We start from the raw sequence: 55927 nt of genomic DNA, 5'->3' as shown, positions 1-55927 counted from the left end.
GTGAGAAGCCCCACACCGTCTGCGTGAGGTCGTTGGTGCCGAAGCTGAAGAACTCGGCGGCCTCGGCGATCTGGCCGGCCGTCAGCGCGGCCCGCGGCAGCTCGATCATCGTGCCGAGCGCCAGCTTCAGCTCCACACCCGTGCGCTGCTCGACCTCGGCGATGACCTGCTCGGCCTCGTCGCGGACGATCTCCAGCTCCTGGACGGTGCCGACGAGCGGGATCATGATCTCGGCGCGCGGGTCGCCCTTGGCGTCCTTGCGGGCCGCCGCGGCCTCGGCGATGGCCTGCACCTGCATGGTGAACAGGCCCGGGATGACCAGACCGAGGCGTACGCCGCGCAGACCCAGCATCGGGTTCTGCTCGTGCAGCCGGTGCACGGCCTGCAGGAGGCGCAGGTCGTTCTCGTTGTGGTCCTTGCGGGACTCGGCGAGCGCGACGCGCACCGACAGCTCGGTGATGTCCGGCAGGAACTCGTGCAGCGGCGGGTCCAGCAGCCGCACGGTGACGGGGAGTCCGTCCATCGCCTCGAAGAGCTCGATGAAGTCCTTCTTCTGCAGGGGCAGCAGGTTCTTGAGCGCGTCCTCGCGCTCCTCCTCGGTGTCGGCGAGGATCAGCTTCTCGACCATCTCGCGGCGCTCGCCGAGGAACATGTGCTCGGTGCGGCACAGGCCGATGCCCTGCGCGCCGAACCGCCGGGCACGCAGCGCGTCTTCGGCGTTGTCCGCGTTGGCGCGTACCCGCAGCCGGCGTACTCGGTCCGCGTACGCCATGATCCGGTGCACGGCGGCGACCAGTTCGTCGGCGTCGTCGGCCCCGGCGTGCATCCGGCCCTCGAAGTACTCGACGACCGGCGACGGCACGACCGGCACCTCGCCGAGGTACACCTTGCCGGTGGAACCGTCGATGGAGACGACGTCGCCCTCCTCGACGACGATGTCGCCGGGCGCGGTCATCCGCCGCCGCTTGGTGTCGACCTCGAGCTCCTCGGCGCCGCAGACACAGGTCTTGCCCATGCCGCGGGCGACGACGGCGGCGTGCGAGGTCTTGCCACCGCGGCTGGTCAGAATGCCCTCGGCCGCGATCATTCCGTCGAGGTCGTCGGGGTTGGTCTCACGGCGGATGAGGATGACCTTCTCGCCGGAGCGCGACCACTTGATCGCGGTGTACGAGTCGAAGACCGCCTTGCCCACGGCGGCACCCGGCGATGCGGCGATGCCGCGGCCGATCTTCTCCATCTTGGTGTTCTCGTCGAAGCGCGGGAACATCAGCTGCGCCAGCTGGGCGCCGTTGACCCGCTGCAGCGCCTCGGCCTCGTCGATCAGGCCCTGGTCGACCAGCTGCGTGGCGATGCGGAACGCGGCCGCGGCCGTCCGCTTGCCGACGCGGGTCTGCAGCATCCACAACTGGCCCCGCTCGATGGTGAATTCGATGTCGCAGAGATCCTTGTAGTGGGTCTCCAGCGTCTCCATGATCTGCATGAGCTGGTCGTACGACGCCTTGTCGATCGACTCGAGCTCGGCGAGCGGGACGGTGTTGCGGATGCCCGCGACGACGTCCTCGCCCTGCGCGTTCTGCAGGTAGTCGCCGTACACGCCCTGGTGTCCCGAGGCCGGGTCGCGGGTGAAGGCGACGCCGGTGCCGGAGTCGGGGCCGAGGTTGCCGAAGACCATGGAGCAGATGTTGACGGCGGTGCCGAGGTCGCCGGGGATGCGCTCCTGGCGGCGGTAGAGCTTGGCCCGGTCGCCGTTCCACGAGTCGAAGACGGCGTTGACGGCGAGGTCCATCTGCTCGCGCGGGTCCTGCGGGAAGTCGCGGCCCGCCTCGGACCTGACGATCTTCTTGAAGTGCTTGACCAGCTTCTTCAGGTCGGCGGCTTCGAGGTCCGTGTCGACGGTGACCTTCTTGGCGGCCTTGGCGTCCTCGAGGGCCTCCTCGAAGAGGTCGCCGTCGACGCCGAGGACGGTCTTGCCGAACATCTGGATGAGGCGGCGGTAGGAGTCCCAGGCGAAGCGCTCGTCGCCGGCCTGCCGGGCCAGGCCCTCGACGGACTTGTCGGAGAGGCCGATGTTCAGGACGGTGTCCATCATGCCGGGCATGGAGAACTTCGCACCGGAACGTACGGATACCAGAAGCGGGTCGTCGGCCTGGCCGAGCTTCTTGCCCATCTTCTGCTCGAGGGCGTCGAGATGGGCGCTGACCTCGTCGCGCAGCGCGGGCGGCTCGTTGCCGCTGTCGAGGTAGACCTTGCACGCCTCGGTGGTGATCGTGAAGCCCGGAGGGACGGGCAGACCGAGGTTGGTCATCTCGGCGAGGTTCGCACCCTTGCCGCCCAGCAGGTCCTTCAGGTCCCTGTTGCCCTCGGTGAAGTCGTAGACGAACTTCTGATCTTTGTTTTCCGACACGGGTCTCGACTCCTCGAGGACTCGGTGGCTGCCCTGACGGCGAGGAACATACCCAGATCGAAGGCGCCTGGGTACGTCCACTTGGCGGTCATACGGCTGTAACCACGCGTCCGCCAGCAGATCGAAAGTAGCTGACGGGTAGGCAGGCGATGGAGTCGCCTTCAGGACTTGAACGCATCACCACCTTCCGCGACCGCCTGTCCGCTTGATGTCCACTCACGGCAATGGATCGCTTGATCAACTGAACTCACGAAGGGTGGCACTGGGTGCCACTCCTCCGAGAGTCGCAGTCGTTGTCAATTCGCTCATCTGAGCGCCACCCCTATCAAGGGTGGCGAGAATCACGCGGTGGAACAAGGCTGCGTTCCATCATCCGGACCCGCGTATCACGTCCGAAACACAACGGCTGAGCATCTCGAGATCCACATCCTCCAGACTCTCGGCGAACACCCGGCCCTGCAACGCCGGTACGGGCAGCAATGAAGGCACCACCAGTACCGGACACCCCGCGGCCTGCGCCGAGTCACTTCCGTCCGGCGAGTCCTCCACCGCCACACACGCACCAGGGTCGGCCCCGAACCGCTCGGCCGCCACTCGGTACGGATCGGGATACGGCTTGGTCCGTACTGTGTCGTCGGCCGAGAGCGTGAAGGAGAACGGCACATCCGCGAGCGCCCCGTGCACCACCGAGTCGACGACGATCCGCGGCGAGGCGCTGACCAGGGCGAACGGCACCCCATGCTGTTCCAGCTCGGCCAGCAGCCGCCGTACGCCGGGACGCAGCGGCGCTCCCGCCTCCACCCTGCGGTGGAAGGAACGGGTCAGCGCCTCGGCCACAGAGGTGGCACTGAGGGCCACCCCGGCTGCGCCGCCGACCCGTATCAGATGAGCGGCCGTGTCCTGGACGGCCCGGCCCACCACCTCCCGGGCGTCCGAGTCGCCGAGCCGGTGCCCGAGCGTGGCGGCGACCTCCTCGGTCGCCTCCCACCACAGGACCTCGGTGTCGACGAGCGTGCCGTCCATGTCGAAGAGGACGGCCGCCGGGACGGTGGGTGCCGGCGCGCTCATGCGGCCGCCGGTACGACGAGGACCGGACGCTGCGCCAGCCCGACCGTGGCCCGTACGCCGGGAACGAGCGCACCGGCGTCCCTCGACGGCAGATCGGCCTTGACCGAGTGGCCTCCCGGCAGATCCAGCAGCACCCGGGTGACCGAGCCCAGGAAGGAGGCGGAGACGACGGTGGCCTCGCCGTCCGGGTCGGCGGCGACCGTGACGCTCTCGGGCCGTACGAGCACCTCGACCTCGCCCGCGGTCCCCGGGACCTCGCCGTCCACGGGCAGCGTGCTGCCCGCCACTTCGACGCGTGCGCCGTCGGTCAGCCGGCCCGGCAGCCGGTTCATGGTGCCGACGAACTCCGCGACGAACGCGGTCGCGGGACGCTCGTACAGCTCCGCCGGAGGCGCGCACTGCTCCAGCTTCCCGGCGTTCAGGACGGCGACCCGGTCCGCCATCGACAGGGCCTCCTCCTGGTCGTGGGTGACAAAGATGGTGGTGATGCCGAGCGAGAGCTGGAGCCGGCGGATCTCCTCGCGCAGGCTGAGCCGCACCTTGGCGTCGAGCGCGGACAGCGGCTCGTCGAGCAGCAGCACACGCGGTTCCAGCGCCAGCGCGCGAGCCAGCGCGACCCGCTGCTGCTGGCCGCCGGACATCTGGTGGGGATAGCGGTCGCCGTGGTCGGGCAGGCCGACGAGCGCGAGGAGTTCGGCGGCCCGCGCGTTGCGCTTGGCCGCGGACACCTTGCGTACGCGCAGGCCGAAGGCGACGTTGTCGCGGGCGCTGAGGTTCGGGAAGAGGCTGTACGACTGGAAGACCATGCCCGCGTCGCGGCGGTTCGCCGGGACCCGGGTGATGTCCTCGCCGTCGACCAGCACCTCGCCCGCGTCGGGCTGTTCGAACCCGGCGACGACCCGCAGCGCGGTGGTCTTTCCGCAGCCCGACGGTCCGAGCAGCGCGATCAGCTCGCCCGGCTGCACGGTCAGATCGAGCCCGTCGAGAGCGACGGTCGCGCCGAACGCCCGGCGCAGACCGCGGAATTCGACCCGGGCGCCGGTGGAGGCGGACGCCTCGGCCGCTCCGGCCGCGACGGTTGTTGCTGTCATGACTGGTCCTTGCTGGAGGAAGGGGCCCCGGCCACGGCGTCCGCGGTACGGGTGCCGTTGCCCGCGCGGGACAGGAGCAGCAGCAGCGCCCAGGTGATCAGAAGGCTGAGGATGGAGACCGCGACCGACATCCGGGCCTGCGCTCCGGAGACGGTGACGATCCACACCGCGAAGGGCTGGAAGCCCAGCAGGGCCGCGATGGTGAACTCGCCGAGCACCAGCGCCAGCGTGAGGAACGCGGCTCCGGCGAGCGAGGTGCGCAGATTCGGCAGGATGACCCGGCCGATGACATGGAACCAGCTCGCACCGCAGTTGCGGGCGGCCTCGACGAGCGTCGGCACATCGATCGCGCGCAGTCCGGCGTCCAGCGAGCGGTACACGAACGGCAGCGCCAGGACCGTGTACGCGAGGACGAGGACGAGCGGGAAGTTCTCGTCCTGGACCGCGAGGAAGGTCTGGTAGAGCGGCGTACGGGACAGGTGCTCCGGGCCCCAGCGCAGCACCGTGCTGATGCCGGTGACCAATGCGATCGGCGGCACCACCAGCGGGAGCATGCAGAGCACTTCGACGACGGGCCGCAGCCTCGGCGCACCGAGGCGTACCGCGACGAGAGCCGGGACGGCGAGCAGCAGGACGAGCGCGATGGTGGCGGCGGCGAGGCCGAGCGAGAGCAGCAGGCTGTCGGTGAAGCCTTCGGCGCCGAGGATTCCGGTGTACGCCTGGACCGAGATGCCCTGGCCCGGCGTGTGCACGGTGAAGACGAACGAGGCGACCAGCGGCACGACGAAGTACAGCCCGGCGAGGGTCAGTACGAGTCCGCGCCAGACGCGCGGCCTGCGCCGGGGCCGGACGCGGGCCGGGTTCTCGATCGCCGGGGCTTCGGCGGTCATCGCAGCCATCGGGCGCTCCGTCGCTGGAGGGGCAGGTAGACCGCCATGACCAGGCCGGCGATCACGATCATGTCGAGGCTCAGCGCCAGCGCCACATTCTCCTGGCCGACCAGCACATTGCCGGACAGCGCGTCCGCGATCTTCAGCGTGACCAGCGGCACGGAGCCGCCGACCAGGGCCGCGGCGGTGGCGTGCGCGGCGAACGCGCTGCCGAAGAGCAGCACGAACCCGCCCAGCAGCGACGGCGCGAGGACCGGCAGGGCCACCATCCGCCAGTACTGCCAGGAGCTCGCGCCGGTGTTCTGCGCGGCCTCACGCCACTGCGGACGCAGCCCGTCCAGCGCCGGGACGATCACCAGCACCATCAGCGGAGTGAGGAAGTAGAGATAGACGACGGCGAGCCCGGTGAAGGAGTACAGATTCCAGCCGAGCCGGTCCAGTTCGGCGAGCTGCGTCAGCACGCCGGAGATGCCCGCGGTCGCGATGAACGCGAACGCCAGCGGTACGCCGCCGAAGTTGGCGAGCACACCGGACGCGGTGAGCGCCGCGCCGCGCAGCCACTGCCTGCGCGAGGTGACGATCGCCTGCGCGATGAGCAGTCCGGCGAGCGAGCCGATCACCGCGGTCAGCGCGGAGAGCTGGACACTGCCGGCCAGCGAGCCGAGATACGGGCCCTGCAGCGAGCGCTCGATGTGCTCGCCGGTCAGCGCGGTCGCGCCGGTCGCCGGGTCGGTGCGGGTGACCGCGCCGTGAAGCAGGGCCGCCAGCGGCAGGCCGAAGCACAGGCCGGTGAAGACGATCAGCGGGAGCGCGGCGAGCCAGGTGCGCGGGCCGCGCCGCCGGCGGCGGATGCCGCCGGCGGGCCCGGTGAGGGACGGGGAGGGTGCGGACATCAGGAGAGTGCCTTGTCCCAGTTCTCCGCGAGGACGGCCTTGGCCTTGTCGAGTTCGGCGGACGCCGGGAACTTCGGGGTGCCGGCCACCTGCGGCAGCTTGGCCACGAAGGACTTGTCGGCGGTGCCGTCGGCGGTCATGCCGGGCAGCAGTACGGGGCGGGCGTAACCCTTCAGCCAGAGGTTCTGGCCCTCGGTGGAGTAGAGGAACTCCATCCACAGGCGGGCGGCGGCCGGGTTCGGGGCCTCCTTGTTGATGGCCTGCGAGTAGTACTGGGCGTAGACGCCGTCGCTCGGTACGGCGACCTTCCAGTCGACGCCCTTGCCGCGGAACTGGTCGGCGTAACCGGCGTTCAGGTAGTCCCAGTCGATGGAGATCGGGGTCTCGCCCTTCTCGACCGTGGCCGGAGTGGACTCGACGGGGATGAAGTTGCCGCTCTTGCGGAGCTTGGCGAAGAAGTCGATGCCGGGCTGGATGTCGGCGAACGAGCCCTTGTTGGCGAGGGCCGCCGCGTACACGCCGCCGAAGGCGGAGCCGGACTTGGTCGGGTTGCCGTTCAGCGCGACCTTGCCCTTGTACTCGGGCTTGAGCAGATCGGCGAAGGTCTGGGGGCAGTTCTTGATGCGCTTGGCGTCACAGCCGATGGAGACATAGCCGCCGTAGTCGTTGAACCAGCGGGCCTCCGGGTCCTTCTGGTCCGCCGGGATCTTGTCGAAGGCTTCGACGCGGTACGGCGCGAACAGGCCCTCGGCCGCGCCGCTGCGCGCGAAGGCGATGCCCAGGTCCAGGACGTCGGGGGCGCGCTTCTGGCCCTTGCGCGCCTTGACGGCGGCGATCTCGTCGGCGCTGGCGGCGTCCGGGTTCTCGCTGTTGACCTTGATCTTGTACTTGGCTTCGAAGGCCTTGATGATCTCGCCGTAGTTCGCCCAGTCCGGCGGGAGGGCGATGACGTTCAGCTGCCCCTCCTTCTCCGCGGCTGCGACGAGAGCCTTCATTCCGCCGAACTCGGCGGCCGAGACGGTGGCGTTCGCCTTGACCTGGGCGCCCGCGGCGGCGCCGTCGGGCGCGGCACCGCAGGCCGTGAGGGTGGTGAGCGCGGCGACGCCGACGAGGGCGGCAGCGGCGGAGCGGGACGGTCTGAACACGGTCTCTCCCGGAGACGAAGTGAGGGAACTTGTCTGAACAAGCTGGAGTCAGTTCGCCCGGAGGAGCTGTCCGGATCATGAACGCGACATGGCCGGAACCGATCACCCGCCGGAAAAGCCGATGCTGTTTCCGCCCGGGTCCGATGCGCGTCAGGACCGTCGGCCCGAAGGTGGCAGACAGTGGCCGTCCACCCCGGTTAGGGTGGCCGGGAAAGCTTCGGTCGCGCAAACAACTGCGCACAGTTCACGGCACGGAGGGCGTTCGCGTGGGCACGGCGCGTTATCTGGAGATCGCGGAGGCGCTGCGGCGGTCCATCCTCGGCGGCGAGTACCCGGTCGGAGCTCAGCTCCCGTCCGAGAGCGACCTCGCGGACCGCTGGTCCGCGTCCCGCGGCACGGTGCGCCAGGCCGTCGCCGTGCTCGCCTCCGAAGGCCTGATCGGCTCACGGCAGGGTGCGCGCAGAATCGTGCTCCGCCACGAACGACGGCACAGCTTCGCCGAGTTGAACAGCTTCGCGCAGTGGGCCCAGTCGATGGGCTACGAGGTCTCCAGCCGCATCCTGACCCGCTCCCGCCGCCCCGCGACACCGACGGAAGCCTCGCGTCTTTCGGTCCCGACAGGGTCCGGAATCCTCTACGTACTGCGGCTGCGGCTCCTCGACGGCGAACCGGCGATGCTGGAGCGCACGGCGTACGCGGAGTGGGCCGCGCCCGCGGTGGAGGCGCTGCCCGAGGACTGCGTGTCGATCATGAACAGCCTCGCCGAGGAGCACGGCATAGTCGCCCACTACGGCGAACACCTCATCGACGCGGTGGCGGCGGGCAGCGTGGACGCCCGGATGCTCAGGGTCCGCCGCGGCAGTCCGCTGCTGCGGCAGCGGCATCTGACGACCACGGCGACGGGCCGGCCGATCGAGTGGACGGACGACCGCTATGTGGCGGGCAGCGTGACGTTCAGCGTCAGCAACTCGGCGGACACCGCCCCGCTTTCACGGCATGCGGGCAAGCTGGACGCGTGAGCTTCGCGCCGGGCGAAGCACCGGGCCCGGGGCAGGCCCCAGTGGTCACCCACCGCTCGTGTCGAGCTCCGCTTCCTCGCTCACACCCGCGCAGTCGTACGGGTCCTTCAGCCAACCCTCAGGCAGGACAACCCGGTTGTTCCCCGACGTACGGCCACGCTGCCCGTCCGCGCCCGCCGGCCACGGCTGGTCCAGGTCCAACTCGCCGAGCAGCGCGTCCAGTTCGGCCAGCGACGAGGTGATCGCGAGCTTCTTGCGCATCTCGGAGCCCACCGAGAAGCCCTTCAGATACCAGGCCACATGCTTGCGGAAGTCGATCACTCCGCGCGCCTCGTCGCCGATCCACTCCCCCAGCAGCTCCGCGTGCCGCCGCATCACGGCCGCGACCTCCTTGAGCGTCGGAGCCGCATAGGAGCCGACGCCTTCGAACGCCGCCACCAGATCGCCGAACAGCCACGGCCGCCCCAGGCAGCCGCGCCCCACCACGACCCCGTCGCACCCGGTCTCGCGGACCATCCGCAGCGCGTCGTCCGCCGACCAGATGTCGCCGTTGCCGAGCACCGGGATCTCCGGGACATGCGCCTTGAGCCGCGCGATCGCGTCCCAGTCCGCCGTGCCGCCGTAGTGCTGCGCGGCCGTACGCCCGTGCAGAGCGATCGCCGTGACACCCTCGTCGACCGCGATGCGCCCGGCGTCGAGAAACGTGATGTGGTCGTCGTCGATGCCCTTGCGCATCTTCATCGTCACCGGCAGAACGCCCGCGTTGGTCACGGCCTCGTGCAGGATCGCCCGCAGCAGCGGCCGCTTGTACGGAAGCGCCGAGCCGCCGCCCTTGCGGGTCACCTTCGGGACCGGGCAGCCGAAGTTCAGATCGATGTGGTCGGCCAGGTTCTCGTCGACGATCATGCGGACGGCCTTGCCGACGGTCACCGGATCCACGCCGTACAGCTGGATCGACCGGGGCGTCTCCGTCTCGTCGAAGTGGATCAGCTGCATCGTCTTCTCGTTGCGCTCGACCAGCGCCCGCGTCGTGATCATCTCGCTCACGAACAGCCCCTTGCCACCCGAAAACTCCCGGCAGAGCGTGCGGAAGGGCGCGTTCGTGATGCCGGCCATGGGCGCGAGCACCACTGGCGGTTGTACGGCGTGCGGGCCGATCTTGAGCGTCGGGACGGACGGGGCAAGCGTGGTCATCGGTCCATTGTCGCGTACGTGGCGTACGACAGGAGTCGTTAGTGAGCCGTACCATCCGCGTTATGTCCGAGCTCACACAACGGCGGCGGCTCCTCGTGCTGGCGATCTGCTGTATGAGCCTGCTGATCGTCAGCCTCGACAACACCATCCTCAATGTCGCGCTGCCGGCGATGCGCCAGGAGTTCGGCGCCACCGTCGCCGGAATGCAGTGGACGATCGACGCGTACACGCTGGTGCTCGCCTCGCTGCTGATGCTCGCCGGATCCACCGCCGACCGGATCGGCCGCCGCAAGGTCTTCCAGGCCGGGCTCGTCATATTCACGCTCGGCTCGCTGCTCTGCTCGCTGGCGCCGAACCTCGAATCACTGGTCGTCTTCCGCATGGTCCAGGCCGTCGGCGGCTCCATGCTCAACCCGGTCGCGATGTCGATCATCACCAACACCTTCACCGACCCGCGCGAACGCGCCCGCGCGATCGGCGTGTGGGGCGGCGTCGTCGGCATCTCCATGGCGGCGGGACCACTCGTCGGCGGCGTGCTCGTGGACTCGGTCGGCTGGCGTTCGATCTTCTGGGTCAATCTGCCCGTCGGCCTGGCCGCACTGCTGCTGACCTGGCGCTACGTCCCCGAGTCCCGCGCTCCGAAGGCCCGCCGCCCCGACCCCGTGGGCCAGCTCCTGGTCATCGGCCTGCTCGGCTCGCTCACGTACGCGATCATCGAGACGGACCTCGTCTTCGCCGGGGTCGCCGCGCTCTGTCTGGCAGGACTGCTGCTGTACGAGCCGAGGCGCGCCGAGCCCCTGATCGAGCTGCGCTTCTTCCGCAGCGCACCGTTCAGCGGGGCCACCGTGATAGCGGTGTGCGCGTTCGCCTCGCTCGGCGGATTCCTCTTCATCAACACGCTCTATCTGCAGGACGTCCGCGGTCTGTCCGCGCTGGACGCGGGCCTGTACATGCTGCCGATGGCGGGCCTCACCTTCGTCTGCGCACCCTTGTCGGGACGGCTGGTCGGCAGCCGTGGCCCGCGTCTTTCGCTGCTGATCGCCGGGATTGCGATGGCGGCGAGCGGGGTGCTGTTCGCCGCGTTCGAGGCCGAGACCTCGCAGACGCTGCTGTTCGCGGGTTACGTCCTGTTCGGGCTCGGCTTCGGCATGGTCAACGCGCCGATCACCAACACCGCCGTCTCCGGAATGCCGCGCGCCCAGGCGGGCGTGGCCGCGGCGGTCGCCTCCACCAGCCGCCAGATCGGGCAGACGCTCGGCGTCGCGGTGATCGGAGCCGTACTGGCCGCCGGTCTGTCCACGACCACGTACACCACGGGCTTCGTCGAGGCGAGCCGTGCCGCCTGGTGGATCATCACGGGCTGCGGTCTGTGCGTCCTGGTGGTCGGGGCGCTGACGAGCGGCGCCTGGGCGCGGGAGACCGCGCGGCGCACCGCCGAGCGGCTTCAGACGCCGGACCGTGAGCAGTCGCCGTTCACAGCCGACGCATAGGAACCGTGGGGCGTGGCTCACCTTCGCCCGAGACGGTGGTGCCGACGGAGTCCGGTGGGCAAGGATTCGACGGATGAGCCCGACGCGAGCGTGCGAGATGTGCGGGACCGAACTGCCCGGCAGGGGCCGGCGTCCGGGACACGAGCCGGAGCAGGGCGGCAGGCCCGCCCGCTACTGTTCCGCCGCCTGCCGTCAGCGCGCTTTCCGCCGCCGCGCGGCACAGCCCGGACGAGGCCCGACCCGGCTGGAAGGCAACCGGCTGCCGAAGGCGCTGGACTCCTTCGTGGGCCGCCGTCGCGAACTCTCCCAGCTGCGCACCCTGGTGAAGTCCTCGCGGCTGCTGACCCTCACCGGACCGGGCGGCGTGGGCAAGACCCGCCTCGCGCTGGAGTTCGCGGCGGGTCTGCGCGGCGGCGGGGATGGCCGGGCAGCCCTGCTGGTCGAGCTGGACTCACTCCATGAGGGGGCCAGGCTGCCCCAGGCGGTGGCTGCCGCGCTGGGCATCGGCGAGCGTGCCGGGCGGACCGGCGTCGACGCCCTCGCGCATGCCCTGGGCGACCGTTCCCTGCTGCTGATTCTGGACAACTGCGAGCACCTGGCGGAGCCGTGCGCCCGGCTGGCCGCCGCCCTGCTGAGCCGGTGCACCCGGCTGCGTATCCTCGCCACCAGCCGCGAAGTGCTGCGCGTGCCCGGCGAAGTCGTCTTCCGCGTCGGTGAACTGTCCCTGTCCCCGGCCGCCGACGAGGACGACCCGGCAGCCGTGCTCCAGGCCGACGCCGTACGCCTCTTCGTGGAGCGCGCCGCGAGCTCCGCACCGGGATTCGCGCTCCGGTCGGGCAACGCCCGTGCCGTCGCGGAGATCTGCCGCCGTCTCGACGGCATGCCTCTGGCCATCGAACTCGCCGCGCGCCGCACGGGAGCCCTCCCGCTGAGCGACATCCTGGCCGGTCTCGACGACCAGCTCTCGCTCCTGACGGACGGCAGCAGGACCGGGCCGGGGCGTCATCGGGAGCTGGTCGCCGCGATCGACTGGAGCCATCGATTACTGGACGCGCAGGAGCAGACACTCTTGCGCCGTCTCTCCGTCCTCGCCGGTGGTTTCGACGCGGCGGCCGCGGCCGCGGTCTGCGCCACAGGCTCCGTACAGCCGGGGCAGGTCCTGCGTGTGCTGTGCGCACTGGAGGCCAAGTCGTTGATCGTGCGGCTGCCGGGCACGAAGACCGAAGGCACGGCGCGATTCCGGCAGTTGAGCGCCATCCGCGCTTACGCCCTGGACCGGCTGACCGACTCCGGCGAGCTGCACGACACCTGGCAGCGGGCCGTCGGTTGGCTGAGCGGGCTTGCCGAGGCAGCAGCGGAGAAGGTCTTCGCCGACCAGATGGGCGGGCCACTGACCGAGGAGCGGGAGAACCTCGCGGCCGCACTCGCCCACACCGCCGGTGACGGGGACGCCACCTCACACGCCCGGCTGGTCCTGGCACTGGCGCGGGTCTGTTTCCAGCAGGAGCAACCGACGGCCGCCCGCTCGCTGTTGTCCGGCCTACTGGCACAGGACAGCAGCTCCGGACGCAGTGGCGCGGCCCTGGCGCTCGCCGCCCGCGCCGCCTGCCAGCAGGCCGACCACGAGGCGGCGCTGCGTTTCGCGGAGCAGGCGGTGGCCGTCGAGCGTCGTCGCGGCTCTCCCGCCGCTCTCGCGGGCGCCCTCGACGCGAGGGCGGCCGCCAGGCTGTGCGGCGGCCAATTCTCGCGTGCTGTCGACGACTTCGCGGAGTGCCTGGACATCGTCACCACGCTCGCCGACCCCCGCGACACGGCCTGGTGCAGGCATCACCTGGCCTGGGCACTGCTGCATGTCGGCAAGGCGGCGGAAGGCGATGCGCTGATGGCCTCCTGCCTGCCGCAGCTCCGGGGGCGCTCGCCCTGGTGCCAGTCGGCAGCGGCACTGCACACCGCGGGTGCGATACGGCTCGCGCTGAGCGATCTCGACGCGGCCGAAGGTCTGTTCGCCGAGGGGCTTCGCGCCGTGCCGGGCGAGAGCTTCCACGCGCTCTATCCGCTCGAAGGGCTTGCCCTCGTGGCGGCCGAACGGGGCGATATGAAGCGGTCGCTACGACTGTTCGCGGCGGCAGCGCAGGCGCGCCGGCGGATGGACACCGAGCCGGAGACCGAGTGGCGGCGGCAGGTGGAGGAGGCATCGGCACGCGCGGCGGCGGCGCTGACCCCGGCGGCGCGGGACACGGCGGTGGCGGGTGGACGCCGGATGCGCTGGGAGCGGCTGCTCACGTACGCACTCGGCGGCACCGACGACGCCGCTCAGGCGGACCGGTCTCCGCTCACCGAGCGGGAGATGAGCGTTGCCGCACTGGTCGCCGAGGGACTGACCAACCGGGAGATCGCCGCCCGCCTCGGCCTGTCGGCGAGCACCGTCTCCACCCACCTCGACCATGTCCGGGACAAGCTCGGCCTGCGCTCCCGTACCCAGATCGCCCTGTGGATGGCCACAACCCGGCGGCGCTCCGCACACGAGGTTTCGTAACGTCACGAAGTCGACGGTCATCCGATCGATCCGCCCGCCCGCCGCAGCGGCCAAGCTGACCCGGAACAGGGCATTCCAAGGACCCGTCGGCGTGGATCCGGGTTTCTTCCCCCCACGGAATGCCCTGCCGAGCAAGTCGAATCCGGCAAGGAGACGCGATGCGGCACGACCACGATGCGGGCGGCGAACACACGAGCTCGAGGCGGGCGTTCATCAGAACGAGTTCGGCGGGAATGACCGCCGCCCTGGTGGCGACGAGCGCGGCCGGTTCCGCCCTGGCGGCACCGGTGAGCCCGGTGCAGGAGGCACGAGCGGCGGGCCGCCCGTTGGCCGTCACGCCCGCCTGCGACGGTCATGAGACCCCGGCGGCGGCAGAAGGCCCGCTCTTCAAGCCGCAGTCCCCGGAGCGGACGGACTTCATCACCCCCGCGATCCGCGGAGTGCGGCTCGAGCTGAGCGGCATCGTCTACGACACCGCCTGCAAGCCGCTGCCCGGGTCGCTCATCGAGTTCTGGCAGTGCGACCAGAACGGCGACTACGACACCACCGGCTTCTCGCTGCGCGGACACCAGTACACCAACAGCAGGGGTGCGTTCCGGCTCGCGACGATCATCCCCCGGGACTACTGGGGCCGTTGGGGCCAGCGGGCTCCCCACATCCACGCCCAGGTCCAGGCCCCCGGCGGACCGGTGCTCGTCACCCAGCTGTACTTCCCCGACAACACCCAGGCGTACGGCCGGGACTTCGCCGCGCTCAACGCCGCGGACCGGCTCCTCAACCGGGCCTGCACGATCACGCTCGCGGGCCCGCAGGGCGGCGGATACACCGGCGCCTTCGACTTCGTCATCCAGACCACGGCCAAGTAGCCGACCGCCGATCACTCAAGGATTTCCGTGATGAATACGAGCACGTCATCCCGGCGCCTGCACCTCGGACGGCCGCTGGTGGCGGCGCTGGCCGCAGGCGCCATCGCGGCCGGGGGCCTGATCGCCGCCGGCACCGGCTGGGCCGGACCCGCGCCCGCCGCCAAGGACGCGGCGGCCGCACCGGCGCGCGTCGCCGGACAGTGGCAGTCGACCGCGGTCCCGGTGGCCAAGGGCGACATCACCGCCGTGGCCGCGCTCAGCGACAAGCAGGCCTGGTCCGTCGGCTACCGGCTGAAGAGCGACACCGAGCTGGAGGCCCTGGCCCTGCACTGGGACGGCACGTCCTGGACGCAGCAGTCGACGCTGCCGGGCGGCAGCTTCCCGCAGGCGCTCGCCGTACGTTCGGCCAGTGACATCTGGGCGGTCGGCGCGACGGCGGTCCACTGGGACGGCACCTCCTGGACCACGCGCAATCTCGCCCGTGACCCCGTAGGCCGGATGACACCCGACGCCGTCGTGACGACGTCCGACGGGAAGGCCTGGACGGCCGGCCGCGCGGTGCCGCAGGGCATCAAGAGCGGCGTCCCCGCCGTCCAGGCGTGGGACGGCACGGCCTGGCGCCGGCAGACCCTGCCCGACGTCGGGAAAGGCGAACTCACCAGCCTCACCGCCGTCGCACCGGACGACATATGGGCGGCCGGCACATCCTTCGCCACCGACAGCACAGCGCAGACGGCCCTGCTGCTGCACTGGGACGGCACCTCCTGGACGCGGGTCGCCGCGCCCACCGCCGCCAAGGACGAGCACCACTGGCTCAGCGGCATCACCGCACTGGGTGCCGACGACATTTGGGCGGTGGGCGGCTCGACGGCCGAGGGAGGCGATCGGCCTTACGCGGTGCACTGGGACGGCAAGAAGTGGACCGACACCACAACACCCGATGTCGCCGACGGCCGGCTTCGAGCCGTCGGCAGGGCCGGGGACGGCAAACTGTGGGCGGTCGGCGGCAAGGGCGCCGTCTCACTCGCCCTGCGCTTCGACACACAGCAGCGCCGCTGGGAGAAGGCAGCCGACCCCGGTGTGGTGGTGCGAGCGTTCACCACTGTGCCGAACTCCGCAGACCTGTGGACCGTGGGCATCGCCAAACAGGGCGACCTCGTCCCGGCGGTGACCCGCTTCACGGGCTGACCGGCACACCGAACCCGGGCCCGGACCACACGCCACGGTCCGGGCCCGGATCCGCGGACGGTCATGCGCGCTCAGACCGCGGCGAGCGCCAACGTATGGAGTTTCTCGAGCCGTTCGCGGCTTTCCGCGTCGAGAGGTACGTAACTGATCAGGCGCGGGCCCGCGCTCGGCCCCAGCCACAGGTTGTTGTGCTCCAGGCGCAGCAGCCCGACATGGGCGTTGCGGATGAGCTTGTTCCGGCCGCCGAGGCCGACCACCTCGTGCCGCGCCCACACCTCGCGGAACTCCGGGGACTTCTCCAGCCGTGCCAGCAGCGACTTCCACGCGGGCTCGGCAAGATGCTCGGCCATCGAGGCGCGGAACTTGGCCGCCATCATCCGGTTGGCATCGCCGAGTTCGGCGACCGAGGCCCGCCAGTCGTCGTTGGTGAAGGCCAGGATCATGCAGTTGCGGTCCTCGGGCGGCAGCGTGTCGAGGTCGCACAACAGCCGTCCGTACGTGCGGTTGTAGGCGAGGATGTCGTACCGGCTGTTCTGGATGCAGGCCGGGATCGGCTCCAGCTGTTCGAGCATCTTCCGCAAGGACGGAGTCACCGTCGGGCAGGGAGTGCCGGGCGCGGGATCCGTGGCCCCTGCCAGGGCGAAGAGATGGGTGCGCTCGCTGGGGTCGAGGAGGAGGGCGCGGGCGATGGCGTCGAGGACCTGCGGGGAGACCTGGATGTCCCTGGCCTGTTCCAGCCAGGTGTACCAGGTGACGCCGACGGCGGAGAGATGGGCGACCTCCTCGCGGCGCAGGCCCGGAGTGCGCCGGCGGCGGCCGCGCGGCAGGCCGACCTGCTCGGGAGTGATCCGCTCACGGCGGCTGCGCAGAAAGTCCGCGAGCTCGTGCCTGCGTACGTCGGTCTCCTCGGCCATCGTGGTCATACCCCCAGGGTGCCGAACGGGCCGGGCCGTTGCCAGGTAGTGCTTGTACCAGGATAAAGACACTCTGGTACCAGGCTACGGGGAGAGCGATCGTCGAGGACGTGAGTGAGACCAGAGTCCTTCCCTCAGTCCCCGTGCGAGCCGCCGCCGCACCCGTCCTCGGCCCGCTCGGGCTGTTCACCGTACTGCTCGGCGCCGCTCTGCCACTGATCGACTTCTTTATCGTCAATGTCGCGCTGCCGACGATCGAGCACGACCTGGCCGCGGGCCCCGCGCTGCTGGAACTGGTCGTCGCGGGCTACGGGCTCTCGTACGCCGTGCTGCTCGTCCTCGGCGGACGGCTCGGCGACATGTACGGCCGCCGACGGCTCTTCCTCGTCGGCATGGCCGCCTTCGGACTGACCTCGCTCGCCTGCGGACTCGCACCGGACGCCTGGACGCTGGTCGGGGCACGGGTGGCACAGGGCGCCGCGGCCGCGCTGATGCTGCCGCAGGTCCTCGCCACCATCCAGTCCGCGACGGCAGGATCGCGCAGGGCACGTGCGATGGGCCTGTACGGAGCGACCGCCGGGCTCTCGATGGTCGCCGGGCAGATCCTCGGCGGTGTGCTGGTCGCGGCGGACATCGCGGGGACCGGCTGGCGGGCGATCTTCCTGGTGAATGTGCCGGTGGTGCTCATCGGCCTGGTGCTGGCGGTCCGCTCGGTCCCGAAGACCCGCGCGGCCAACCCCGCCCCCGTCGACATCCCCGGGACGCTGCTGCTGACCGTGGCCCTGCTGACCCTGCTGGCGCCACTGACGGAGGGCCGGGCGGCGGGCTGGCCGCTGTGGACCTGGATCGCACTGGCGATCTTCCCGATCGCGGCGGTCGCCTTCTACCGCGTGGAGCGCAGCGCGGACCGCCGCGGCCGTACGCCGCTGGTGCCGCCGAGCCTGTTCGCCCTTGACTCCCTGCGCCGCGGCCTCGCCCTCGTCCTGCCCTTCTCGATCGGCTTCGGCGGCTTCATGTTCGTCATCGCGGTGGCGCTCCAGCAGGGGCTCGGCATGGGGGCGATCGCCGCCGGACTGGCGCTGGTGCCGATGGCCCTGGCCTTCTTCTGGGCGTCGCTGATGGGGCCGAAGCTGGTCGTCCGGTACGGCACGCGGATCGTCACGGCCGGAGCGCTGCTCCAGGGCCTGGGCATCGCGGTCCTCGTGCTCACGGTCTGGCGCGGCTGGCCGCACCTGGGGTTCTGGGAACTGCTGCCTGGCGTCGCGCTCGCCGGCTTCGGCCAGGGACTCCAACTGCCGGTGATCTTCCGGATCGTGCTCTCGGAGGTGCCGATGGAGCGGGCCGGAGTGGGCAGCGGCGTGATGGTCACGACCCAGCAGTCCGCGCTGGCACTGGGCGTCGCGACGCTGGGCTCGCTGTTCCTCTCGCTGGCCGCTTCGGGCGGGATGCGCCAGGCGCTGACGGTCACGCTGCTGGTCCAGCTGGCCATGATCGCGCTGACGGCGCTGCTGAGCCTGCGCCTGCCGCGGACGCTGAGCTGACGCGGAAGGGCCCGGACCGCATGATGCGGTCCGGGCCCCGGAAATCGCTGTGGATCAGGACTGCTTGGCCTGCGGCTCCTGCGCGTCCTGCGGCTGCTGCTCGTCCTGCGGCTCCTCCGATGCGGCCTGCGCGCGTTCGCGCATCTTGCGGAGGAGTTCCTGCTTCTGCTCGTCGGCAGTCTTGCGGTCGGCGTTGCGCGCCGGGCCGTTGCCCTGCTTGTCGGCGCGGGACAGCTTCTTTCGCTGTCCACCGACGCCGAGGAGGTTGTTACGGCTCTTGGCCATGGGGGTTCTCCCATTGGGGTGAGAAGTGACTCGGGAAACGTCAGACGGGGGCGGGAGCTGACCGCCGCCCTCTCACTCGTAGATCTGGAAGAACGAAGACATGGAGTGACGGTACCCCGCCGGAGGAGGGCCGGGCACCAGTTTTCCGGTGCGGAACGCCACCCTGACAGAGTAATGACTGACAGATATTGAAATCTGTCAGCCGTCATGCCATAGTTGGCGGCATCACCACCACTCCCCGAGGAGCCCTCATGACCTCCCTTCGCACCCTCGGAGCCACCGGCCCCCAGGTCTTCCCTCTCGGCCTCGGCGCCATGGGCATGTCCGCGCTGTACGGCGACGCCGACCGCGCCGAGTCCATCGCCACCGTCCACGCCGCCCTCGACGCCGGGATCACGCTGCTCGACACCGGCGACTTCTACGGCATGGGGCACAACGAACTGCTGATCAACGAGGCCCTGCGCACCGCGCCCGCCGCCGCCCGCGAGAAGGCGCTCACCAGCGTGAAGTTCGGTGCGCTGCGCGACCCGCACGGGGGCTGGGTCGGCATCGACGGCCGGCCCGCCGCCGTGAAGAACTTCGTGGCGTACTCGCTGCAGCGCCTGGGCACCGGCCACATCGACATCTACCGCATCGCCCGCGTCGACCCCGCCGTACCCATCGAGGAGACGATCGGCGCCATCGCCGAGCTCGTCGAAGCGGGCCATGTCCGGCACATAGGCCTGTCCGAGGTCGGCGCGGAGACCATCCGCCGGGCCGCGGCCGTGGCCCCGATCGCGGACCTCCAGATCGAGTACTCGCTGATCTCCCGCGGCATCGAGGACCGGATCCTGCCCACGACGCGCGAACTGGGCATCGGCGTCACGGCGTACGGAGTGCTGTCCCGCGGTCTCATCAGCGGCCACTTCACCGCCGACCGCGCGCTCGCACCCAATGACTTCCGCGGCATGAGCCCGCGCTTCCAGGGCGAGAACCTCCAGCACAACCTCGGCCTGGTCGAGCAGCTCCGGAAGATCGCCGAGCAGAAGGGCGTCTCCGTCGCGCAGATCGCGATCGCATGGGTGCTGTCGCGCGGCGAGGACATCGTGCCGCTCGTCGGTGCGCGCCGGCGTGACCGGCTCACCGAGGCGCTGGGCGCGCTCGACGTCACGCTGGACGCCGCCGATCTGGCCGCGATCGAGCAGGCCGTCCCGGCGGACTCGGCAGCGGGCGACCGTTACCCGACGGCCCAGATGGCTCACCTGGACAGCGAGCGCTGACCGAGATCCGAGCGAACCGCCCAGGTAACGTCAATGCCATGTCCACCACCGAGACGCTGACGACCGAACGCATCCTGGAAGCCACCGAGGAAGTGCTGCGCCGCTACGGCCCGGCCAAGGCCACGGTCGTCGACGTCGCACGGGTCCTGGGCGTGAGCCACGGAAGCGTCTACCGGCACTTCCGTACCAAGGCGGCGCTGCGCGAGGCCGTGACCGCGCGCTGGCTGGGCCGGACCGAGGCTCTCCTGTCGGAGATCACGGAGGGTCCGGCCGCCACGGCCGAGGAGAAGCTGCGGAAGTGGCTCACGGGTCTCTTCGAGGCCAAGCGCCACAAGGCGGGTGACGACCCGGAGTTGTTCGCCACGTTCTCCGCGCTGATCCCGGAGAGCAGCAATGTGGTGGACCAGCATCTGACCGAGCTGGAGAGCCAGCTCACCCGGATCATCGAAGAGGGTGTTGCCAAGGGCGAGTTCGAGGCGCCGGCGCCGGCTTCGGTGGCGCATGCCGTGTTCGCCGCGACGGCCCGGTTCCATGATCCGTCCTATGCGCCGGAGTGGCGGAAGCCGACGATAGACGACGAGTTCGCGGCCGTGACGGACCTGTTGATGCGCGGCCTCAGCGCCTGAGCAGCCGGCCCGGGCAGTGCCTCAGGCGGCGTCTCAGGCGCTCGGGTCGACGGTCGCCTGGTGCGCCTCGGCGAGGTGTTCCTCCGCCTTGAGCCAGGGCAGGAACTGCGCGCCCTTGCGCCAGCCGCAGGTGTCGCAGGTCAGCATCCGCTGCATGCCCGACTTCTGCACATGCACGACATGTTCTCGGCCGTGCTGATCCCATCTGCTGACCTTGCTGCTGGTCATGGACGGCATCGTGTCCTCCTGGTGACGATTGCGCCCAGTGTGCAGTAAGGACAACATCAACAGGGGCATCTCGTCGCGCTGTTGCTCACCAGCCACCTGAGGTTCAAGCACACAAAGGCGGACAAGCGAACACAAAGGCCGACCGGGCCCGAGGGCCCGGCCGGCCTTTTGCAGGTCCAGCGCGTTGAGAGCGGGTTCAGCAGCCGAGCAGGCGGCTGCCGAGGTACGTCTGGATCTGGTCCAGGGAGACGCGCTCCTGCTTCATGGTGTCGCGCTCGCGCACGGTGACCGCGTTGTCGTCGAGGGTGTCGAAGTCGACGGTCACGCAGAACGGCGTCCCGATCTCGTCCTGGCGGCGGTAGCGGCGGCCGATGGCGCCGGCGTCGTCGAAGTCGATGTTCCAGTTCTTGCGCAGGTCGGTCGCGAGGCCCTTGGCCTTCGGCGACAGCTGCGGGTTGCGGGACAGCGGCAGCACGGCGACCTTGACCGGCGCGATGCGCGGGTCGAGGCGCATCACGGTGCGCTTCTCCATGACGCCCTTGGCGTTGGGGGCCTCGTCCTCGTTGTAGGCGTCGAGGAGGAAGGCGAGCATCGCGCGGCCGACACCGGCAGCCGGCTCGATGACATACGGCGTCCAGCGCTCGCCGGCCTCCTGGTCGAAGTACGACAGGTCGTTGCCGGAGGCCTTGGAGTGCGCGGAAAGGTCGAAGTCGGTGCGGTTGGCGACGCCTTCGAGCTCGCCCCATTCGCTGCCGCCGAACTGGAAGCGGTACTCGATGTCCGCGGTCCGCTTGGAGTAGTGCGAGAGCTTCTCGGCCGGGTGCTCGTACCAGCGCATGTTCTCCTCACGGAGACCAAGGTCGCGGTACCAGTTCCAGCGCTGCTCCATCCAGTACTCCTGCCACTTCTCGTCCTCACCCGGCTTGACGAAGAACTCCATCTCCATCTGCTCGAACTCGCGGGTGCGGAAGATGAAGTTGCCGGGAGTGATCTCGTTGCGGAAGGACTTGCCCATCTGGGCGATGCCGAACGGCGGCTTCTTGCGCGAAGTCTGCTGAACCTGGCCGAAGTTGGTGAAAATGCCCTGCGCGGTTTCCGGGCGCAGGTACGCGACGGAGCCGGAGTCCTGGGTCGGGCCGAGGTGGGTGGAGAGCAGGCCGGAGAACTGCTTGGGCTCGGTGAAGGTGCCCTTGTTGCCGCAGTTGGGGCAGTTCAGGTCGGCGAGGCCGTTCGCGGGGACCTTGCCGTGCTTGGCCTCGTAAGCCTCTTCAAGGTGGTCGGCGCGGAACCGCTTGTGGCAGGAGGTGCACTCGGTGAGCGGGTCCGTGAAGGTGGCGACATGGCCGGAGGCCTCCCAGACCTCGGTGGCCAGGATCACCGACGAGTCGATACCCACGACGTCCTCGCGCGCGGTGACCATGTAGCGCCACCACTGGCGCTTGATGTTCTCCTTCATCTCGACGCCCAGCGGCCCGTAGTCCCAGGCGGCTCGCTGGCCGCCATAGATCTCGCTGCACGGGTAGACGAAGCCACGGCGCTTGCTCAGGCTGACGATGGTGTCGATCTTGTCGGCGGCCACGGTGCTCTCTTCATTACGACGACGACGAACGGCGAATGGTTCAGGTTACCGGCGGCCGCACCCCCTGGATCAAATCGGTGGGGGCCAGGGACCGGCCGGCCACTTTGTTGACAATCGTTTCCAGTTTTGTTGAAAATGACTGTCATGAACGTACGACGCCTCCTCCCTACCACCGTCGCCGCCGGAGCCGCCGCTCTCGGCCTCATGGCCGTGTCCGCGTGCTCCTCCGCCGGGGCCGACGACAGCGCGGGCGGCGACAAGCTGAAGGTGGTGACGTCGTTCTATCCCATGCAGTATCTCGCCGAGCAGATAGGCGGCGGCCATGTCTCCGTCTCGACCCTCACCCCGCCCGGAGTCGAACCCCACGACCTCGAGCTCAAGCCCCGCCAGACCGCCGAACTGAACGAAGCCGGCTACATCCTCTACCTCAAGGGCATCCAGCCCGCCGTCGACGAGGCCATCGACCAGTCCGAGGCAAAGAACAAGGTCGACGCCGCCACCCTCACCAAGCTGGAGCACCACGGCACCGAGGGCGGCCACAGCCACGAGGGCGAGGAGGAGCACGCCCACGAGGGCGAGAGCGAGGCCGGCGCCGACCCGCACATCTGGCTCGACCCCGTGAAGTACGCCGAGGTCGCCAAGGGCGTCGGAGCCTCCCTCGAGAAGGCCGACCCGGACCACGCGGCGGACTACAAGAAGAACACCGAGGCGCTGGTCAAGAAGCTGGACGGGCTGAACGCCAAGTTCCGGACGGGCCTGCAGAACACGGCCACCAAGACCTTCATCACCACGCACGCCGCCTTCGGCTACCTCGCCGAGCGCTACGGCCTGGACCAGGAGGGCATCGCGGGCATCGACCCGGAGTCCGAGCCCAGCCCGGCCCGTATCAAGGAACTCCAGACGATCGCGAAGGCCGACAAGGTCTCCACCGTCTTCTTCGAGACCCTTGCCAGCGACAAGACGGCGAAGACCCTCGCGGCGGACGCCGGCCTCAAGACGGACGTCCTCGACCCGCTCGAGGGAATTACGGACAAGTCCAAGGGCGATGACTATCTGCAGGTGATGGAGTCCAACCTCGCCGGGCTGCAGAAGGCCCTCGGCGCCAAATGACAGCAGTGGTCACGTGACAGCAGCATCGGAGACACCAGTGAGCGAGCCCGTCATATCCGTTCGGGGGGCCAAGGCCACGCTCGGCTCGCGCACCGTGCTGCGCGGCATCGACCTCACCGTCCAGCACGGTGAGGTCGTCGCGCTGCTCGGCGCCAACGGCTCGGGCAAGTCCACGGTCGTGCGCTCCGCGATCGGCCAAGTGCCGCTCACGGAGGGCAAGATCGCCCTGTTCGGCACGGAGCTGCGCAGCTTCCGTGCCTGGTCGCGCATCGGCTACGTACCGCAGCGCACCACCGCGTCGAGCGGTGTGCCGGCAACCGTGCGCGAGGTCGTCTCCTCGGGCCGGCTCTCGCGTACGAGGCTGGGCTGGCCGTCCAAGGCCGACCGGGCCGCGATAGGCCGCGCCATCGAGCTGGTCGGGCTGAGCGACCGCGCCAAGGACTCCGTGAACCATCTGTCCGGCGGCCAGCACCAGCGGGTGCTGATCGCCCGCGCGCTCGCGAGCGAACCCGAACTGCTGATCATGGACGAGCCGATGGCCGGCGTCGACCTCGCCAGCCAGGAGATACTCGCCGGCACGCTGCGCGAGCAGGTCGCCGCCGGGACGACGGTGCTGCTCGTGCTCCACGAGCTGGGCGCGCTGGAGCCGCTGATCGACCGCGCCGTGGTGCTGCGCGACGGCTGTGTGGTCCATGACGGGCCGCCGCCGAAGGCCGTGGGCCAGCATGCGCTGCCCGGCCACGACCATGTACATCCGCATGCGGCCGACGAGCCGCTCCGCACGGGACTGCTGACCTGATCATGGAAATCCTCGAGACGGCCTTTATGCAGCGGGCGCTGATCGCGGCCGTGCTGGTCGGCATCACCGCGCCCGCCGTCGGCGTCTATCTGGTGCAGCGCCGGCAGGCGCTGCTGGGCGACGGCATCGGCCATGTCGCGATGACCGGCGTCGGCCTCGGCTTCCTGCTGTCGACCAACCCGATCTGGATGGCGACGCTCGTCTCCGTCGTCGGCGCGGTCGCGATGGAGCTGATCCGGGCGTACGGACGCACCCGCGGCGACATCGCGCTGGCGATGCTCTTCTACGGCGGCATGGCGGGCGGCGTACTGCTGATCAACCTGTCGGAGAGCGGGTCCACGGCCAATCTGAGCTCGTATCTCTTCGGCTCGCTGTCCACGGTCTCCGACGAGGACCTGACCGCGATAGCGCTGCTCGCCGCCTTTGTGGTGCTGGTGTCTCTGGGGCTGCGGAGGCAGCTGTTCGCGGTCAGCCAGGACGAGGAGTTCGCGCGGGTGACCGGTCTTCCGGTGCGTGCGCTGAATCTGCTGATCGCGGTCACCGCGGCGGTCACGGTCTCGGTCGCGATGCGGGTCGTCGGGCTGCTGCTGGTCAGCGCGCTGATGGTGGTGCCGGTGGCGGCGGCGCAGCAGATCGCCCGCTCGTTCCGGGCCACGTTCGCGATGGCGGTGGTGATCGGCGTCGCCGTGGCCCTGGCCGGGACCACCACCTCCTACTACCAGGATGTGCCGCCGGGCGCGACGATCGTGCTGCTCGCCATCGCGGTCTTCATCACGCTGACCGTGCTGGCGGTGCCGCTTGCCCGGCGACGGGCGCGCACCATGGAGACAAGCGCCGCGGAATGCGATGTGGACATGCCCGGCAACCGGCGGTCGGGCGACGACGTCAAGGTCTGACCCGGGACGGATGCCGGGCCTGGCAGAATTGGGCCGGACATCATGTGCGGCGAGACGAGGAGGCAGCTGTGGTCACGGCCCCAAGCGGCGGGAACACCGCCCCAGTGCGAGGCCGGTCGACGCGGCAGCGTGCCGCGGTGGCCTCGGCCCTCGACGAGGTGGACGAGTTCCGCAGCGCGCAGGAGCTGCACGACATGCTCAAGCACCGTGGCGACTCGGTCGGACTGACCACCGTCTACCGCACCCTGCAGTCGCTCGCGGACGCGGGCGAGGTGGATGTGCTGCGCACGTCCGACGGCGAATCGGTCTACCGCCGCTGCTCGACCGACGATCACCACCACCACCTGGTGTGCCGGGTGTGCGGCAAGGCGGTCGAGGTCGAGGGGCCCGCGGTGGAGCAGTGGGCCGAGACGGTGGCGGCGGCGCACGGGTATGTGAATGTGGCGCACACGGTGGAGATCTTCGGCACGTGCGCGGAGTGCGCGGCGGCGGTCAAGTAACCGGGAGTTCCGCCCCGGACCCGTGGGTCCGGGGCCGCTCTCCCACGCCTTGTCTCACGCCTTGTTGAGCTGGTCCTCGTTCGGGATCGCGCCGCCGAAGCGGCGGTCGCGCTGCGCGTACTCCAGGCAGGCACGCCACAGGTCGCGGCGGTCGAAGTCCGGCCACAGAACGTCCTGGAAGACCATCTCCGCGTAACTGCTCTGCCAGATCAGGTAGTTGGACGTGCGCTGCTCGCCGCTGGGGCGCAGGAAGAGGTCGACGTCCGGCATGTCCGGGTAGTACAGGTACTTCTGGAACGTCTTCTCGTTGACCTTCGACGGGTCCAGCTTGCCTGCCGCGACGTCCTGGGCGATCTTCTGCGCGGCGTCGGCGACCTCCGCGCGGCCGCCGTAGTTGACGCAGAAGTACAGCGTCATCGCGTCGTTGTTCTTGGTCTGCTCCTGGGCGATCTGGAGCTCCTGGACGACCGACTTCCACATCTTCGGCATCCGGCCGACCCAGCGGATGCGGATGCCGAGCTCGTCCATCTCGTCGCGGCGGCGGCGGATCACGTCCCGGTTGAAGTTCATCAGGAAGCGCACCTCGTCGGGCGAGCGCTTCCAGTTCTCGGTGGAGAAGGCGTACAGCGAGAGGTTCTTGACGCCCATCTCCAGGCAGCCCTTGAGCACGTCGAGTACGACGCCCTCGCCGACCTTGTGGCCCTCGGTGCGCGGCAGACCGCGCTCCTTGGCCCAGCGGCCGTTGCCGTCCATGACGCATGCCACATGGTTCGGCACCAGCTCGCCCGGGATCTTCGGCGGGCGGGCGCCGGACGGGTGCGGCTCGGGGACCTTGTACTCGCGGCGGGACCGGCCCAGGATTCCGCGTCGTGCCATGCGGCTCACATCTCCTATTTCTCGCTATTTTTCGACGTACCGAAGCGAGCGCAGGCCGCGCTCCAAGTGCCAGTGCAGATAGGCGGACACCAGCCCGCTGCCCTCCCTGACGTGGCGCGCCTCGCACGCGTCCGCCGTGGGCCAGTCGCCGGTCAGCAGCGCGCTGAGCAGACCGATGGCCTCCGCAGAGGGTACGACGCTGCCGGGCACCCGGCAGTCGCCGCATATGACGCCGCCGGCGGCGACGGAGAAGAAGCGGTTCGGGCCGTGCAGCCCGCATTTCGCGCAGTCCTCGAAGCTGGGCGCGTAGCCGTTGACGGCGAGTGAGCGCAGCAGGAAGGCGTCGAGGATGAGATGGGGCGCGTGCTCGCCGCGGGCGAGGGAGCGCAGGGCGCCGACGAGGAGGAGGTACTGCTGGACCGCGGGTTCACCTTCGTGGTCGGTGAAGCGTTCCGCGGTCTCCAGCATGGCGGTGCCGGCGGTGTAGCGGGCGTAGTCGGTGACGATTCCGCCACCGTACGGAGCGATGGTCTCGCTCTGGGTGCACAGCGGGAGTCCGCGGCCGACGAGTTCGCTGCCGCGGGCGAAGAACTGCACATCGACATGGGAGAAGGGCTCGAGCCGGGCCCCGAACTTCGACTTGGTCCGCCGCACCCCGCGCGCGACGGCCCGCACGCGCCCGTGACCGCGCGTGAGCAAGCTGATGATGCGGTCGGCCTCGCCCAGCTTCTGGGTGCGGAGGACGATGCCGTCGTCACGGAACAGGCTCATGCGGCCATTGTCCCGTACCAACGGCCGCCGGCCGCCATCGGATGCTCAATCCTCCAGGCGCTCCTGGAGCCGTACGGTCACCGAGTCGCCGGCCTCCTTGCCGATCGCCTTGCGGACGTCCGCCTTCACCGGCAGCTTGTGCCTGCCGTCGCCCAGAGCCATGAAAGAGCTCCGGAACGGATGGCCGTCGATGGTGCCGCGGACCTTGACCAGGCCCCGAGTCCCGAAGTACTCGACGGACTCGGGCCACACCAGGTACGTCCAGCCGCCCTTCTCAGGGCTCTTCTGCAGCGTTGCGCTGAATTGCTTGTCCATGAAGGTGGGACGGCCGGCCGGAAGAAAACTCATCGCCGACTCGGCGGCACCGCTACGGCAGCTCGCCCCGGCTGCGCGCGTTGACATACGCCGTCGTCGCGCTGATCCGCTCCGCCGCCGTCGCCGGCCGGACCTTGTCCGGGTCGCACTCCCACTCCCGGCCGCCGCCGACCGGTCTCAGCCGGAGTCTCGCTCCTGTCTCGCCCATGAAGCGGCCCACCTTTCCGGTGCGGATGTCGACGACGTACGAGCCGATGGGCGGCGTCACCCGGGTTCCTCCTGGCAATTGGTTTTCCTTGCCCGCCATTGTTTCCCGGCCCGCTCCGATTTCACGTTTCGCATTACAGCGGCGGGGCCGCGTGGCTACGCTGGACAGGAGTATGCGCACTTCAACGCATCTGCTATTTCTTCGGAACCGAGTTCGGCCCACTCGAACAGGCTATTCGCGGACGGCAATTGGACATTGTCCTAGAGGGATTCAGCGGGATTTGCCCGGCGTCGCGGCACGCGTCCGTCAGCGCAGCTTGCCGTGGTACCGCCCGCGCCGCGAGCGGCCGCCGTTCGGTCGCGTCATCTCCGCGTCCTTGTTGATGGCGCGGGCCAGAATCACGCCGATGAGGATCAGCCCGACGCCGAACCAGGCCGCCGCGGCGTCGAATATCAGCGAGACGACGCCCACCGGGATGATCAGGGCGGCCAGCGGGATCAGCAGATTGCGCACCGGCGGCGGAGGCTCGCCCGTGCGGACCCGGCTCCGGACCACCTTGGGATACCACTCGGTGAAGCTGAGCGCGGCGACGATCGCCGCGATCTGGATGATCCACGCGGTCCACAGATTGCTCGGGTTGTGCAGGACGAGATCACCGAAGCCGCCGGCGAGCGCGGCCACCAGGAAGGCCAGGCCCCAGACGGCGGTGATCACATCGTTGGCGTGCAGGAACTCCCGCGACTTCCAGTACTCGGGCCCGACCCGCTCCCGTCCGTACTGCATGGTGAACGGCGTGCGCACGGCGATCGAGCCGAAGGCGATGAGCATCAGCGCAAGATTGGAGACCTCGCCCGCGTACGTTTCCAGCCATCGGTGCGTACCGGGCGAGGCGAAGGCTCCGACCACGGCGAGCACGGCGAAGAAGACGACGTCCGTCACTTCGAGGATCTTGAGCGAGCTGCCGCGGTAGACCATCCGCGAGGCGACGAAGAGGGCTACCGACACCGCGAGGGCGAGTCCCACCGCCAGCTCGAAACGGCCCGGGCCGACGACGACCGAGAAGACGATCCACGGGGACAGAGCGACGACCGGGCTCTCGACCGCGGCGGCGAGCCGGCCACCGGGTGCCGTTCTTGCGACAGCGTTCATGGCGGCCCCTTCACCAGGTCCCCCAGGGTCCAGCGTGCCGCGTGACGCCCCGACGCGCCAGACGTTGCATGCCGGGTCACCATGGAAGGGGATCTCGCTATGGGAGCTGCCGATGGTGCACACCGATGTGCTGGTCGTGGGCGCCGGGCCGGTCGGGCTGACAGCGGCGGCGGAACTCCGGCGGCGGGGAGTCGACTGCCGGATCGTCGACCGGCTGCCGGCCCGGCTGCCGTACGCGAAGGCCGTGGGCATCCAGCCCAGGACGCTGGAGATCTGGGACCGGATGGGCATGGTGCGCGAGGCCCTGGACGCCGCCGTGCCGATGCGCGGGCAGCTGCTGTACGTCAACGGTGCGGAGCAGATGCGCATCGACCTGAAACTGCCGCCGGACGTCCCGTACGGCTTCGCCGCGCTGCCGCAGTACGAGACCGAGCGGCTGATCGAGGAACACCTCGGGCGCTGGGGCACCCGGATCGAGCGCGGCACCGCGCTGGTGTCGTTCGAGCGGGACGCGGACGGGGTCTGGAGCCGGCTCACCACGCCGTCCGGCGCGGAGGAGATCCGCTCACGCTTTCTGATCGGCTGCGACGGCGCGCACAGCGCCGTACGCAAGGGCCTCGGGCTGTCCTTCGAAGGCGGCGCGTTCCCCGAGGAGTACATGCTGGCGGACGTGGAGGTCGACTGGAGTCTGCCGCCGGGCTACGGAGTGCGCTCCATGCACCGGACCGACGGCGACACCGACGACCTCCTCGTCTGCATCCCACTGCCCGGCCACAACCGCTACCGCATGTCGATGCTGGTCCCGCCGGAGCTCTCCGCGCAGGAGCAGCCGGGCGGTGACGAGGTCACGCACGGCCTGGAAAGCGGCCGCGCACCCGGGCTGGAGCACATCCAGGCCGTCCTCGACCGGCTCTCGCCGGAGCCGACCACCGCGTCCGCGCTCCGCTGGTCGTCCGTGTTCCGGATCAGCCACCGGCTGGTGGACCGCTACTCGGACGGCCGGGTCTTCGTCGCCGGGGACGCGGCGCACATCCATCCGCCGACCGGCGCCCAGGGCATGAACACCGGCATTCAGGACGCGTACAACCTGGCCTGGAAGCTGGCCCTCGCGGTGGCGGGGACCGCGCATCCGCGGCTGCTCGACAGCTATGACCTCGAGCGCAGGCCGGTGGGTGAGGAAGTGGTGGGACGGACCGTGCGGCACGCCAGGGCCGGCGTCGAGTCGGACGCCGACGACCCGGCGACGGTCATGCTCCGGGAGGCACAGCTGCTGATCTCCTACCGCGGCAGCACGGTCGTCGGAGCGCCCGACCCCGGGCAGGACGGACCCGATGCGGGCGACCGTGCGCCGGACTGCGGCGGCCTCGTCGGCGCGATCGCCGCTTTCCCGGTGCGGCTGTTCGACCTCATCCGCGACCGCGAACACATGCTGCTGCTCTACGCGGACACGGCGGGCACCATGACGGAGTACGGCGAACTGGCCGCCGCCGCCCGGCACTTGGCCCATGGGCAGGTGGACGCCTGCGCCGTTCTCGCCGCGGACGTCCCGGCGGACGGTATGGAGCTGCCCGCCTTCCACGACAGCCGTGGGGAGTTCCGGCGGGGCTACCACGCACAGGGGCCGACGGGATTCCTGATCCGGCCGGACGGCTATCTGGGTCTCCGGCTGGACCTGGGACAGGGGCTCGGGATGGGACTCGGACAGGTCCCCGCGGCCGCCGCCGCGTTGTCGGCGCACCTGGGCGGCGTCTTCCGCACGTGACTTCCGGATCCCGCCGGACCAGGGCCTGTCGTCTGGATCAGGCCCTAGACGTCGCCGGGAACGACGAGGCCCGACTCGTAGGCCACGATCACCAGTTGGGCCCGGTCGCGGGCCGCGAGTTTGCCCATGATGCGGCTGACATGCGTCTTCGCGGTGAGCGGGCTCAGGCCGAGCGCCTCGCCGATCTCGGCGTTGTTCAGGCCACGCGCGACCAGCGCGAGGACCTGGCGTTCGCGGTCCGTCAGGTCTTCCGGGCCACCGATCACAGGCGTGTCCGGTGTGCGCAGGACGCGGGCGATCAGCCGGGACGTGGGGCCCGGAGAGAGCAGCGACTCGCCCGCCGCGACCGTCCTGATCCCGGCCAGCAGGTCGGCCGGCTTGGTGTCCTTCACCAGGAACCCGGACGCGCCGGCCCGCAGCGCTTCGAGGATGTGGTCCTCGGTGTCGTACGTGGTGAGGACCAGCACCTTCACCCCGGCGAGGTCGTCGTCGGAGGCGATCAGGCGGGTCGCCTCGATGCCGTCGAGCTCCGGCATGCGGATGTCCATGACGACGACGTCCGCGCGTTCGCTGCGGGCGAGTTCGACGGCCTCGGCGCCGGTGCAGGCCTGGCCGACGACCTCCATGTCGCGGGCGGACTCGACGAGCATCGCGAAGGAGGCGCGCACCAGAGCCTGGTCGTCGGCGAGCAGTACCCGAATCGCGCTGATCGCGCTCATGCCAGAGCCTCCGTCTGCTGAAGCGGCAGGGCCGCCGCCACCTCGAACCCGCCGCCGTCACGCGGTCCGGCTGCCAGTGTGCCTCCGACGCTGCGGGCACGCTCGCGCATCCCGATGATGCCGTAGCCGGAGTCGCTTCCCGTGCCGCTCCCGTTCCCGGTTCCGTTGTCGCTGACGGTGACCTGGAGGCGGCTGTCGGCCGCCTCGACGCTGACCCGGATACGTACCCCGGGCCCGCCGTGGCGTACGGCGTTGGTGAGCGACTCCTGCACGATGCGGTACGCGGCGGCCCCGACGGCCGGCGGGATGCGGCGGTCGCCGGTGCGGACGTCCAGGTGCGCGTCCGCGGCCCGTACGAGATCGGGCAGCCCGGCCAGGTCGGGCAGCGGGCCCTCGGCGTCCGTGCCGTCGGCGCGCAGGACTTCGAGCGTGGTGCGCAGTTCGCCGCGTGCCGTGCGGCAGGTCTCGGCGATGTCGTCGAGGGCCTTGGCGATGGCGGCCCGGTCCAGGCGGTCGGGGTCGACGGTCAGCACATGGGAGGCGACGGAGGTCTGCACGCCGATCAGGGTGATGGAGTGCGCGAGGAGATCGTGCAGATCGCGGGCGATGCGCAGCCGCTCCTCGGCGACGCGTCGGGCGGCTTCCTCCTCGCGGGTGCGTTCGGCGCGTTCTGCGCGGCCGACGACGGAGGCGATGTAGCGGCGGTAGATGCGTACGTCCACGCCGAACACGAGGACGGAGATGATCCAGCCGGAGGTGCGCAGCGCCTCGAGACCCTCGTGGGTGCCGACCCGGAACATCACCGACAGAGCCAGGCCGATGACGCCCGAGCCGATGAGGAAGGTGTGCAGCGGTCGGGCGATGGCGGCCACGGTGTAGAGCGCGAGCAGCGACGCGGGTACCGGCGCGGCATGGGTGTTGTCGAGCGCGTGGTACGGAGCGACGCAGCACAGCACGGCCGCGAGCACCAGGAACGGCCGTGCCCGGCGCCAGGCCAGCGGCACGGCGGATCCGGCGAGGAGCACCCAGCCGAGGGCGTCCGGCCGCCGCCCGTCCTGCACGAACAGGGCCAGCACGAGGGCGAGTACGGCCACGGCGGCCGCGAGGAGGACGTCGTTGCGGAACCGGTGCGGCGCGGCCAGGGGGTCGCGGCTGACGGCGGTCAGCACGCGCTCCCCCAGCCGGGGCGGGTTGTGGTGTGGTTGCTGCACGTTCTCCATCCTCGGTCACCGGGCCCGCGGCGGGCGCCGCATCAGACTCCGGCGGGACTGGATGTGCGCTCCGGCTCGGGGTGCGGCGCCCTTCCGCGCTTCGACAGCGCGCCGGGCCACCACACTCCGCGGCCCAGCAGCAGGCTCGCGGAGGTCACCAGATACGTCCGTACCAGGAAGGTGTCCAGCAGGACGCCGACCGCGACCACGAAGCCCATCTCGACCAGCGGCACCAGCGGCAGGTTCATCAGGACCGCGAAGGTCGCCGCCAGCACGATGCCCGCCGAGGCGATGACACCGCCCGTCGTCCGCAGCGCGGTCAGCGCCGCGGTCGCCGGATCCGCGCCGGTGAGTGCCTCCTCGCGCATCCGGTGCATCAGGAAGATGCCGTAGTCGACGCCGAGCGCGACGAGGAAGACGAAGGACAGCAGCGGCAGCCCCGGATCGGTGCCGTTGAAGCCGAAGAGAGGCCCGAAGACCAGGCCGCCGAGTCCCATCGCCGCGCCCCACACCGCCACGACCGCGACGACGAGGATCAGCGGGGCGACCAGGCTGCGCAGCAGCGCGATCAGGATCAGCAGGACGGCGGCGAGGACCAGCGGGACGACGACCAGGCGGTCACGTGCGTTGGTGTCGTCGAGGTCGAGCTGCTGTGCGCTCAGGCCGCCGACGTACGCGCCGTCGAGTCCCTTGCGCAGGGATTTGATGGTCTCGGTCTCGCCCGGGGTCTCCGGCGCGTCCTCGGCGAAGACGGAGAGTTCGGTCCAGCCGTCCGCGCTACGGCCCTGTTCCACGGCCGCGACGCCGTTCGTCGCGCGGGCCTTGTCGAGTACGGCCTGTGTGTCGGAAGTGCGGGCGACGACGCTGATCGGCTGGCTGCTGCGTTCCGGGTAGGCGTCCGCCAACGTCCGCATCGCGGACACCGATTCGGGCCTGCTGGTGAAGGTGTCCTCCTGCTTGAGCGTGCCGGGCAGGCTGAAAGCGCCGAGCGCGAGCGCGCCGAGCAGCACCGCTCCGGAGGCGAGGACGGCGACCGGCCGCCGCCCGGCCGAGCTGCCCATCGCCGCGAACAGCGAACGCCGCTGCTTCGGCTCGCTCCCGTACGCCGGGACCAGCGGCCAGAACACCCGGCGGCCCAGCAGGACGAGGACCGCGGGCAGCAGCGTGAGCATCGCGGCGAGCGCGCAGACGACACCGACCGCGCCGACGGGTCCGAGCCCGCGGGCACTGTTGAGATCGGCGGCCAACAGGCACAGCAGCCCGGCCGCGACGGTCCCGGAGGAGGCGAGGACGGCCGGCCCGCAGCCGCGCAGAGCCGCACGCATCGCGTCGTACGGCTGCGGGACGCGGCGCAGCTCCTCGCGGTAGCGGGCGACGATCAGCAGGGCGTAGTCGGTGCCCGCGCCGAAGACGAGCACGGTCATGATGCCCGCGCTCTGGCTGGTGACGGTGAGGTCGAAGCCCTGGACCAGGCCGTAGATCAGGGCCCTGGTGGCGACGGCGGCGACACCGACGACGACCAGCGGGACGAGCCAGAGGAACGGGCTGCGGTAGGTGAGGATCAGGAGCACGGCGACGACGAGCACGGTGGCGAGCATCAGCGCGCCGTCGATGGACTCGAAGACCTCCTCCATGTCGGTCTGCAGAGCGCTCGGCCCGCCGACGTCGACGCTCAGCCCGTCGCCGCCGGCGACCCTTTCGCGTACGTCCTCGACAAGGGCGGTGCGCTTCGCCTCGTCGCCGCCGGGCTCGGTGGAGGAGAGAGGCACCATGAGGGTGGTGCCGTCCTTGGACGGCACGGCCGGAGGCGCTTGAGTGCCGGTGAGTTCGTGGGCCGCGGCGATGTCCGCGACCTGCCGTCCAACCGCCGCGCGGTCGGCGGCGGTGAGCCCGCCGTCGCGGTGGTAGACGAGCACCAGCTCGGTGGCCTCACCGCCGGGCAACTGCTGCTGGATCCTGGCGACCTGGGTGGAGTCCGCGCCGGCGGGCAGATAGTCGACGGCGTTGTCGCGCTGTACGTCGCCGAGTTTGCCCGCGAACGGCACGGCGAGGGCGACGACCGCGATCCACAACGCGAGCACGGCCCATGGCAGAGCGCGCCGTTTCCTGATTCCGGCCACGGTGGTGGCCCTCCCCTCGGCTGGGTGTCTGGTTGGGTCCAGACTCCCGCCGGGAGGTGGAGGATTCGTCGCGCGCGAGGGCGAGATGGGAGGTACTGCCGGAGGTGACGGGGAGGCGGCCGTACTCCCCGGGGAGTATCGCGGCGTACGCCTGCGGCGGATTTGTTCGCCTCCACGCCCTCCCCCCGTAACCGGGGGCCCGGACGGGCCGGGCTTCGCCGGCCGTGGGCAAAGAGACCGAGGGCTTGAGGCGGAGGCCCTCCTGGTTGGATCAGAACGGCGTGCGCGCTGCCGCGAGGAGTCTGGACGTATCGTCGGCGCACAACTGGAGCGCCGTGCCGACCGTCGTCAGGACCTCTCGTTCCGCAGGGCTGTACGGGCCGTCGGCGAGGGCGATGCGGGCGCCCTGGAGGAGGATCGACTCACGGCCCGCGGGGGCCAGATGCGGGGCCAGGGGCTCCAGCGCCTCGTGCAGTTCGATCGCGAGCGCCGCGCCGTACGGGCCGGTGTCCGTGACGAAGCGGCCGGTGTCCGCGGCGAGTGCCTCGATCAGGCCCGTGAGCTGGTCCTCCGTGCAGTCGTCGAGGCCGGCCGCGCGGACGATCGCGACGGCGGTCTCGCGGACCTGGCGCGAGGACGTGCCGCCGGAGGCGAGGACGGCGAGGGCGACGGTGTGGACCGCGTCGCGGAGCATCGCGGAGAAGCGGGAGGTGGTGGGGTGGTCGAGCGCTTCCATGCCGAAGTGGCTGTGGCAGGCGGCGCATTCGACGACCGGGCCCGCCGAGCCGCGCGGCAGCAGCGGAATGCCGAGCAGGGTGAACCGGCGGCGGCCGGTGCGACGCCGGTAGTTCCGGTCGCCTCCGCAGTCCGAACAGAAGAACTCGCCGTCACCAACGGTGTTCCAAGAGGTGTGAACGCCGCAGACCAGCATTTTCCGGCCGAAAAGCCCTCGGTCTGCCCGCACTGCGCACCTCCGTAACCGTCCGGCAACATTGCCGCGTTGACGTGATGTTAGCCACACCGATGATGTGGCGTCAGCACCCCGGCGGCAGTACGCCAGGACATGGCTGATTCCTCGCCCTGCGCCAGCACGTGGTCACCCCCCGCGAACAGCGCCGCACCCCCGGCCGTTCCGTGGGAAACGGCCGGGGGCGCGGCGGAAGATGTCAACCGGTTCAGCGGGCCGCGCGGTTGACGGCGGAGACGACCGCCTTCAGCGATGCGCGCGTGGTGTTGGCGTCGATGCCGATGCCCCACAGCACCTTGCCGTCGATTGCGCACTCGATGTACGACGCGGCCTGCGCGGACGCGCCCTCGCTCATCGTGTGCTCGGTGTAGTCCAGCAGCCGCGCGTCGACGCCGACCGCGTTCAGAGCGTCGAAGAACGCCGAGATCGGTCCGTTGCCCGAACCGGTCAGCACGGTCTCCGTGCCGTCCACGACCGCCTCGACGGTCAGCGTGTCGATGCCGTCGGTGTCGGTCGTGGTCTGGCCGGAACGCAGCTGGATCCGGCCCCATCGAGCCGCGGCGTTGTCCTGGTTGGGCAGGTACTCGTCCTGGAAGACCTGCCAGATGTCCTTCGGCGTGACCTCGCCGCCCTCGCTGTCCGTCTTCGCCTGGATGATCTTCGAGAACTCGATCTGCATCCGGCGCGGCAGGTCCAGCTTGTGGTCGTTCTTCAGGACATAGGCGATTCCGCCCTTGCCCGACTGCGAGTTGACCCGGATGACCGCCTCGTACGACCGGCCCACGTCCTTCGGGTCGATCGGCAGATAAGGCACCGCCCACTCGATCTCGTCTACGGTCTTGCCCTGCGCGGCCGCGTCGGCCTCCAGTGCGTCGAAGCCCTTCTTGATGGCGTCCTGGTGGGAGCCGGAGAAGGCGGTGTAGACCAGATCGCCCGCGTAGGGGTGGCGCGGGTGGATCTCCATCTGGTTGCAGTACTCGCTGGTGCGACGGATCTCGTCGATCTGCGAGAAGTCGATCTGCGGGTCGACGCCTTGGGAGAACAGGTTCATGCCCAGCGTCACCAGGTCGACATTGCCGGTGCGTTCGCCCTGCCCGAACAGGCAGCCCTCGATACGGTCCGCGCCCGCCATGATCGCCAGTTCGGCGGCGGCGACGGCGGTGCCTCGGTCGTTGTGCGGGTGCACGGACAGGCACACGTACTCGCGACGGGACAGGTTCCGCGACATCCACTCGAAGCGGTCGGCGTGCGTGGACGGCGTCGAACGCTCCACCGTGGCAGGCAGGTTGAGGATGATCTCGCGGCCGGCCTCCGGCTGCCACACGTCGCAGACCGCCTCACAGACCTCCAGCGCGAAGTCCAGCTCGGTGTCGGTGAAGATCTCCGGGCTGTACTGGTAGCCGAAGGTCGTCTCCGGGCCCAGCAGCTTCTCGGCGTACTCCATCACCAGCCGCGTGCCGTCCACCGCGATCTGCTTGACCTGCTCCTTCGAGCCGCGGAAGACGACGCGGCGGAACGTCGGCGCGGTGGCGTTGTACAGGTGGACCGTGGCCCGGTGCGCGCCCTTGATGGACTCGACGGTCCGCTCGATCAGCTCCTCGCGGGCCTGCGTCAGGACGGAGATCGTCACGTCCTCGGGGATCGCGCCCTCTTCGATGATGGAGCGTACGAACGCGAAGTCGGTCTCGCCGGAGGAGGGGAAGCCGACCTCGATCTCCTTGTAGCCCATGCGTACGAGCAGGTCGAACATCTCGCGCTTGCGGGCCGGCGACATCGGGTCGATCAGTGCCTGGTTGCCGTCGCGCAGATCGGTCGACAGCCAGCGGGGCGCCTTGGTGATCCGCCGGCCGGGCCAGGTGCGGTCGGGGATGTCCACGGCCTCGTACTGGCCGTACTTGTGGATCGGCATCCCGGACGGCTTCTGAGTGTGGGTCGCATTGGTCACGGGCGTGGGGCGACCGACAGATGTGTCAGACATTTTGCGTAGGGCTCCTCGGGGTCCAGAAGTAGGACGGCCGACGGATCGAAGCAGCACCAGATCCCGCGGGGAGGGGGTCGGCCTACGACTACAGGCCCTCGCCGCGGCAGCTAAGAAGAAGCAGCCCGAAACGCATGATGAGAGGCAGCGTAGCCGAGTGGTGCGGGAACGGCGGTCCCGTATCAGTATGCGGGACGCCCGTCCGGTTACGCCGAAACGTGATGGATCACTCCATTTCGTCAATCATGGTGGCAACTAGTGACAGCTCCATGACCCAGTGCCACATTGCCTGCCATGGCTGACTTCCATCCCACTTTCTGCACCATCGTCCCGCCGCACGTCCTCGACAAGCTGGCGCGTGCCGAGGACCCCGTGCTCTCCGCCCCCGCTCGACACACTCTCGAGGCGGACGCCGCACAGCGCACCCGGCGCCGGCTGACCACCGTGATCGGCGCACCGGCGGCTGTCGCGCCGCGCGGTGCGGCGCCGGAGCAGCCGCAGCGCACCATCCACGACTGCCGGAACCGCACCGAGCTGCCGGGCCAGAAGGTCCGCGGCGAGGGCGACGAGCCGGGCAAGGACGCGACGGTCAACCGTGTGTACGCGGGCCTCGGAGCGACCTTCGAGCTGCTGCTGAAGTCGTACGGCCGCAGCTCGCTCGACGGTGAGGGCCTGCCGCTGACCGCGAGCGTCCACTACGACCAGAAGTACGGGAACGCGTTCTGGGACGGCGAGCAGATGGTCTTCGGCGACGGAGACGGCGAGATCTTCCTCGACTTCTCGATCCCGGTCGATGTGATCGCGCACGAGCTGACGCACGGACTGACGCAGTACACGGCGAATCTGAGCTACTTCGGCCAGCCGGGCGCGCTGAACGAGTCGATGTCGGACGTGTTCGGCTCGCTGGTGAAGCAGTACACGCTCGACCAGACGGCGGAGCAGGCCGACTGGCTGATCGGCGCGGGCCTGCTGGCGCCGCGCGTGACGGGCAAGGCGCTGCGCTCGATGAAGGAGCCCGGCAGCGCGTACGACGACGATGTGCTCGGCAAGGACCCGCAGCCCGGCACGATGGACGACTACGTCCGTACGGGCCGGGACAACGGCGGAGTGCACATCAACTCCGGCATCCCCAATCACGCGTTCTGCCTGGTCGCCGAGCAGCTCGGCGGGAAGGCGTGGGAGCGGGCGGGCCAGGTCTGGTTCGACGTGCTGACCGGCGGGGAGCTGGCCGTGGACGCGGACTTCGCGTCCTTCGCACGGCTGACGGTGGCGGCGGCGCGGACCCGGTTCGGGGACGGCGATGAGCAGGAGGCGGTCCTGAAGGCGTGGTCGCAGGTGGGCGTCCCGGCGACCTGACCGGTCGGGGCTCCGCTCCGGCGGAGCCCCGGGCGTCCGGTTTCGCGCCGCACGGATCCGTACTAGAACGGGACTCATGCGTATTCAGGTACGACGCACCGGCGGCTTCGCCGGGATGGAACGATTCGCCGAGGTCGACACCACCGGCCGGCCCGACGCCTCCGACTGGCACACCCTGGCCAAGGAGGCGGTCGAGGGCGCGCGCGAGACGCCGCCGGTGGGGGTGCCGGACGGGTTCAACTACCACCTCACGGTCGACGAGCACACCGTCTACTGCTCCGATCCCCGGCTGACGGAGGCCCAGCGGAAGCTGATCTCGCTGGTGCTCAACGAAGGCTCCTGACTCTCACGGGTTCCCGGACGCGCCGGGGGCCCCGGGGACGGACGCGGTCGCCGCGTCCGGGCTGTCGCCCAGGCCGACGGCGAAGTCCCGGACGAGTGCGGACAGGGTCTCTTCGGCGGTGTGCGCACCGCCGAAGTAGCCCGCCCGGTCCAACTGGACGAGGCCGTGCAGCTGGCACCACAGCTGCCAGGCGCGCAGGGACTCGTCCCCGTCCCGGAAACGGCCGGCGGCCGTGCAGCGGCGGATCGCGTCGTACGGGACCCGGAGCATCCCGGTGCCCATCGCGCGGTCCTCGTCGGTGAGCGTGAATCCGGCCAGTTGCGACCCGCCGAACATGACGGCGTACACGTCCGGCTCGGCGCGGGCGAACTCCTGGTAGGCGCGGCAGATCGCGTACAGGTCGGCGACCGGGTCGTCGGTGGGAGCGACGAGGTCGGTACGTGTCCTGAAGCGCTCGAACCCTTCCCGCATGACCTCGCGCACCAGCGCGGGCATGGAGCCGAAGTGCGTGTAGACCGCCATGGTCGACGCGCCGACCTCTTTGACCAGGCGCCGGGCGCTCAGCGCGGCGGGGCCCTGTTCGGCGAGGACGCGGGCGGCTGCGTCCAGGAGTCGCCTGCGGACGGAAGCTGCGGCTGCTGCGGCTGACACGGGAGCAGCATAACGCTGTTATCGCGAGCCGCTGCGGCCGACGGCGGACGACGGGAATCCGTCAGGACCGCGGGCGTCCGTCAGAAGCCGAGCTTGCGGAGCTGCCTCGGGTCCCGCTGCCAGTCCTTCGCGACCTTGACGTGGAGGTCCAGGAAGACCGGCGTCCCCAGCAGCGCCTCGATGTGCTTGCGGGACTTCGTGCCGACCTCCTTCAGACGCTTGCCCTTCGGGCCGATGATGATGCCCTTCTGGCTGGGGCGTTCGATGTAGACGTTCGCGTGGATGTCCAGCAGCGGCTTGTCGGCCGGGCGGTTCTCGCGCGGCAGCATCTCCTCGACCACCACCGCGATCGAGTGCGGCAGCTCGTCCCGTACGCCCTCCAGCGCCGCCTCGCGGATCAGCTCGGCGACCATGACCACCTCGGGCTCGTCCGTGAGGTCGCCCTCCGGGTAGAGCGCGGGGCCTTCCGGCAGCAGCGGGATCAGCAGGTCGGCCACCAACTGGATCTGCTTGTCGCCGACCACCGAGACCGGGACGATCTCGGCCCACTCGAAGCCGAGTTCCTTGCCGAGCCGGTCGATCGCGATCAGCTGCTCGGCGAGCGTCTTGGAGTCGACGAGGTCGGTCTTGGTGACGATCGCGACCTTCGGCGTCTTCTTGATGCCCGCCAGCTCCTTGGCGATGAAGCGGTCGCCGGGGCCGAGCTTCTCGTTCGCGGGCAGGCAGAAGCCGATCACGTCGACCTCGGCCCAGGTGGTGCGTACGACGTCGTTGAGCCGCTCGCCGAGCAGCGTGCGCGGCTTGTGCAGGCCCGGGGTGTCGACCAGGATCAGCTGCGCCTCGGGGCGGTGCACGATGCCGCGCACGGTGTGCCGGGTCGTCTGCGGCCGGTTGGAGGTGATCGCCACCTTCTGGCCGACCAGAGCGTTCGTGAGAGTGGACTTGCCCGCGTTGGGACGGCCGACGAAGCAGGCGAAGCCGGCCCGGTGAGGGGCCTCGGAGGACTGGGTAGGAACGCTCATGGCGCCCATTGTCCCTGATGTCAGGCGCCCCTGGGCACGCGCGCCCGGACATGCCGCACTCTGGCCCACACACCCGTGCCCGCCAGCGCGGCTCCGAGGACCGCGGCCACCAGCCACGGCAGAGCGAAGAAGGACGCGCCCGCCGACTCGCGCACGTCCCGCGCGGTGGCCGTGAGCTTCACCTCGCCCCACTCGAGCTGCGGTGCGCCCGACCAGCGTTCGGTGAGCCGGATCTTCTGGCGGGGCAGCAGTTCGGAGGGGATCTTCGTCAGGTCCCGGTGGAGCAGATCGCGGCCGAACAGGCCCTCGGCCTTCAGCGCGACCTTGGGGTTGAGCGTGACATTGCCGCGGTTGTAGAGCGTGTACGAGATCAGTGCGCTGCTCTCGCCGGTGCCGGGGACCAGCGGCTGGTCGTGGCTGAGGGTGACGTCCTCGACGGAGAGCGCGGGCACGGTCGGTCCGTTCACCCGGAGATACACGCGTGCGCCGACGGCCTGCTGGATGCCGACGGCGACGGAGCCGGACGCGGCGGCGATGCGTTCGTCGAGCGCGACGAGCGCGCCGGGGTGGTCGCCGGGCTCGGCTCCTTCCGGGACGGTGAGCGTGTAGGGCACGGTGACCGAGCCGTGCGCGGGGACGCTGACGCGGTCGCGCGCGGGCCTGGCCCAGGCACCGACGCCGCGCTGCTTCTCCTTCGGCGTGCGGACGGCGAAGCCGCCGTCGCGTTCGGTGTTGTACGCGTCGGCCGCGTACAGCCGGAAGGTGAGCGGGGCGGCGGTCTTGTTGGTGACGGTGACCTGGTCGGTCAGGGTCGTGCCGGGGTCGGCGGAGAGATAGAAGTACGGCCGCCTGCCCAGCTCCGAAGAGACCGGATAGACGGACCAGTTGCCGTTGTCGGCGGCGTGAGCGGCCGGAACGCCGAACAGTCCGGACAGCAGTGCGGCGAGGATGACGCAGAGCTTGCGCATGTGCGGAGCCCCCAGGCAGGGAAAGCGGGCCGAGGGGTGCGCCCCGGCCCGCTGGATGATCACGTAAGGGTGAGGGTCAGCACGCCGGCATACGCGCCGGGTGCCGTGAACGCCGGGACGTTCAGCGAGAGCTTCGCGTCCACGGTGAACTCACCGCCGGTGAGCGCCCCGTTGGGGGTCGAGGCGAGCGTCGCGCCCGCGCTGCCGACGGTTCCCGCCGAACCGGCCGCGCAGGTGCTCGGACTGCCCTGCTTGGTGGTGCAGGCCGGCGTCCAGCCGAGCGCGCTCGCGCCGATCGTGCCGCCGGGGCCCGTGAAGTCGGTGACCTTGCCGGTCAGGGACCAGCCCGCGGGGCCGCCGCGGAAGTCCTTGACGGTCACCGTCTGAAGGTCGCCGGTGGACGCACCGCCCGTGCCGAAGTTCACCGCCGAGAGCGCGACGGTGTCACCGGCCTGGGACATGGACAGAGTGCCTGCCGCGACCGAGGAGTTGAGCTTCTGGCTGCCCGCCGGCAGTGGTGTGTCGTCGATGACGGTGTACGCCGCAGGACCCGCGCCCTTCTCCGCGGTCCAGGCACTGCCTTCGTACGCGACGACGCCGGTGGTCGCCTTGTCGTTGACCGTGAGGCGGGCCGTGAAGCCGCCGTTGGCGTCGGACTTGAACGTCATCTTGTCGGCGGTCTCGGCCGCTGCGGCCCGTCCGGCGACGGTGATGTCGGCGAGCGGAGTGAACTTGGCGCCGGTGACGGTGACCCGGTCGCCCACGTTCCCGGAGGCGGTGGCGAGCTGGATGCTGCGTTCATTGGCACCCGGCACGTCCGTGGCGACGATCGTCTCGGAGACGGGCGCGGGCGGACTGATCACGGTGCAGGGGGTGTCCAGCTCCATGATGTAGCTGGTGTGGATGTTGTAGTCGCCGGGCGACAGCGTGATCGAGCCGGGCGCGGTGACCGTGAACGTGCCGGTCATCGAGAACGGCGGGAAAGCGCCCTTGCCGGGCACGGGCGGGTTCTTCTTGGGCCCGGTGACCGTGACGCTGCCGGGCTGCGCGCCGCCGAGCGTGACCTTTCCGGTGGGCGTCATGATGTCGGCCGGGAGCGCGAGGTCGACCGGGTTGCCGGCGGCCGGCTTGCTGACCGTGTAGGTGACCGTGACCGTGTCGCCGACCTTGGGAGCGGCGTTGTCGACGGTGATCTCGGCGGTCGTGGTGCCGTCGATGGGCGGGATGCCCGCGATGGGCGGCGGCACGCAGTGGGTCATGAAGTCGACCGGCGCGGCGGCCGTGGCCAGCGCGTGTGCGGGGCCGGTGAGGGCCCCGGCGCCCGCGGCCAGGGCGAGGACCCCCAGCACGGCGGTCCACCGCCGTCGTCTGACGGCGGACCTGCGGGGTCTTCGGGTGGCTGAAGGCATGACTGCCCCCTTCTGATGTGTGCGGACGCGGCGGCTCTTCCGCGGCGGCAGGGGACATTGACGGGCGGGGGCCTCGAGAAGTCAATGGAATCGAAATGCGCCGTCTGATGACCCATCAGATACTGTCAAGATCCGGACGGCACCCGCCTCAAGATCCTCGTTTCCGCAGGCCGGAAGGGGAACCGGCGCCACCGGAAAGGTGACGCCGGCCAGAGTCCGAGTCAGCGTGCGCGTCCGCTCAGTCGAACACGAACGGTCCCGGCGACTGCGCCGTCGTGGCGTCGCAGCTCACACCAACTCCGAAGATCGTCATCTGCAGCGCCGTGCCGTCGAAGTACGAGTCGAGGCTGTCGCCGGAGGCGACGGTCCCGCTCAGCGGGCCGATGGTCACCGGCGAACCGGCCTCGAGCTCGGGGTTCTTCTTGCCGGTGAACTGGGTGGTGCCGGTGCCGTTCTTGGCGAGCGTGAGCGTCGCGTCGATCTCGTCGGGCCCGACGGCCACGGGGGTCGTCACCGCCGAGGTGAGCGTGATCGTCACCGCCGTGCCGTCCTGCGTCGCGGCCAGCGTCGCCGCGCCGCCGCCCCAGATCCCGCAGTCGTACGTGGCCGTCGCCGAAGCGGGCGCGACGGCCGCCGCGGCCGGGGCGAAGACCAGAGTGGTGACGGCGAGCGCGCCCGCCGCCATGGCCGTGCTGATGCCTAACCTGCTGCCTCGCATTGGTTCCCCTTTCCCGTTGAGGGAGTCGTTGGCAGCCGTACTGCCACCCACCGCGCGGGCATGAGGACATGCGGGCACGGCGCGGCAGGGCTGCATGAAGGGTGTGCGCGGACCGACGGGTGACGAGCTCCACGGGCGGGGTGCGCACGCCACGCGGAAAGAAGGGACGGCCCGCTCGGTGCGGGACCGCGGCTCGGGCCCCGGACCAGGCCGTCCAGCGAATCTGACGGTCCGTCGGTTGCGCTGTTAATTGATGCGTAAACAGCTCACGATTGCAAGGGGAAGTCCCGTGATTCTTAAGGGACGTGGAGATACCGGTGATGCTGCCCCGGCACCTCAGCCGGCGGTGACCGAAGCCTTCAGCAGACCGTCCGGGCCGGCCAGCAGCACGGGCGTGCCGGGCCCGCCGAGGTCACGTACCGCCGCGCGGTCGGCGTCCGACGCCGCGTCGGCCTCGGAGACGACGGCGGCGGCCTCCAGGGACTTGGCGCCGCTGGCGACGGCCATGGCGACCGCGGCCTGCAGCGCGCTCAGCCGGAGCGAGTCCAGCGCCACGGTTCCGGCGACGTAGGTGCGCCCGGTCTCGTCCCGTACCGCCGCGCCCTCCGGCACACCGTTGCGGGCACGTGCGCTGCGTGCCAGCGTGATGATCTTGCTGTCCTCGGGGCCGAGGTTGGTGCTCTGCGTCATGCCCCGAGCATAGATCGGCCGCCCGGAACGGGTCCGGGCGGCCGGTGTCTCTACGTGGTGTCGCTTCGGGGTGTCTCTACGGGCCGTGGGCGATCAGCCCTGGACGCCCTTGACGAACTTGTCGCCGGCGCGCTTGGCCAGGTCGTCGAACGGGGCCGCCTTGGTGGGGTCCGCCGAGCTGTGCGCGAGCCGGACGACGCCGGTGCCCTGGCGGGCCACCAGGAGGTCGCTCGTGAAGTTCACGCCCAGCTCCGGGATCGGCATGGTCATCCGGAACGCGTACGACTCCTCGCCGACCTTGGCGGTGGACAGCTTCGCGATCGTGACGGCCAGCTTCTCGCCCTCGGCGTCGAAGCTCGCCTTGGTGCAGCTCTCCAGCGCGGTGCCGATCGCCTTCACGAAGTCCGCGCCGCCGGTGGCGGGGAAGGTGAAGACATGCTCGCTCAGGCCGCTTTCGTCGCCCTTGCCCTCGAACTCCGCGGCCTGGCCCATCGTCGCGCCGGGGATCTTGTCGGCCATCAGGTCGGCGATCGGCTGGCACTCGGGCTTGTCCGACTTGGGCGCCGGGTCGTCGGTGGAAGTGACCGTGCCGGCCTTCCAGCCGGTCGGCAGGTCCTTGACCTCCAGCGTCGCGGCCTTCATCTGCGCGGCGGTCAGCGGCGTGACCGGCGCCTCGGCCTTGTCGGTGGCCTTGTCGGTGGACTGCTCCTGGCCCGCGGCCGGCTTCTTCTCGTCGTCGGACGAACCGCCGCACGCCGCGGTGAAACACAGCGCGGAGACGGCGACAGCGGCGGCCATGCCGCGGCGCATGCTGGTACGCATATTGTGGTAACTCCCCTGAATCTGACTCAAAGCGCCCTTGCGGGCTCCCTTGGGGAGCTTCCCCCCTCCCCTGTAACGCGCAGAGGATATCCATACGCGGAGGTCAGCCTGCAATCGGATACATCGAGCCGCGCCTGCCCTCCGGGCTCGCCAGCCACTGGAGCTTCTGCGCGGTGTCCGCCTCCGGCAGCGCGGTGTGCATCACGATCGCCAGATCCGGGCGGGCCGGGACCCTCAGCTGTGTCGACTCCATGAACAGCGTCCCGACCAGCGGGTGCTCCATCTCCTTGCTGACCTGGCCGCCGGGTGCGATGTCACGCCGCTCCCACAGCTCGGCGAACTCCTGGCTGACCACCTTTGCTTCCGCGACGATCTGCTGGAAGCCCTCGTCGTCGGGGCACTCGGAGCATGCGGCACGGAACTGTGCGACCACGTCCGGCGCGTTCAGCTCCCAACTCCTCGCGCGTGCCCGGTAGATGGGATCGGTGAAGAAGGCGATCAGACAGTTCTGCACAAGACCGGGCCGCATGCCGAGAACCATGCCGGCCGCCTCGTTGTACATGATCGTGTTCCAGTACGAGTCCATGATGTGCGCCGGGAACGGCATCCACGCGTCGATCAGCCGCCGCAGCCCGGCGCACATGTTGGCATCGCCCGGATCCACCTCGGGCGCGGGCGGGTTGAGCCCGGCCAGCACATAGAGGTGGCGGCGCTCGGCGCTGCTCAGCCGGAGCACCCGGCCCACCGAGTCGAGCACCTGCGGCGAGACCGTGATGTCCCGGCCCTGCTCCAGCCACTGGTACCAGGAGACGCCGACGCCCGCGAGGACGGCGACCTCCTCGCGGCGCAGCCCGGGGGTACGGCGGCGGGCTCCGCCGTCCGGCAGGCCCGCCTCCGTGGGGCTGACCCGCGCACGCCTGCTCATCAGGAACTGGCGCAGCTCACCGAGGCGGTGCGCCTTCATCGCATCGTGCTCGGCCGACGTGGCCACGTACTCCCCCTGTCCGTATGCCTGGTGGTGCCGCCAACAGGATAAGTTCCCGCTCCCCACGGCTGTTCCCGCCGCCGGAGGCTGTCGACCATGGCTATCGACACCTCCGCCCCTACTCCCGGGACGGCCGCTCCGGCACCGCTGACCGGCCGCGCCCGACTGATTCTCTTTGTGCTGTGCGCGGCCCAGTTCATGGTCGCGCTCGACTTCTCCGTACTCAATGTGGCCCTGCCCGTGCTCGGAAAGGACCTGGGGCTCAGCCAGTCGGCACTGCAATGGGCCGTCACCGCCTTCGCGTTGCCGTCCGGCGGCTTTCTGCTGCTGTTCGGCCGGATCGCCGATCTGTACGGGCGGCGCAGGCTGTTCCTGTCCGGACTGGCGCTCTTCGGCGCGGCGTCGGTGCTGGCCGCGCTCGCCTGGGACCCGGCGTCGTTCCTCACGGGCCGCGCGCTGCAAGGGCTCGGCGCCGCGGTCATCGTGCCGACCGGCATGTCCTTGCTGACCACCACGTTTCCCGAAGGGCCGCAGCGGGACCGGGCGTTGGGCATCAGCAGCACGCTGCTGTCGCTGGGCTTCACCATCGGCATGGTGCTGGGCGGCGTGATGACCGACACGCTGGGCTGGCGCTCGACGATGGGCCTGCTGGCCCTGTTCACCCTGATCGTGCTGCCGCTGGCGCCGGGCCTGCTGCCGGAGTCCCGTACGCCGGACCGGCCGCGGCTCGATGTGCCCGGCGCGGTCACCGTCACCGGCGGTCTGCTCGCGGTGATCTACGCCCTGTCCACGGCGGCCGAGCGCGGCTTCGGCGGCACGGACGTACTGGTCACGCTGATCGCCGGTATCGCGCTGCTGATCGTCTTCGGGATCGTCGAGTCGCGCAGCCCGGCGCCGCTGGTGTCGCTGCCGATGCTGCGGCGGCGGACGGTGGCCTGGGGCAATCTCGGCGGTCTGTGACGTTCTCGATGATGAGCACGGTCGTGTTCGTGCTCACGCTGTATCTGCAGGAGACGCTGGGCCTTTCGGCGTTCCGCACAGGGCTGGTCTTCGGCGTCCAGGGCATCGCGTCCGTCGCCGCCGGCGCCTACGCCCCGAAGATCATCGGCCGGCTCGGCGCGCGCCGCACGCTGGTCCTCTCCCTGCTGGGTCAGGGCCTGTTCGGCGCGGCACTGCTGGGCCTGGGCCCGGGATCGGGCGCGGTGCTGGCGACGGTCGCCGTCTCGCTGGCGAGCGTGTGCCATCTGGGCGCGATCATCTCGTACGGGCTGACGGTGACTTCGGGCGTCCCGGACGACGAACAGGGCCTGGCGACGGGTCTGGTCACGACGACGCAGCAGGTGGGGATCACCGTGGGCATCCCGCTGCTGGGGGTGCTCGCGACGACGGGCACATCGCTCTTCGACGGGGTGCGGACGGTGCTGGCGCTGGATGCGGCGATCGTGATGGGAGCGGCGGTACTGGTGGGGCTGGTCCTGCGCCGGTCGAGGGCCGCCTGACGTCAGGCGGCCTGGCCCGGCGTCAGGCCCGGTCGAGGCGCAGCCGCTCCGCCTTCGGGAGGCCCGCCACCACCAGGTCGTACGAGTCCTCGATCAGCTCCCGGACCAGTCGGTCCGGGAGCTCGCCGACCGTCACCGTGTTCCAGTGGCGCTTGTTCATGTGATAGCCCGGGACGATCGCCGGGTGCTCCGCCCGCAGCCGGACCGCGATCTCCGGCTCGCACTTGAGGTTCACCTTGAGCGGCTCGCCGTCCAGCGCGGTGAGGGCGAAGAGCTTGCCGAGCACCTTGAAGACCGAGGTCTCGGGCCCGAACGGGAACTCCTCCACCGACGCGTTGAATTCGAGGCAGAAGGCCTTCAGCTCCTGCGGGGTCATGCCGTCCGTCCCTCCGCGCTCCCGGCCACCGGCTCAGCCAGCACCGTCACGATCTTGTTCCGGCGGCCGGCCGGCGACTCCGCCGTCAGCCGCAGCGTCCGGCCGTCCGGGAGTTCGACCACGGCCGACGCGCCCGCGATCGGCACCCGGCCGAGCGCCTTCGCCAGCAGACCGCCGACCGTCTCCACGTCCTCGTCGTCCAGTTCGTCCAGGCCGTAGAGCTCGCCGAGGTCGCCGATGTCGAGCCGGGCGGTGACCCGGAAGCGGCCGCCGCTGAGATCCTCGACCGGCGGCAGTTCACGGTCGTACTCGTCCGTGATCTCGCCGACGATCTCCTCCAGGATGTCCTCGATGGTGACGATCCCGGCCGTGCCGCCGTACTCGTCGATGACGACGGCGACATGGTTCCGCTTCTGCTGCATCTCGCGCAGCAGATCGCCCGCGTTCTTGGTGTCGGGCACGAAGACCGCGGGCCGCATCGCCGTGGAGACCAGATCGGCCTCGGCGTCGCGGTTGATGTGCGTCTTGCGCACCAGGTCCTTCAGATAGACGACGCCCACTATGTCGTCCTCGTTCTCGCCGGTGACCGGGATGCGCGAGAAGCCGGAGCGCAGCGCGAGCGTCAGCGCCTGGCGGACGGTCTTGTAGCGCTCGATGCAGACCAGGTCCGTGCGCGGCACCATCACTTCGCGTACGAGGGTGTCACCGAGCTCGAACACGGAGTGCACCATCCGGCGCTCGTCGTCCTCGATCAGCGACTCCTGCTCGGCGAGGTCCACCATCGCCCGCAGCTCGGCCTCGGAGGCGAACGGGCCCTTGCGGAAACCCTTGCCCGGGGTGAGCGCGTTGCCGATGAGGATCAGCAACTGCGGGATCGGGCCCATGATCCTGGCGAGCGGCAGCAGGACGTACGCCGCGGCCGTCGCCGTGTTCAGCGGGTGCTGGCGGCCGATGGTGCGCGGCGAGACGCCGACCGCGACGTACGAGACGAGGACCATCACGCCGATGGCGACGGCCAGCGCCTCCCAGGTCTCGGAGAACTCCTGGAGACAGGCGTAGGTGACCAGCACCCCGGCCGCCATCTCGCAGGCCACCCGCACCAGCAGGGCGACATTGAGATAGCGGGTCGGGTCGGCGGCGACCTGCTCCAGCTTCGCCGCGCCGCGCCGGCCGGAGCGTACGGCCTCGGCGGCGCGGAAGCTTGAGGTGCGCGCGATGCCCGCCTCGGCGCACGCCGCCAGCCAGGCGACCACGACCAGCAGAACCGCGCCGAAGACCAGTGGGCCGCTCATGAGACGGTCGGCGCCGGGGACGGACCGGTGAGGCCCTTCTCCGCCCGCCAGCCGTCGATGATCGCCGCCTGGAGGCCGAACATCTCGGCCTTCTCGTCCGGCTCCTCGTGGTCGTAACCGAGCAGGTGCAGCACTCCATGGACCGTCAGGAGCTGGAGCTCCTCGTCCATGGAGTGCTCCGTCGGGGCTTCCTCGCCCTGCCTCTTGGCGACCTCGGGGCAGAGCACGATGTCACCGAGGAGCCCCTGCGGGGGCTCCTCGTCGTCCTTGATGGGCGGGCGCAGCTCGTCCATCGGGAAGGACATGACATCGGTCGGACCGGGCAGGTCCATCCACTGGATGTGCAACTGCTCCATGGCTTCGGCGTCCACGACGATCACCGAGAGCTCGGAGAGCGGGTGGATGCGCATCCGGGCCAGCGCGTAGCGGGCGACGTCGAGAACCGCCTGCTCGTCGACTGCGATCCCGGACTCGTTGTTGACGTCGATCGACATGGCGCTTGGCTACTTCTCTCGGTTCAGTGAGACAGCCCGTTCTGGCCGTCGTACTTCTCGTACGCGTCGACGATACGGCCGACGAGCTTGTGCCGTACGACATCGTGCGATGTGAGACGGGAGAAGTGGACGTCCTCGACGCCCTCCAGGATGCCCTGGACCTGACGGAGACCGCTCTTAGTCCCGCCCGGCAGGTCGACCTGGGTGACGTCGCCGGTGACGACGATCTTCGAGTCGAAGCCGAGCCTCGTCAGGAACATCTTCATCTGCTCGGCGCTGGTGTTCTGCGCCTCGTCGAGGATGATGAACGCGTCGTTCAGCGTCCGGCCTCGCATGTACGCCAGCGGCGCGACCTCGATCGTGCCCGCGGCCATCAGCCGGGGGATCGAGTCGGGGTCGACCATGTCGTGCAGCGCGTCGTACAGCGGGCGCAGATACGGGTCGATCTTCTCGTAGAGCGTGCCGGGCAGGAAGCCGAGCCGCTCGCCCGCCTCGACGGCGGGCCTGGTCAGGATGATCCGGGTGACCTGCTTGGACTGCAGGGCCTGGACCGCCTTGGCCATGGCGAGATAGGTCTTGCCGGTGCCGGCGGGGCCGATCCCGAACACGATCGTGTGCTTGTCGATCGCGTCGACATACCGCTTCTGGTTGAGGGTCTTAGGGCGGATGGTGCGGCCGCGGCTGGAGAGGATGTTCTGGGTGAGCACCTCGGCGGGGGTCTCGGCCGCGCCTTCGCCATTGCCGTTCTCAGTGGCTCTGAGCATGGCGATCGAGCGTTCCACTGCGTCCTCCGTCATCGGCTGCCCGGTGCGGAGCACGAGCATCATCTCGTCGAACAGGCGCTGGATCATTGCGACTTCCGCCGCGTCGCCGACCGCGCTCACCTGATTGCCCCGGACATGGATGTCGGCCGCCGGGAAGGCCTTCTCGATCACGCGCAGCAGGGCGTCACCCGAGCCGAGGACCGTCACCATCGGATGTTTGGCGGGGACGGTGAAGTGGGCTCGCGCCTGCCCCGGCGCCGGGTTCTGGGCTGTGGGTGTCTGAGTCATGGGCCGGCTCTGTGGCCTGCACATACCTCCCGTTGCAGGGTTCTCGCTGCTCGACAACCTCTGGAACACCAAGCGTACGACGCGGCACTGACAAGGCCGAGGGCTTTTTCGCCCGGATGCCGTGCCGCTCGCGCTGCCGCTCGCCCGGAGGCCGGCCGGACACCGGCCCGCGGGTGGCCGGGCACACTCAGGACGGGCTGCGGAAACCGATCGTCGGGACGGCCCTGCGCAGCGGCCACGGCCTGGCCGGCGCGGGCAGCAGCGCCTCCAGGAAGGCGTACCGCCGCAGCGCGGCCGGGTCCTGGTCGTCCACGCCCTGGACGTGCTGCCACCAGGCCGCGATCTCCGACCAGGAGGGGGACGAGAGCGACCCGCCGAACTCCTGCACCGACAGCGCGGCCGTCAGTCCTGCCAGGGCCAGGCGGTCGGCGAGTGGCCAGCCGGCCAGCGTCCCGGTGACGTATCCGGCCACGAAGACGTCGCCGGCGCCTGTCGGGTCGAGCGCCTCCACCTCGATGGCCGGAACCTGTGCGGTTTCGCCGGTCGCGCCGTCCACGGCGTACGCGCCTTCGGCACCGAGCGTGACGACGGCGAGCGGAACGCGCTCGGTCAGCGCGTGCGCCGCGGCCCGCGGGCAGTCGGTGCGTGTGTAGCGCATCGCCTCCTCCGCGTTCGGCAGAAAGGCCTCGCAGTGCTCCAGGTCGGCGAGGTCGGCCGGGTCCCAGCGGCCGCTCTCGTCCCAGCCGACGTCGGCGAAGACACGGGTGCCGGTGCCGGCGGCCTGGGCGATCCACTCGGCGCGGCCGGGCGTGAGTGAGGCGACGGCGGCCCGGGCGGGCGGCGGGCACTCGGGCGCGGGCTCGGGCGGCGGTGCTTCGTGCCCGTGCGAGACCATGGTCCGCTCGCCCTCGTACGCCATGGAGACGGTGACGGGCGAGTGCCAGCCGGGCACGGTGCGGGACAGCGACAGGTCGATGCCCTCGCCCTGTTCGAGCGCGTCCCAGCAGTACTCGCCGTAGTGGTCGTCCCCGAACGCGGCGGCGAGCGAGGTGCGCAGGCCGAGCCGGGCGAGCGCGGTGGCCATGTTGGCGACGCCGCCCGGGCTCGATCCCATGCCGCGGGCCCAGGACTCGGTGCCGCGGACGGGAGCCGAGTCCAGGCCGGTGAAGATGATGTCGAGGAAGACACTGCCGGTGAGGTAGACGTCGCAGTCCGGATCGCCGGGGGCACGCAGGGCGGCGAGGGGGTCCAGGCAGGTGGGCCCCCCGCCGTCCGCCTGCTCTCCGTAACGAGTGCTCACCGTGCCGCTCCCCATATGTGGTGCAGATCAGGACAGTCTGCCTGATGTGCCGGGAAGCGGCGGGGTGCGGCACGTGGCCGCCGGCCGGGCTACCAGCGCGGCACGGGAGGCGCCGTCCAGCCGGGCTCGGCCACCCGCATGGCCGCCGCGTCGTCGCGGTCGCGCATCGTCCCGTCGTCGTCCAGCCACCGCCGGTGCAGGCGGGCCAGCTTCACGCGGTCGAGTTCGACGCCGAGGCCCGGCAGATCGCTCACCGCGAGGCGGCCGTCCTTGAATTCGAGGCGTTCGGTGATCACGTCCTCGGTCTGCCACGGGTAGTGGCTGTCGCAGGCGTAGTCCAGGTTGGGCACGACCGCGGCGACATGGGTCATCGCGGCCAGGCTGATACCCAGGTGGGTGTTGGAGTGCATGGACAGGCCGACGCCGAACGTGCGGCAGATCGCGGCCAGTTCACGGGTGTTGCGCAGCCCGCCCCAGTAGTGGTGGTCGCAGAGCACGACCTGCACGGCCCCGCGGGCGAACGCCTCCGGGATCTCCGCGAACGTGGTGACGCACATGTTGGTGGCCAGCGGCACCTCGGTGGCGGCGGCGACCTGCGCCATCCGCTCGGTGCCGCTCGCCGGGTCCTCCAGGTACTCCAGCACGTCCGCGAGCTCCGCGGCGACCCGCAGCGATGTCTCCACCGACCAGGCCCCGTTCGGGTCGAGCCGCAGCGGCCGGCCCGGGAAGGCCGCCGCGAGCGCGCGGACCGCGGCGATCTCCTCGTCGGGCTCGAAGACGCCGCCCTTGAGCTTGAAGGAGCCGAAGCCGTACTCGCGCGCGAAGCGCCGGGCCTGCGCGACGACGCCTGCCGGGTCGACGGCCGCGCCCCAGTCGTCCGGCTCGCCCGCGCCGCCCGGGTGCTCGGCCCAGCGGTAGAAGAGATAGGCGCTGTAGTCCACGGCGTCGCGGACCTTGCCGCCGAGCAGCGCGTGCACCGGCAGCCCGAGCGCCTTGCCGAGCGCGTCGAGCAGCGCGACCTCGAAGCCGGAGACCACCGAGAGCCGCAGCTTGTCGGAGGTCTGCACGCCGCGCAGTCCTCCGGCGTCGACCGCGTCCGCGCCGGTGGCCTCGGACGAGTCCGGGCACACCAGGTCCGCGAGCTGGTGCAGCCCGTTCACGTCGCCGACCCGGAAACCGGGCAGCGCGTCCGCCAACGGGGCCGCCAGGTCGAGGTACTTGGTGTCGCCGTACGTCTCGCCGACGCCGGTGATCCCGTCGGCGGTGACCACCTCGACGATCAGCCGCGGAGTGTACGGCTGGTGCACGCCCTGGGTGTTGAGCAGCGGCGGGTCGGCGACGAGGATCGGGGTGAGACGTACCTCGGTGATCGTCAGGTCCTGCGTCATGCCGTGGCTCCTACCAGGTCGAGTCCGTCTGCGAGCAGAGCTTCGAGGTCCGCGAGATCGTCGGGGCCGGGTTCGGTGAGCGGCGGGCGGACCGGCCCCACCGGCTTACCACGCAGCCGGGCCGCCGCCTTGACCAGCGAGACGGCATATCCGGGCACCCGGTCGCGCAGCTCCACCAGCGGTACGTAGAAACCGCGCAGCAACCGCTCGACCGCGGCATCGTCGCCGTCGCGGTGTGCGGCGAAGAAGGCGTCGGCGATCTCGGGCGCGAAGGCGTGGACGGCGGAGGAGTACGCGCTCACGCCGATGGAGGCGTACTGCCGTGCCTGGATCTCCGCGGTGGCCGCGCCGTTGAAGAACAGGAACCCCTCGGGTGCGGCGAGACGCTGCCGCTGCACCAGGTCGAGGTCGCCGTGGCCGTCCTTGAGCCCGATGACGCCGGGCAGCTGGGCGATGCGGCGTACGGACGCGGCGGAGTAGGCGACCTGGTCGCGCTGGTAGGCGATCAGCGGCAGCCGGGTGGCTCCGGCGACCTTGCGCAGCTGCTCGACGAGTCCGTCCTGCGGGCCGCGCACCAGATAGTGCGGCAGCACCAACGCGGCGTCCGCACCCGCCTGTTCGGCGATCCGCGCGAAGCGGGCGGCCTGCGCCCAGCCGTAGCCGATGCCCGCGACGACGGGCAGCCGGCCGTCGGCGGCGGCCGCCACGGCGGCGGTGACGACCTCGCGGTACTCGTCCTCGTCGAGAGAGAAGAACTCGCCGGTGCCGCAGGCGGGGAAGAGCGCGCCGGGTGCGGTGGCGGCCTGCGCCGCGAGGTAGTCGCGGTAGCCGTCGCGGTCGAGTCCGCCGTCGGCGCGGAAGCTGGTGAGCGGGAAGGAGAGTACGCCGCGTGCCATGCCGTCGCGCAGCCGCGTGACGACGTCCACTTCCGTGCCTTGATACATACCGTCTCCCTATGTAGATGACGTACACGGATGAGAACTGAGATTAGATACGCGGACGAGGGCCGTCAATGGGACCCGGCGGGCCGCATACGATCGGCGCATGCCGGAGACGGAGTCGGAAGCGCAGCTGGAAACGGGGACGGAGACCGGCGGCGTACGCGAGGTGAAGTCGGCGGCCCGCACCGTCGAACTGCTCGAACTCCTGGCGGCCCGCGGCGACCGCCCGGCGCGGCTGCGCGAGCTGGCCGAGGAGCTGGGCGTGCCGCGCAGCTCCATGTACGCGCTGCTGCAGACGCTCATCGACCGCGGCTGGGTCCGCACCGATGTCACCGGCTCGCTCTATGGCATCGGCATCCGCGCGTTGCTCACCGGCACCAGCTATCTCGACAGCGATCCGTGGGTGCGGGCCGCGCGCCCCTTCCTCGACGAGGCCTCCGACGCGCTCGGCGAGACGATTCATCTCGCGCGGCTGGACGGCGGGGACGTCGTCTATCTCGCGACCCGCGAATCACATGAGTACCTGCGCACCTTCAGCAGGGTGGGCCGCCGGCTGCCGGCGCATGCGGGCGCGCTGGGCAAGGCACTCCTCGCCGAACGGCCGGACGCCGAACTCCCGCTGCCCGAAGGCGAGTTGGAGCGCCTCACACCCAACACCCGTACCGACAGGGCCGCCCTCACCGCCGATCTCGCGGCGATCCGCGAACGCGGCTACTCCGTCGACCGCGAGGAGGGCGTGCTCGGCATCGTGGGCTTCGGCTTCGCACTGCGCCACGACGACCCGGCGACGGACGCGATCAGCTGCTCGGTGCCGGTGGCGCGGCTGACGCAGGAGCACGAGAGGCAGATCGTCGCGGTGATGCGGGAGATCCGCGCGAAGATCGAGTCGACGGCCCCGGCGCGGGCGGCGGGCTCCCCGGAGTGGCGCGCCTAGGGCCTTTCGTCTGGATCAGGCCGGATGAGTGAGCGGGCTCTGGTGCCGTGGATCGCAAGGCGGAGGAGGGAGGCATGGCGGAGCCATGCC

At 70.4% G+C, this 55927-nt stretch carries 52 protein-coding genes and 1 pseudogene (1 of these 53 cut by a window edge); 17 read left to right on the top strand and 36 right to left on the bottom strand.

All coding sequences use genetic code 11. The annotated features are described in order from the left end of the window. From ppdK to ACH4YL_RS33820, 6 genes are all read right to left on the bottom strand, one after another. Positions 1 to 2404 carry the 5' portion of a pyruvate, phosphate dikinase gene (ppdK, locus tag ACH4YL_RS33845; RefSeq protein ID WP_398511339.1) on the bottom strand. Its footprint begins 308 nt before the window's first position, so only the first 2404 of its 2712 coding nucleotides appear in the window; the start codon lies at positions 2402 to 2404; the stop codon falls past the left edge of the window. Positions 2405 to 2773: 369 nt separating this feature from the next. Next, complete coding sequence (locus ACH4YL_RS33840) at positions 2774 to 3472, bottom strand: HAD family hydrolase (RefSeq protein WP_398511338.1); 699 nt, start codon at positions 3470 to 3472, stop codon at positions 2774 to 2776. Beyond that, positions 3469 to 4563, bottom strand: a complete 1095-nt coding sequence (locus ACH4YL_RS33835) for an ABC transporter ATP-binding protein (protein ID WP_398511337.1) — start codon at positions 4561 to 4563, stop codon at positions 3469 to 3471. Before ACH4YL_RS33835 ends, ACH4YL_RS33840 begins: the two co-directional genes overlap by 4 nt. Continuing rightward, positions 4560 to 5453: an ABC transporter permease gene (locus ACH4YL_RS33830; protein WP_398511400.1), complete on the bottom strand. Its 894-nt coding sequence runs from the start codon at positions 5451 to 5453 to the stop codon at positions 4560 to 4562. The genes ACH4YL_RS33835 and ACH4YL_RS33830 overlap by 4 nt, the downstream gene beginning before the upstream one ends. Continuing rightward, complete coding sequence (locus tag ACH4YL_RS33825) at positions 5450 to 6346, bottom strand: ABC transporter permease (RefSeq protein WP_398511336.1); 897 nt, start codon at positions 6344 to 6346, stop codon at positions 5450 to 5452. The genes ACH4YL_RS33830 and ACH4YL_RS33825 overlap by 4 nt, the downstream gene beginning before the upstream one ends. Beyond that, positions 6346 to 7491, bottom strand: coding sequence for an ABC transporter substrate-binding protein (locus tag ACH4YL_RS33820; protein ID WP_398511335.1), 1146 nt, complete (start codon positions 7489 to 7491; stop codon positions 6346 to 6348). The genes ACH4YL_RS33825 and ACH4YL_RS33820 overlap by 1 nt, the downstream gene beginning before the upstream one ends. Positions 7492 to 7757: 266 nt before the next feature. On the opposite strand from ACH4YL_RS33820, the gene ACH4YL_RS33815 reads away from it, so the two are divergent. Next, positions 7758 to 8510, top strand: coding sequence for a GntR family transcriptional regulator (locus tag ACH4YL_RS33815; protein ID WP_398511334.1), 753 nt, complete (start codon positions 7758 to 7760; stop codon positions 8508 to 8510). 45 nt (positions 8511 to 8555) lie between these two features. On the opposite strand, the gene dusB is transcribed toward ACH4YL_RS33815, so the two are convergent. Beyond that, positions 8556 to 9704, bottom strand: a complete 1149-nt coding sequence (dusB, locus tag ACH4YL_RS33810) for a tRNA dihydrouridine synthase DusB (protein ID WP_398511333.1) — start codon at positions 9702 to 9704, stop codon at positions 8556 to 8558. 62 nt (positions 9705 to 9766) lie between these two features. Between dusB and ACH4YL_RS33805 the strand changes: the two genes are divergently transcribed. The 4 genes from ACH4YL_RS33805 to ACH4YL_RS33790 all read left to right on the top strand — a co-directional run bounded on the left by ACH4YL_RS33805 (position 9767) and on the right by ACH4YL_RS33790 (position 15784). Continuing rightward, a complete protein-coding gene (locus tag ACH4YL_RS33805; RefSeq protein WP_398511332.1) occupies positions 9767 to 11194 on the top strand; it encodes an MFS transporter in 1428 nt (475 codons plus the stop codon). A 73-nt stretch (positions 11195 to 11267) separates the two neighbouring features. Further along, positions 11268 to 13730: an ATP-binding protein gene (locus ACH4YL_RS33800; protein WP_398511331.1), complete on the top strand. Its 2463-nt coding sequence runs from the start codon at positions 11268 to 11270 to the stop codon at positions 13728 to 13730. Positions 13731 to 13888: 158 nt separating this feature from the next. Then, a complete protein-coding gene (locus ACH4YL_RS33795) occupies positions 13889 to 14596 on the top strand; it encodes a dioxygenase (RefSeq protein WP_398511330.1) in 708 nt (235 codons plus the stop codon). A gap of 30 nt (positions 14597 to 14626) precedes the next feature. Then, on the top strand, positions 14627 to 15784 hold the full coding sequence (locus tag ACH4YL_RS33790) for a hypothetical protein (protein WP_398511329.1): 1158 nt from the start codon (positions 14627 to 14629) through the stop codon (positions 15782 to 15784). Between the two features lie 71 nt (positions 15785 to 15855). Here ACH4YL_RS33790 and ACH4YL_RS33785 read toward each other — a convergent pair whose 3' ends face one another. After that, positions 15856 to 16707, bottom strand: a complete 852-nt coding sequence (locus ACH4YL_RS33785) for a helix-turn-helix transcriptional regulator (RefSeq protein ID WP_398511328.1) — start codon at positions 16705 to 16707, stop codon at positions 15856 to 15858. A 101-nt stretch (positions 16708 to 16808) separates the two neighbouring features. Between ACH4YL_RS33785 and ACH4YL_RS33780 the strand changes: the two genes are divergently transcribed. After that, positions 16809 to 18239: an MFS transporter gene (locus tag ACH4YL_RS33780; RefSeq protein ID WP_398511327.1), complete on the top strand. Its 1431-nt coding sequence runs from the start codon at positions 16809 to 16811 to the stop codon at positions 18237 to 18239. A 54-nt stretch (positions 18240 to 18293) separates the two neighbouring features. Here the strand turns inward: ACH4YL_RS33780 and ACH4YL_RS33775 are convergent, their stop codons facing one another. After that, the gene (locus tag ACH4YL_RS33775) at positions 18294 to 18524 is read right to left on the bottom strand and encodes a DUF6243 family protein (protein ID WP_398511326.1); all 231 of its coding nucleotides are present in this window, start codon (positions 18522 to 18524) and stop codon (positions 18294 to 18296) included. Positions 18525 to 18775: 251 nt separating this feature from the next. On the opposite strand from ACH4YL_RS33775, the gene ACH4YL_RS33770 reads away from it, so the two are divergent. Further along, a complete protein-coding gene (locus ACH4YL_RS33770; RefSeq protein ID WP_398511325.1) occupies positions 18776 to 19783 on the top strand; it encodes an aldo/keto reductase in 1008 nt (335 codons plus the stop codon). Positions 19784 to 19821: 38 nt separating this feature from the next. Beyond that, positions 19822 to 20409: a TetR family transcriptional regulator gene (locus ACH4YL_RS33765; protein ID WP_398511324.1), complete on the top strand. Its 588-nt coding sequence runs from the start codon at positions 19822 to 19824 to the stop codon at positions 20407 to 20409. Between the two features lie 33 nt (positions 20410 to 20442). Here the strand turns inward: ACH4YL_RS33765 and ACH4YL_RS33760 are convergent, their stop codons facing one another. Continuing rightward, the gene (locus ACH4YL_RS33760) at positions 20443 to 20646 is read right to left on the bottom strand and encodes a hypothetical protein (RefSeq protein WP_398511323.1); all 204 of its coding nucleotides are present in this window, start codon (positions 20644 to 20646) and stop codon (positions 20443 to 20445) included. Positions 20647 to 20833: 187 nt separating this feature from the next. Then, positions 20834 to 22216, bottom strand: coding sequence for a glycine--tRNA ligase (locus tag ACH4YL_RS33755; RefSeq protein ID WP_398511322.1), 1383 nt, complete (start codon positions 22214 to 22216; stop codon positions 20834 to 20836). A 144-nt stretch (positions 22217 to 22360) separates the two neighbouring features. Here ACH4YL_RS33755 and ACH4YL_RS33750 point away from each other — a divergent pair, with 144 nt between their 5' ends. From ACH4YL_RS33750 to ACH4YL_RS33735, 4 genes are all read left to right on the top strand, one after another. Then, a complete protein-coding gene (locus ACH4YL_RS33750; protein ID WP_398511321.1) occupies positions 22361 to 23326 on the top strand; it encodes a metal ABC transporter substrate-binding protein in 966 nt (321 codons plus the stop codon). A gap of 13 nt (positions 23327 to 23339) precedes the next feature. Then, complete coding sequence (locus tag ACH4YL_RS33745; protein WP_398511320.1) at positions 23340 to 24125, top strand: metal ABC transporter ATP-binding protein; 786 nt, start codon at positions 23340 to 23342, stop codon at positions 24123 to 24125. A 2-nt stretch (positions 24126 to 24127) separates the two neighbouring features. After that, positions 24128 to 25021: a metal ABC transporter permease gene (locus ACH4YL_RS33740; RefSeq protein ID WP_398511319.1), complete on the top strand. Its 894-nt coding sequence runs from the start codon at positions 24128 to 24130 to the stop codon at positions 25019 to 25021. A gap of 68 nt (positions 25022 to 25089) precedes the next feature. Further along, positions 25090 to 25521 (top strand): Fur family transcriptional regulator, encoded by a 432-nt coding sequence (locus tag ACH4YL_RS33735; RefSeq protein ID WP_398511318.1) that lies wholly within the window; start codon positions 25090 to 25092, stop codon positions 25519 to 25521. Between the two features lie 54 nt (positions 25522 to 25575). Here ACH4YL_RS33735 and ACH4YL_RS33730 read toward each other — a convergent pair whose 3' ends face one another. The 5 genes from ACH4YL_RS33730 to ACH4YL_RS33710 form a co-directional block, all read right to left on the bottom strand. After that, a complete protein-coding gene (locus ACH4YL_RS33730; protein ID WP_398511317.1) occupies positions 25576 to 26397 on the bottom strand; it encodes an isoprenyl transferase in 822 nt (273 codons plus the stop codon). Between the two features lie 24 nt (positions 26398 to 26421). Further along, entirely contained in the window at positions 26422 to 27168 is a 747-nt protein-coding gene (recO, locus tag ACH4YL_RS33725) for a DNA repair protein RecO (protein WP_398511316.1), read from the bottom strand. Positions 27169 to 27213: 45 nt separating this feature from the next. Continuing rightward, positions 27214 to 27483 (bottom strand): DUF1905 domain-containing protein, encoded by a 270-nt coding sequence (locus ACH4YL_RS33720; protein ID WP_398511399.1) that lies wholly within the window; start codon positions 27481 to 27483, stop codon positions 27214 to 27216. Positions 27484 to 27535: 52 nt separating this feature from the next. After that, positions 27536 to 27751 carry a hypothetical protein gene (locus tag ACH4YL_RS33715; protein WP_398511315.1) on the bottom strand — a complete coding sequence of 72 codons (216 nt, stop codon included), beginning with the start codon at positions 27749 to 27751 and terminating at the stop codon, positions 27536 to 27538. 246 nt (positions 27752 to 27997) lie between these two features. Continuing rightward, entirely contained in the window at positions 27998 to 28840 is an 843-nt protein-coding gene (locus ACH4YL_RS33710) for a hypothetical protein (protein WP_398511314.1), read from the bottom strand. A 112-nt stretch (positions 28841 to 28952) separates the two neighbouring features. On the opposite strand from ACH4YL_RS33710, the gene ACH4YL_RS33705 reads away from it, so the two are divergent. Beyond that, positions 28953 to 30602, top strand: coding sequence for an FAD-dependent monooxygenase (locus ACH4YL_RS33705; protein ID WP_398511313.1), 1650 nt, complete (start codon positions 28953 to 28955; stop codon positions 30600 to 30602). A 44-nt stretch (positions 30603 to 30646) separates the two neighbouring features. Here ACH4YL_RS33705 and ACH4YL_RS33700 read toward each other — a convergent pair whose 3' ends face one another. The 5 genes from ACH4YL_RS33700 to leuA form a co-directional block, all read right to left on the bottom strand. Further along, positions 30647 to 31321 (bottom strand): response regulator, encoded by a 675-nt coding sequence (locus ACH4YL_RS33700; RefSeq protein WP_398511312.1) that lies wholly within the window; start codon positions 31319 to 31321, stop codon positions 30647 to 30649. Next, entirely contained in the window at positions 31318 to 32541 is a 1224-nt protein-coding gene (locus tag ACH4YL_RS33695) for a sensor histidine kinase (RefSeq protein ID WP_398511311.1), read from the bottom strand. Before ACH4YL_RS33695 ends, ACH4YL_RS33700 begins: the two co-directional genes overlap by 4 nt. A gap of 32 nt (positions 32542 to 32573) precedes the next feature. Further along, positions 32574 to 34652 (bottom strand): MMPL family transporter, encoded by a 2079-nt coding sequence (locus ACH4YL_RS33690; protein ID WP_398511310.1) that lies wholly within the window; start codon positions 34650 to 34652, stop codon positions 32574 to 32576. Between the two features lie 271 nt (positions 34653 to 34923). After that, positions 34924 to 35583 (bottom strand): TerB family tellurite resistance protein, encoded by a 660-nt coding sequence (locus ACH4YL_RS33685; RefSeq protein ID WP_398511398.1) that lies wholly within the window; start codon positions 35581 to 35583, stop codon positions 34924 to 34926. 244 nt (positions 35584 to 35827) lie between these two features. Beyond that, a complete protein-coding gene (gene leuA, locus ACH4YL_RS33680) occupies positions 35828 to 37597 on the bottom strand; it encodes a 2-isopropylmalate synthase (protein WP_398511309.1) in 1770 nt (589 codons plus the stop codon). Between the two features lie 294 nt (positions 37598 to 37891). Between leuA and ACH4YL_RS33675 the strand changes: the two genes are divergently transcribed. Together ACH4YL_RS33675 and ACH4YL_RS33670 are read left to right on the top strand one after the other, a co-directional pair. Beyond that, positions 37892 to 38953 carry a M4 family metallopeptidase gene (locus ACH4YL_RS33675; RefSeq protein ID WP_398511308.1) on the top strand — a complete coding sequence of 354 codons (1062 nt, stop codon included), beginning with the start codon at positions 37892 to 37894 and terminating at the stop codon, positions 38951 to 38953. 76 nt (positions 38954 to 39029) lie between these two features. Then, positions 39030 to 39296 carry a protealysin inhibitor emfourin gene (locus tag ACH4YL_RS33670; protein WP_398511307.1) on the top strand — a complete coding sequence of 89 codons (267 nt, stop codon included), beginning with the start codon at positions 39030 to 39032 and terminating at the stop codon, positions 39294 to 39296. Between the two features lie 3 nt (positions 39297 to 39299). Here the strand turns inward: ACH4YL_RS33670 and ACH4YL_RS33665 are convergent, their stop codons facing one another. The 8 genes from ACH4YL_RS33665 to ACH4YL_RS33630 form a co-directional block, all read right to left on the bottom strand. Next, the gene (locus tag ACH4YL_RS33665) at positions 39300 to 39947 is read right to left on the bottom strand and encodes a TetR/AcrR family transcriptional regulator (protein ID WP_398511306.1); all 648 of its coding nucleotides are present in this window, start codon (positions 39945 to 39947) and stop codon (positions 39300 to 39302) included. Positions 39948 to 40027: 80 nt separating this feature from the next. Further along, positions 40028 to 40969, bottom strand: a complete 942-nt coding sequence (era, locus tag ACH4YL_RS33660; protein WP_398511305.1) for a GTPase Era — start codon at positions 40967 to 40969, stop codon at positions 40028 to 40030. A gap of 20 nt (positions 40970 to 40989) precedes the next feature. Next, a complete protein-coding gene (locus tag ACH4YL_RS33655; protein ID WP_398511304.1) occupies positions 40990 to 41937 on the bottom strand; it encodes a WxL protein peptidoglycan domain-containing protein in 948 nt (315 codons plus the stop codon). Positions 41938 to 41996: 59 nt separating this feature from the next. After that, the gene (locus ACH4YL_RS33650) at positions 41997 to 43346 is read right to left on the bottom strand and encodes a beta-xylosidase (protein WP_398511303.1); all 1350 of its coding nucleotides are present in this window, start codon (positions 43344 to 43346) and stop codon (positions 41997 to 41999) included. A gap of 238 nt (positions 43347 to 43584) precedes the next feature. Next, positions 43585 to 44064: a hypothetical protein gene (locus ACH4YL_RS33645; RefSeq protein ID WP_398511302.1), complete on the bottom strand. Its 480-nt coding sequence runs from the start codon at positions 44062 to 44064 to the stop codon at positions 43585 to 43587. 336 nt (positions 44065 to 44400) lie between these two features. Further along, positions 44401 to 44754 carry a cytidine deaminase gene (locus tag ACH4YL_RS33640; protein ID WP_398511301.1) on the bottom strand — a complete coding sequence of 118 codons (354 nt, stop codon included), beginning with the start codon at positions 44752 to 44754 and terminating at the stop codon, positions 44401 to 44403. A 93-nt stretch (positions 44755 to 44847) separates the two neighbouring features. Then, on the bottom strand, positions 44848 to 45576 hold the full coding sequence (locus tag ACH4YL_RS33635; protein ID WP_398511300.1) for a hypothetical protein: 729 nt from the start codon (positions 45574 to 45576) through the stop codon (positions 44848 to 44850). 103 nt (positions 45577 to 45679) lie between these two features. After that, positions 45680 to 46540: a helix-turn-helix transcriptional regulator gene (locus ACH4YL_RS33630; protein ID WP_398511397.1), complete on the bottom strand. Its 861-nt coding sequence runs from the start codon at positions 46538 to 46540 to the stop codon at positions 45680 to 45682. A 117-nt stretch (positions 46541 to 46657) separates the two neighbouring features. Between ACH4YL_RS33630 and ACH4YL_RS33625 the strand changes: the two are divergent. Continuing rightward, positions 46658 to 48060, top strand: a pseudogene (locus ACH4YL_RS33625) (MFS transporter). A 22-nt stretch (positions 48061 to 48082) separates the two neighbouring features. On the opposite strand, the gene ACH4YL_RS33620 reads toward ACH4YL_RS33625, so the two are convergent. The 7 genes from ACH4YL_RS33620 to ACH4YL_RS33590 form a co-directional block, all read right to left on the bottom strand. Continuing rightward, positions 48083 to 48436 (bottom strand): MmcQ/YjbR family DNA-binding protein, encoded by a 354-nt coding sequence (locus ACH4YL_RS33620; protein WP_398511299.1) that lies wholly within the window; start codon positions 48434 to 48436, stop codon positions 48083 to 48085. Continuing rightward, positions 48433 to 49728 carry a hemolysin family protein gene (locus ACH4YL_RS33615; RefSeq protein WP_398511298.1) on the bottom strand — a complete coding sequence of 432 codons (1296 nt, stop codon included), beginning with the start codon at positions 49726 to 49728 and terminating at the stop codon, positions 48433 to 48435. The genes ACH4YL_RS33620 and ACH4YL_RS33615 overlap by 4 nt, the downstream gene beginning before the upstream one ends. Continuing rightward, on the bottom strand, positions 49725 to 50222 hold the full coding sequence (gene ybeY / locus ACH4YL_RS33610; RefSeq protein ID WP_398511297.1) for an rRNA maturation RNase YbeY: 498 nt from the start codon (positions 50220 to 50222) through the stop codon (positions 49725 to 49727). Before ybeY ends, ACH4YL_RS33615 begins: the two co-directional genes overlap by 4 nt. Positions 50223 to 50245: 23 nt before the next feature. Next, the gene (locus ACH4YL_RS33605; protein WP_398511296.1) at positions 50246 to 51274 is read right to left on the bottom strand and encodes a PhoH family protein; all 1029 of its coding nucleotides are present in this window, start codon (positions 51272 to 51274) and stop codon (positions 50246 to 50248) included. Between the two features lie 187 nt (positions 51275 to 51461). After that, a complete protein-coding gene (locus tag ACH4YL_RS33600) occupies positions 51462 to 52589 on the bottom strand; it encodes a carbohydrate kinase family protein (RefSeq protein WP_398511295.1) in 1128 nt (375 codons plus the stop codon). Between the two features lie 74 nt (positions 52590 to 52663). Further along, a complete protein-coding gene (locus ACH4YL_RS33595) occupies positions 52664 to 53962 on the bottom strand; it encodes a glucarate dehydratase family protein (protein WP_398511294.1) in 1299 nt (432 codons plus the stop codon). Next, a complete protein-coding gene (locus ACH4YL_RS33590) occupies positions 53959 to 54906 on the bottom strand; it encodes a 5-dehydro-4-deoxyglucarate dehydratase (RefSeq protein WP_398511293.1) in 948 nt (315 codons plus the stop codon). Before ACH4YL_RS33590 ends, ACH4YL_RS33595 begins: the two co-directional genes overlap by 4 nt. Positions 54907 to 55006: 100 nt before the next feature. Here ACH4YL_RS33590 and ACH4YL_RS33585 point away from each other — a divergent pair, with 100 nt between their 5' ends. Beyond that, the gene (locus tag ACH4YL_RS33585; RefSeq protein ID WP_398511292.1) at positions 55007 to 55837 is read left to right on the top strand and encodes an IclR family transcriptional regulator; all 831 of its coding nucleotides are present in this window, start codon (positions 55007 to 55009) and stop codon (positions 55835 to 55837) included. The last annotated feature ends 90 nt before the right edge of the window (positions 55838 to 55927 follow it).

It is taken from the genome of Streptomyces sp. NPDC020681, from assembly GCF_044334895.1.
In the GTDB taxonomy this organism is placed as follows: Bacteria; Actinomycetota; Actinomycetes; order Streptomycetales; family Streptomycetaceae; genus Streptomyces.
This window is presented reverse-complemented; position numbering and strand designations above follow the sequence as displayed.

Coding starts and splice junctions, on each gene's coding strand:
- ACH4YL_RS33840 (WP_398511338.1), bottom strand. CDS start 3,472: ATGAGCGCGCCGGCACCCACCGTCCCGGCGGCCGTCCTCTTCGACATG.
- ACH4YL_RS33835 (WP_398511337.1), bottom strand. CDS start 4,563: ATGACAGCAACAACCGTCGCGGCCGGAGCGGCCGAGGCGTCCGCCTCC.
- ACH4YL_RS33830 (WP_398511400.1), bottom strand. CDS start 5,453: ATGACCGCCGAAGCCCCGGCGATCGAGAACCCGGCCCGCGTCCGGCCC.
- ACH4YL_RS33825 (WP_398511336.1), bottom strand. CDS start 6,346: ATGTCCGCACCCTCCCCGTCCCTCACCGGGCCCGCCGGCGGCATCCGC.
- dusB (WP_398511333.1), bottom strand. CDS start 9,704: ATGACCACGCTTGCCCCGTCCGTCCCGACGCTCAAGATCGGCCCGCAC.
- ACH4YL_RS33805 (WP_398511332.1), top strand. CDS start 9,767: ATGTCCGAGCTCACACAACGGCGGCGGCTCCTCGTGCTGGCGATCTGC.
- ACH4YL_RS33800 (WP_398511331.1), top strand. CDS start 11,268: ATGAGCCCGACGCGAGCGTGCGAGATGTGCGGGACCGAACTGCCCGGC.
- ACH4YL_RS33795 (WP_398511330.1), top strand. CDS start 13,889: ATGCGGCACGACCACGATGCGGGCGGCGAACACACGAGCTCGAGGCGG.
- ACH4YL_RS33790 (WP_398511329.1), top strand. CDS start 14,627: ATGAATACGAGCACGTCATCCCGGCGCCTGCACCTCGGACGGCCGCTG.
- ACH4YL_RS33785 (WP_398511328.1), bottom strand. CDS start 16,707: ATGACCACGATGGCCGAGGAGACCGACGTACGCAGGCACGAGCTCGCG.
- ACH4YL_RS33775 (WP_398511326.1), bottom strand. CDS start 18,524: ATGGCCAAGAGCCGTAACAACCTCCTCGGCGTCGGTGGACAGCGAAAG.
- ACH4YL_RS33770 (WP_398511325.1), top strand. CDS start 18,776: ATGACCTCCCTTCGCACCCTCGGAGCCACCGGCCCCCAGGTCTTCCCT.
- ACH4YL_RS33765 (WP_398511324.1), top strand. CDS start 19,822: ATGTCCACCACCGAGACGCTGACGACCGAACGCATCCTGGAAGCCACC.
- ACH4YL_RS33760 (WP_398511323.1), bottom strand. CDS start 20,646: ATGCCGTCCATGACCAGCAGCAAGGTCAGCAGATGGGATCAGCACGGC.
- ACH4YL_RS33750 (WP_398511321.1), top strand. CDS start 22,361: ATGAACGTACGACGCCTCCTCCCTACCACCGTCGCCGCCGGAGCCGCC.
- ACH4YL_RS33740 (WP_398511319.1), top strand. CDS start 24,128: ATGGAAATCCTCGAGACGGCCTTTATGCAGCGGGCGCTGATCGCGGCC.
- ACH4YL_RS33730 (WP_398511317.1), bottom strand. CDS start 26,397: ATGGCACGACGCGGAATCCTGGGCCGGTCCCGCCGCGAGTACAAGGTC.
- recO (WP_398511316.1), bottom strand. CDS start 27,168: ATGAGCCTGTTCCGTGACGACGGCATCGTCCTCCGCACCCAGAAGCTG.
- ACH4YL_RS33720 (WP_398511399.1), bottom strand. CDS start 27,483: ATGGACAAGCAATTCAGCGCAACGCTGCAGAAGAGCCCTGAGAAGGGC.
- ACH4YL_RS33710 (WP_398511314.1), bottom strand. CDS start 28,840: ATGAACGCTGTCGCAAGAACGGCACCCGGTGGCCGGCTCGCCGCCGCG.
- ACH4YL_RS33705 (WP_398511313.1), top strand. CDS start 28,953: ATGGTGCACACCGATGTGCTGGTCGTGGGCGCCGGGCCGGTCGGGCTG.
- ACH4YL_RS33700 (WP_398511312.1), bottom strand. CDS start 31,321: ATGAGCGCGATCAGCGCGATTCGGGTACTGCTCGCCGACGACCAGGCT.
- ACH4YL_RS33695 (WP_398511311.1), bottom strand. CDS start 32,541: ATGGAGAACGTGCAGCAACCACACCACAACCCGCCCCGGCTGGGGGAG.
- ACH4YL_RS33685 (WP_398511398.1), bottom strand. CDS start 35,583: ATGCTGGTCTGCGGCGTTCACACCTCTTGGAACACCGTTGGTGACGGC.
- leuA (WP_398511309.1), bottom strand. CDS start 37,597: ATGTCTGACACATCTGTCGGTCGCCCCACGCCCGTGACCAATGCGACC.
- ACH4YL_RS33675 (WP_398511308.1), top strand. CDS start 37,892: ATGGCTGACTTCCATCCCACTTTCTGCACCATCGTCCCGCCGCACGTC.
- ACH4YL_RS33670 (WP_398511307.1), top strand. CDS start 39,030: ATGCGTATTCAGGTACGACGCACCGGCGGCTTCGCCGGGATGGAACGA.
- era (WP_398511305.1), bottom strand. CDS start 40,969: ATGAGCGTTCCTACCCAGTCCTCCGAGGCCCCTCACCGGGCCGGCTTC.
- ACH4YL_RS33655 (WP_398511304.1), bottom strand. CDS start 41,937: ATGCGCAAGCTCTGCGTCATCCTCGCCGCACTGCTGTCCGGACTGTTC.
- ACH4YL_RS33650 (WP_398511303.1), bottom strand. CDS start 43,346: ATGCCTTCAGCCACCCGAAGACCCCGCAGGTCCGCCGTCAGACGACGG.
- ACH4YL_RS33645 (WP_398511302.1), bottom strand. CDS start 44,064: ATGCGAGGCAGCAGGTTAGGCATCAGCACGGCCATGGCGGCGGGCGCG.
- ACH4YL_RS33640 (WP_398511301.1), bottom strand. CDS start 44,754: ATGACGCAGAGCACCAACCTCGGCCCCGAGGACAGCAAGATCATCACG.
- ACH4YL_RS33635 (WP_398511300.1), bottom strand. CDS start 45,576: ATGCGTACCAGCATGCGCCGCGGCATGGCCGCCGCTGTCGCCGTCTCC.
- ACH4YL_RS33630 (WP_398511397.1), bottom strand. CDS start 46,540: ATGAAGGCGCACCGCCTCGGTGAGCTGCGCCAGTTCCTGATGAGCAGG.
- ACH4YL_RS33620 (WP_398511299.1), bottom strand. CDS start 48,436: ATGACCCCGCAGGAGCTGAAGGCCTTCTGCCTCGAATTCAACGCGTCG.
- ACH4YL_RS33615 (WP_398511298.1), bottom strand. CDS start 49,728: ATGAGCGGCCCACTGGTCTTCGGCGCGGTTCTGCTGGTCGTGGTCGCC.
- ybeY (WP_398511297.1), bottom strand. CDS start 50,222: ATGTCGATCGACGTCAACAACGAGTCCGGGATCGCAGTCGACGAGCAG.
- ACH4YL_RS33605 (WP_398511296.1), bottom strand. CDS start 51,274: ATGACTCAGACACCCACAGCCCAGAACCCGGCGCCGGGGCAGGCGCGA.
- ACH4YL_RS33600 (WP_398511295.1), bottom strand. CDS start 52,589: ATGGGGAGCGGCACGGTGAGCACTCGTTACGGAGAGCAGGCGGACGGC.
- ACH4YL_RS33595 (WP_398511294.1), bottom strand. CDS start 53,962: ATGACGCAGGACCTGACGATCACCGAGGTACGTCTCACCCCGATCCTC.
- ACH4YL_RS33590 (WP_398511293.1), bottom strand. CDS start 54,906: ATGTATCAAGGCACGGAAGTGGACGTCGTCACGCGGCTGCGCGACGGC.
- ACH4YL_RS33585 (WP_398511292.1), top strand. CDS start 55,007: ATGCCGGAGACGGAGTCGGAAGCGCAGCTGGAAACGGGGACGGAGACC.